Raw genomic sequence first — 50,660 nt, 5'->3', positions numbered from 1 at the left:
GGCTACCGGCCCGCAGACGGTGATGAACCGTAGCCCGGCTAAGCGCAGCGCAAGCCGGGGGGGTTGTCGTAGCTAAAAAGCAATTAATGTTTTATTAACACCTGCGCTTCACCGTATAATCCCTGCGTTAACATCAGGAGCCTATTATGAAGCCAGCGAAAATTGCGGTGATTACCCTGTTCTTATTTATGGCCATCAGCGGCATCGGCGGCGTGATGCTGGCCGGTTATTCATTTATTGTTCGCGGTGGTGTCGGCTGATTCGCCGGTTCAGCCGTTCAAATCCCCGATCGACGATAATCGCCGCCAGCGCCACCAGCAGCGCCCCCTGAATCACATAAGCGGTATTAAATCCGCTGAGGCCGATAACAATCGGCGTGCCGAGCGTATTCGCGCCGACGGTTGAAGCAATGGTCGCCGTACCGATATTGACGATGGTCGAGGTACGAATTCCGGCCAGCATCACCGGCGCCGCTAGCGGCAGCTCAACTTTTATCAGCCTCTGCCAGCCGGTCATCCCCATTCCCTGAGCGATAGCTAACACGCCGGACGGTACCGCCCCAATCCCGGCCAGCGTGCCCTGTAAAACCGGTAAGATGCCGTACAGCACCAGCGCAATAAGCGCGGGCTGCCAGCCAAACCCCATCACCGGAACCGCAATCGCCAGCACCGCGACCGGCGGAAACGTCTGCCCCATTGCGGCAATCGTCTCCACCAGCGGGCGAAACTCATGCCCCGCCGGACGGGTGACCGCAATCCCGGCGACGACGCCTACCACCGTAGCCGCGAGGCTGGAGAGCGCCACCAGCCAAAAGTGCGCAAGGGTAAGAGAAACAAAACTCTCCTGCTGATAAACCGGACGCGGTAGCTCGGGAAACAGCGCGCTGAACAGCGGCGCGCTGTAGGGCAACGCCAGCAGCAGCGCGATAAACATGGCGCTGAGCCACAGCAGCGGATCACGCAGCACCTTCACGCCGGGCCTCCTCGCGCAGCAGGTCGGCAAAATGCAGCGTCCCGCAGGCCTCTCCCTGCTCATCGACCACCGGCAGCACCTCGCAGCGATGAGCAACGAACTGCGACAGCGCCTCGCGCAGGGTCATCGTCACGTTCAACGCGTCCCCCGCCAGGCGCTCATCGCGGCGCAGATAATCACTCACGCCGCGTAGCGACAGCAGGCGCACGCCAAGTTCGCTACGGCCAAAGAACGTCTCCACAAACGCATTTTTTGGCTCAAGCAGCATTTGCAGCGGCTCGCCCTGCTGTACCACTTCGCCGCCGTCCATCAACACCAGATGGTCCGCCAGCCGCAGCGCCTCATCGATATCGTGAGTCACCAGCACAATAGTGCGTCCCAGCAGGCGATGAATGCGGATCATCTCCTGCTGCAAGGCTTCGCGCGTCACCGGATCGAGCGCGCCGAAGGGTTCATCCATCAGCAGCACTTCCGGGTTGGCGGCCAGCGCGCGCGCCACGCCGACGCGCTGCTGCTGGCCGCCGGAAAGCTGATGCGGGTAGCGTTCGCGCAGGCCCGGCTCCAGCCCCAGCAAGGCCATCAGCTCATCGACCCGCGCCTGGGTCTTCTGCCGCGACCACTTTTGCAGCTGCGGGACGGTGGCAATGTTCTGCGCCACCGTCCAGTGGGGGAACAGGCCGATGGACTGGATGGCGTAGCCCATTCTGCGGCGCAGTTCGAGCACCGGCTGCTGGCGAATATCCTGCCCGGCGAAACGGATCGTCCCGCTGTCGTGCTCCACCAGGCGATTAATCATCTTTAGCGTTGTCGACTTCCCCGAGCCGGAGGTGCCAATCAGCACCGAAAATGCCCCCTCGCGCAGATGCAGATTGAGGTTTTTCACCGCAGGCTCTCCGGCAAAGGCTTTATTGACGCCGTCGAACTCAATCACGGGCCTCTCCTTTCAGTAATGCGCCCCACAGCGCGAATAACGCATCCACCACCACCGCCAGCGCGATGGTCGGGATAACCCCCAGCAGCACCAGATCCAGCGCGCTGCTGAGCAGCCCCTGGAAAACCAGCGCGCCGAAGCCGCCCGCGCCAATCAGGGCCGCCACCACCGCCATACCCACGGTTTGTACGCTGACCACCCGCAGGCTGCGCAACAACACCGGCAACGCCAGCGGTAGCTGTACCTGACGAAAGCGCTGCACGCCGCTCATCCCCATCGCCGTCGCGCTCTCCAGCGCTTCGCGCGGCACCTGCTGAAGGCCGATCGTCACCCCGCGCACCAGCGGCAATAGCGCATACAGCACCAGCGCAATCAGCGCCGGCGTGATGCCGGTGCCGGAAACGCCGAGCTGCGCCAGCGACGGAAACTGGCGCGCCAGCCCGGCCAGCGGCGCGATAAGCAGGCCAAAAAGCGCGACGGAGGGAACGGTCTGAATCACGTTGAGAACGGCAAAAACCGGCGATTGCCAGCGGGGGTAGCGCCAGAGCCAGACGCCAACGGGCAAGCCAATCAGCAGCCCCGGCAGCAGGGTCCCCAACAGCAGCGTCACATGCTGGGACAGCGCATCGTCAAACACCTCGCGGCGATTGAAATACTCTTTCAGCAAAGAGAGGCCATCGAGCGCGCCGAGCCCCAGCAGCAGCGCGGGCAGCAGCCAGACCTGCGCGTTCAGCAGCCAGCGCCACAGGGCTCGGGTCGTCAGGCGACGAACGGCATCGCTGGCGATAAGCAGGCACAGGGCCAGCGCCAGCCACAGGCCGCTTCCCGGCGAGGTGCGGGCCAACGGAGAACCGCTCTGAGCCAGCTGTACCGCCGCACTGCCGGCTCCCCACAGCAATAAAGGCAGCAGCAGATCCGCCAGCAGAAAGATAACCAGCAGCGGGAGACGCCCGGGACGCCAGCTCAGCAGCGCTATCAGCAGCCCTGCCGCCCCCTGTACGCCCGCCAGCCACGGCCAGACCTGCCATAGCCAGCGCCCCTCGCCCGATAACAGCCGGTTAGGCGCATAGTTAATAAACGGCAGTGCCATCGCCAGCAGCAGGAGGAATGCCAGCAGCAGCGCAACCCGGTTACAGCAACGAGTGGTCACGCGCGCCCTACTTCAGCAGCCCTTTCTGTTGCAGATAGTCGGCGGCGACTTTCTTCGCATCCAGGCCCTCAACCGCAATACTGGCGTTCAGCTTTTGCAGCGTCTTTTCATCCAGGCTGGCGAAGACCGGCTGTAGCCAGTCGGCTATCTGCGGATACGCTTTTAACACCGCTTCACGTACGACCGGCGTGGGCGCATAAATCGGCTGCACGCCCTTCGGGTCGCTCAGGGTTTGCAGACCCAGCGCGGCGACCGGGCCATCGGTACCGTAGGCCATCGCCGCATTCACGCCGGAGGTTTGCTGCGCCGCCGCTTTGATGGTGACCGCCGTATCGCCGCCCGCCAGCGACAGCAGCTGATTTTGCTTGAGCGTGAAGTCGTAGGCTTTTTCAAACGCCGGCAGCGCGTCCGGCCGTTCAATAAATTCCGCCGAGGCGGCCAGCTTAAAGTCACCGCCCTTTTTCAGATAGCCGGCAAGGTCGCTTAATGAGGCGAGGTGGTTTTTCTCCGCCAGATCCTGACGGACGGCGATAGTCCAGGTGTTGTTGGCCGGAGCCGGGGTAAGCCAGACGAGCTTATTGTTTTCCGCATCCAGCTTTTTAACTTTTTCATATCCCTGCTGCGCGTTTTTCCACGCCGGGTCGTTCTCCTCTTTGAAGAAGAACGCGCCGTTGCCGGTATATTCCGGGTAAATGTCCAGCTCTCCGGCGGTTATCGCCCCGCGCACCACCGGGGTGGTGCCAAGCTGGATTTTATTGACGGTTTTCACCCCATGGCTTTCCAGAACCTGCAAAATAATATTGCCGAGCAGCGCCCCTTCGGTGTCAATTTTTGAGCCGACCTTAACCGGCTCCGCCGCCTGCAGCGGCAGACTTATCAGGGCCGCCAGCGCCAGCGTGCCGGACCACATACTTGCCTTAATCATCCTCGCGTCCCTCTTTAATTTGCGCTCCATTAACAGGAGCTTAAGCAAAAAGCGTAGTTCATTTGGGGCGGAGCGGAAAAAGAAAAGGCCGATAAATCGGCCTTTGGGGTAAGGAATGCGTGTTCCCGGATGGCGGCCGCAGCCTCACCCGGGCGACAAATCACCATTACAGCAGTTCAAACTCGCTCTGCTTCACGCGGGCGGAGTCGACGCCGATAAAGACGTTGAATTTACCTGGCTCGGCGTCGTACTTCATCTGCTGGTTCCAGAACTTCAGCGCTTCAACGTCAATCGGGAAGCTGACGGTTTGCGTCTCGCCCGGCTTGAGGGTCACCTTTTTAAAGCCGCGCAGCATTTTCACCGGACGGCTCATGGAGGCGGTAACGTCCTGCAGATAAAGCTGAATCACCGTCGCCCCTTCGCGCTTGCCGGTATTGGTTACCTGCACGCTGGCGGTCACGCTGCCGTCGCGCTGCAGGGTCGGCGCCGACATTTTCACGTCGGAAACGCTAAAGGTGGTGTAGCTCAGGCCGTAGCCAAACGGATAGAGCGGGCCGTTGGCTTCATCAAAGTAGCGCGAGGTGTACTTGTTTGGCTTATCCGCATTGTACGGGCGACCGGTGTTGAGATGGCTGTAGTAGGTCGGGATCTGCCCGACCGAGCGCGGGAAGGACATGGGCAGCTTGCCAGACGGGTTGTAGTCGCCGAACAGCACATCGGCAATGGCGTTGCCGCCTTCGGTACCGGCAAACCAGGTTTCGAGGATCGCATCAGCCTGCTGATCCTCTTTCACCAGCGCCAGCGGACGACCGTTCATCAGCACCAGCACCAGCGGTTTACCGGTCGCTTTCAGCGCGCTAATCAGGGCGCGCTGGCTCGGCGGCAGGGTGATGTCGGTGCGGCTGGAGGCTTCGTGGGCCATGCCCTGCGCCTCGCCCACCACGGCAACCACCACGTCGGACTGCTTCGCCGCCGCCACGGCTTCGTCAATCATCTCCTGCGGCGAGCGCGAGTCAACCTGCACCGCTTTCTCGTACAGATTGAGGAAGTCGACGATGCCTTTATCGTCAGTGACGTTGGCGCCTTTGGCATAGATAATCTTGCCTTTGTCGCCCAGCGCGTTCTGCAAACCGGTCAGCACGGTGACCGACTGATCGGCCACGCCCGCCGCCGACCAGCTGCCCATCATGTCGCGCTTGCTGTCGGCCAGCGCGCCGATTACCGCGATAGTGCCCGATTTTTTCAACGGCAGCGTATCGAGGCGGTTTTTCAGCAGCACCAGGCTTTCGCGCGCCACTTCGCGCGCTTCTTTGCGATGCAGGCGGCTTTCGGCGTTGGTATCCTGCGGATCGGAATCTTTCGGCCCCAGGTGGCTATACGGGTCGTTAAACAGGCCCATATCATATTTCACGTTCAGCACGTGGCGGGTCGCGTCATCCAGCTCCGCCATCGTCACCTTACCGGACTTCACCAGTCCCGGCAGATACTTGCTGTAGTACTCGTCGCTCATGCTCATATTGATGCCGGACTTCAGCGCCACGCGCACCGCGTCTTCCGGGTCCGACGCCACGCCGTGTTTGATCAGCTCTTTGATAGCGCCATGGTCGGAGACGGTGATGCCTTTAAAGCCCCACTGGTCGCGCAGCACGTCCTTAAGCAGCCAGGCGTCGGAGGTCGCCGGGGTACCGTTGAGCGAGTTGAGCGCCACCATAACCGCGCCGCTGCCCGCATCCAGCCCCGCTTTGTAGGGCGGCATATAGTCGTTGAACAGGCGCTGCGGGCTCATATCAACGGTGTTGTACTCTTTGCCGCCTTCGACCGCGCCGTAGGCGGCAAAGTGCTTGACGCTGGTCATCACCGAGTAGCGATCTGCCGGGCTTTTCCCCTGCATCGACTCCACCATCGCCCTGCCCATCTCGGTGGTCAGGTAGGTATCTTCCCCGAACCCTTCCGAAGCGCGGCCCCAGCGCGGATCGCGGGAGACGTCGACCATCGGCGCCCAGGTCATGTTCAGGCCATCATCGGCCGCTTCGTAAGCCGACACCCGCCCGACGGTGTTCACCGCGTCGAGGTTAAAAGAGGAGGCCAGGCCAAGGCTAATCGGAAAGACGGTACGCTGGCCGTGGAGCACGTCATAGGCGAAAAAGAGCGGGATTTTCAGGCGGCTGAGTTCCATCACCTGATCCTGCATAATGCGGATATCATGGCGGGTCACGGTGTTAAAAATCGCCCCCACCTGGCCTTCTTTGATCATCTCGCGGATGGCCTCTTTCGGGTTATCCGGGCCGACGCTAATTAAGCGCAGCTGACCGATTTTTTCATCCACCGTCATTTTCGTCAGCAGTTCCGTCACAAACGCATCCCGCGCCTGCGGCGTTAGGGGATGATTGCCGAACAATTCATCCGCCAGCGCCGGTTGCAGCGCCAGGCTCACAGCGACGCCTACAGTACAAAGCCATTTCATTTTTATCCCTCATTGTTCCAGTCGACCAGATCGGCGAAAAGATAGCAAAAATCGAAGTCTGCCATAAACATAAACGAGACGCCTGAATAAAGCGCGCGTTGTTCTCTGATTTTTAGAAACATTGATGCATCAAATTGTCATACAAAGCGCTATTCTTATTTTTGATAATTTTGTACCACCACAAGGAGTGGAACATGTCATCTGCAACAACCTATAACAACGCTTTTCTGGCTGAACTCGCCCGTCTGGTCGGCTCGTCCCATCTGCTCACCGACCCGGCTAAAACCCAGCGCTACCGTAAAGGCTTTCGCTCCGGCCAGGGCGACGCGCTGGCGGTGGTCTTTCCCGGTACCCTGCTGGAGCTGTGGCGCGTGCTGAACGCCTGCGTCAACGCCGATAAAATCATTCTGATGCAGGCGGCCAACACCGGCCTGACCGAAGGCTCAACGCCGAACGGTAACGATTATGACCGCGATATCGTCATTATCAGCACCCTGCGCCTGGATAAACTGCATCTGCTGGATAAAGGCGAGCAGGTGCTGGCTTATCCCGGCACGACACTCTATTCGCTGGAAAAAGCGCTGAAGCCGCTGGGTCGCGAACCGCACTCGGTCATTGGTTCATCCTGCATCGGGGCATCGGTGGTCGGCGGGATCTGCAACAACTCCGGCGGCTCGCTGGTACAGCGCGGCCCGGCGTATACCGAAATGTCGCTGTACGCGCAAATTGATGAAAACGGCAAGCTGACGCTGGTGAACCACCTCGGCATTGACCTCGGCACCACGCCAGAGCAAATCCTCAGCCGCCTCGACGACGAACGGGTTAAAGATGAAGATGTGCGCCACGATGGCCGCCACGCCCACGATCATGATTACGTCACCCGCGTGCGCGACGTGAATGCCGATACCCCGGCGCGCTACAACGCCGACCCGGACCGCCTGTTTGAATCCTCGGGCTGCGCCGGCAAGCTGGCGGTGTTCGCCGTGCGCCTCGATACCTTCCCGGCGGAAAAACGCCAGCAGGTGTTCTACATCGGCACCAACCGCCCGGACGTGCTGACCGAAATTCGCCGCCATATTCTCGCCGAGTTCAACCATCTGCCGGTGGCGGGCGAGTACATGCACCGCGATATTTACGACATCGCCGAGCAGTACGGGAAAGACACCTTCCTGATGATCGACAAGCTCGGCACCGATAAAATGCCGTTCTTCTTTACCATGAAGGGCCGCACCGACGCGATGCTGGAGAAAGTGTCGCTGTTTAAGCCGCACTTCACCGACCGCTTTATGCAAAAGCTGGGTCACGTCTTCCCGTCGCATCTGCCGGAGCGAATGAAAACCTGGCGCGATAAATACGAACACCATCTGCTGCTGAAAATGGCGGGCGACGGCATCGAAGAGGCTCAGGCCTGGCTCGGGGAATATTTCCAGAATGCCGAAGGGGATTTCTTCGTCTGCACCGCAGAAGAAGGCAGCAAAGCCTTCCTGCACCGCTTTGCCGCCGCGGGTGCGGCGATCCGCTACCAGGCGGTTCACGCCGATGAGGTGGAAGATATTCTGGCGCTGGACATCGCCCTGCGCCGTAACGACACCGAATGGTTTGAGCATCTTCCCGCCGATATCGATAGCCAGCTGGTGCATAAGCTCTATTACGGCCACTTTATGTGCCACGTTTTCCATCAGGATTACATCGTGAAAAAAGGCGTCGATGCCCACGAACTGAAAGAGAAAATGCTGGCGCTGCTGAAGGAGCGGGGCGCCCAATATCCGGCCGAGCATAACGTCGGCCATCTGTATGAAGCGCCGGAAAGCTTAAAACGCTTCTATCGCGAAAACGATCCCACCAACAGCATGAACCCGGGGATTGGCAAAACCAGTAAGCAAAAATACTGGGGCGAAGTGCAGGATAAACCGACGAGCGCGACCGAACCGCAATAATCCGCACGGGGGACTGTTCAGCCGCGGGGCTTCTGTATTACGCTGCACGCCGGAGAAATTTCCTCTCCGGCAAACCCGTTTAAGGAATTAACCCATCATGTCCGCAGTGGATAAGCTACACGACGCTGACTTAGAGATCCGCGAAGCGCTGCCCGATGACGCCCACGCTATCGCCGCGCTGTACGTCTGGCACGTGCTCAATGGACGCGCCTCTTTTGAAGAGATCCCGCCAACCGTGGATGAGATGCGCAAGCGAATCAAAACCGTGCGCGATAGCGGGCTGCCGTGGCTGGTTGCCCTGTGGCGCGGCACCATCGTCGGCTACTGCTACGCCACCTTTTACCGCCCGCGTCCGGCCTACCGCTACACCCTGGAAGAGTCGATTTACGTTGAGGCGGGAATGGGGGGACGCGGTATCGGCAGCGCCCTGCTCTCCCGGTTAATTGAGAAATGCGAACAGGGACCGTGGCGACAAATGCTGGCGATTATCGGCGACGGCCACAGTAACGCCGGGTCGATTGCGATTCATAAAAAGTTCGGTTTTAGCGTGGCGGGTCAGCTGCGCAGCGTCGGCTATAAGATGGGCGACTGGCGGGATACCTTGATTATGCAGCGCCCGCTCGGCGATGGCGACTGGACGCTGCCGGAGTAACCCCCCGGCTCGCGCTGCGCTTAGCCGGGCTACGGTACAGCGCGGTTCGGTAGCCCGGATAAGGCGTTTACGCCGTAATCCGGGGAAATGGGGGTTAATCGTTCTGCGCGGTCTGCGCGCCGCCTTTCAGCATCGCATCGGCCATCTGCGCTTCACGCTGCTTTTTATAGCTGAGCGCGGAAGCCGGAACCGGCATCACTTTTCCCGTTTCAATCCACGTTCTCAGGCGGCTGGCGTCGGCGAAGTGAGTATATTTGCCAAACGCATCCATCACCACCAGCGCCACCGGGCGCTGATTAATCACCGTACGCATAATCAGGCAGTGGCCCGCCGCGTTAGTAAAGCCGGTTTTGGTCAGCTGAATATTCCAGTTATCGCGGTAGACCAGATGGTTGGTATTGCGGAACGGCAGCGTATACGCCGGATGGGCGAATGTCGCCATATCTTCTTTAGTGGTGCTCAGCTGGCCAATCAGCGGATACTGCTCGCTGGCGATCAGCAGCTTAGTCAGATCGCGGGCGGTAGAGACGTTATGAATCGACAGACCGGTGGGCTCAACGTAGCGGGTGCGGGTCATCCCCAGCGCCTGCGCCTTGGCGTTCATCGCGCGGATAAAGGCGTCGTAGCCGCCCGGATAATGGTGCGCCAGGCTGGCGGCGGCGCGGTTTTCCGACGACATCAGCGCCAGCAGCAGCATATTGCGGCGGCTGATTTGGCTGTTCAGGCGCACCCGTGAATAGATCCCTTTCATTTCAGGCGTCTGGCTGATATCAACGGTCAGCATCTCATCCAGCGGCAGATGGGCATCAAGCACCACCATCGCGGTCATCACCTTAGTGATCGACGCCATCGGGCGAACCAGGTCCGGCTGGCTGGCATAGATGATTTTTTTGCTGGCAAGGTCGACGATCATCGCACTGCCGGAAGCGATATCCGGCTGGGAGGCGGTCACCGCCGTGGAGGTTTTAGCCAACGCCTGGGGCGCAAAAGGCACAGCCAGCAGCAACGTCAGGCTGAGCAAAGAAACTCGAAATTTGGTCATCGTGAACATTCTGAAAAGTATTTTTGCACGTTATGAACGTACGCCGCGGCGCTGGGGTGATGACGCCGCTGGCAAAAATCATCATACCTTGTCAGAACGCGAGCTGGCTAATAAGAATCGTGAACAAATGCTGCATTGCCGACATAAAAATCTATTTATGCCGGCAATGAGTTAAATCAGAAGAGCCGATATCCGTATCCCCAGAGAATAACGGTGATCGCCAGCAGCACTTCCAGCACCAGCACCCCTATCGCCAGAGTCGAGCTGGCGAAGCTCAACCCCTCTTCTTTGTTAATCCCCAGGAACGTGGGAATACCGAGATACAGCAGATAGCCGGTGTAAAGCAGCGCGACGGTCCCGACCAGCGCGCACAGCCACACCAGCGGATAGAGCGCCACGAGCCCGCTGAGGAAAAGCGGCGTGGCGACATAGCCGGCGAAAACCATACAGCGCTTAAGGGAAGGCCGCTGCGGATAGCTTCGCGCCATCCACCAGATAACCCGCCCCATCACCGCAACCCCGGCAAGCATCACGGCGTAAAACAGCACCGCCAGGGCCAGCCCGGTCATCAGCGACAGTTTTACCACCGTGCCGTCGCCGAAGTTCCAGCCCAGCTGCGTGGTGCCAATAAAGGCGCAGATAACCGGAACTGCCGCCATGACCAGCACATGGTGCGTATAGTGATGCGAAACGGTTTCGTTTTCGCTTTTAATAACGCTCATCTCTTGATTAGGATGAGAGAAGAGCCCCCAGACATGGTTCATAGCGTCCCCCTTGTCACGGCGTGGTACAGCACTGATCCAAGTATAATTCACCTTGTAGATTATTTTGTGTACAGCGAGAAAAATGCGCTTCCCCCGCATTTTTATCATCAGGGTGTATGATTAAGGGACTGACGTTTTATGGAGTTAATCTTTATATGGATATCAATAACCTGATTTCCCAGTACGGCTACGCGGCGCTGGTCATTGGCAGCGTGGCGGAAGGCGAAACCATCACGCTGCTCGGCGGCGTGGCGGCACATCAGGGATTATTGAAGTTCTGGCTGGTGGTTATCTCGGTCGCCCTCGGGGGGATGATTGGCGATCAGCTGCTTTATTTACTCGGCAGGCGCTTTGGCGGACGGATTCTGCGGCGATTCGCACGCCAGAAAAAGCGGATCCAAAAGGCCCAGCGCATGATCCAGCGTCGCCCCTACCTGTTTGTCATCGGCACCCGCTTTATGTACGGCTTTCGGGTTATCGGCCCGCTGCTGATTGGCGCCAGCCGCCTGCCGCCGAAGGTGTTTCTGCCGCTGAATATTGTCGGCGCGATTATCTGGGCGTTAATTTTTACCACGCTCGGCTATCTCGGCGGGGAAGCGATTGGCCCGTGGCTGCATCATTTGGATGCGCATCTGAAGCACTGGATCTGGCTGATTCTGGCGGTGGTGCTGGTGGTTGCGGCGCACTGGTGGCTAAAGCGCCGCGAGGCAAAGAAGAAAGAGTGACGAGAGTTCCCGGATGGCGGCGTAAACGCCTTATCCGGGCTACAGACTCCACGGACCGCATGGGCCTGTAGCCCGGCTAAGCGCAGCGCGAGCCGGGGAAACAGAACTACTTCGTCGCCTGATGATACCCGCCGCCCAGCGCGGAGGTCAGTTGGATGCTGGCATCAAGCCACTGGCCGTGCAGGCGCAGCGCGGTGACGCGCTCCTGCAGCGCCGGCAGCTTCGCCAGGCTGACGCGCGAGCCGGAAATAATCCCGGCGTTCATCCGCGCCTGCGCCAGCGCGACCATCCGCTGAGCATCTTTTTCAACCTGCTGCTGCTGCTGATTTTTCGCCATCAGCGTTTCCATCTGGCTGGCGGTTTTCGCCACCTGATTAACCGCATCAACCACCGCTTTGTTGTACTTCGCTATCGACAGGCCATTTTGCGCGCTGGCGATATCCAGGTTCGCGTTCAGGCGGCCGCTATCAAAGATCGGCAGGGTCAGCCCGGCGGTGACGCCCATCTGCTGGGCAGAGTGGCGGAACAGATCGCTAAGATGCAGGGCATCCTGCTGCAGGAAGGCCATCAGGTTGATATCCGGATAAAACGCGGCTTTCGCGGCATCAACTTCGCTTAATGAAGCCTCGATATACCAGTGGGCAACCTGCAGGTCCGGGCGTCGCGCCAGCAGCTCATAGCCCAGCTGGTTGGGCATTTGCGCGCTGACGGCGGGTAAATCCGCCGGATGAAGATTCAGCGCCTGGCTCTGGCTGTTGGTCAGCGCCATCAGCCGCGCTTCAATCTCCTTCATATTGCCCGCCACGTCGGCGAGCTGCTGATCGGTTTTACTGACGTTAATATCGTTCTCCGCCCCTTCGGCCGAGTTGGTGATCCCGCGTTGATACAGCGCAGTATCCACGGTAACGACATTATTCTGTTCGCGCTTCACCTGCGTCAGCACGTTTTTAATGGCCGCTTCGGTCTGCCACTGCCAGTAAAGGCGGGCGACGCTGCCGGCCAGCAGTTCGCGGGTCTGGGCTTCTTCGGCAACCTGAGCTTTGACTTCACCGATGCGCGCTTTAAGCAGCGCGCGGTTTTTACCCCACAGGTCCAGATCCCATCCGGCGGTTAGTCCGAAGGTGCCGTTGGTGTACCACGGTCCGGTATTGCCGTCGGTATCGGTGGCAAATGGCCCCATCAGCCCCTCGGAGGACATTTTCTGCCGTTCAATATCGGCGGAAAAATCCAGGTTCGGCCCCAGGCTGGATTGCGACATCCGCGCCTGCGCTTCCGCCAGCCTGATGCGCTGTTCGGCAATCTGCATGTCCGGCGCATTGGCTAAGGCACGCTGAATCAGGCTATTGAGCTGAGGGTCATGGTAATCCTGCCACCAGTTGCTCTGCGGCCAGCCGTTTTTCACGGCGGCGGGCAGTTCCGTTGCGACGTGGGATGCCGGGGTTTGCTGCTGGAGCGGCTTGCCAGTATCGTGCGATGGCGCGCAGCCCGCCAGCGCGATAACCAGTGGCAGGCCAGCCAACGCGCATTTGCTCAAAGTCAGGTTCATGAAATCGGTCAGATGATTAAATAAGGTCGGGTATATTAAGCTACTTGCATCCTTGCCGTTTAGTAAAGCGTGTGCCGTAACTATTAGCAGACTAAAAATAAACTTCTCATGGAGTGACAATGAGTCAGAACATCTATGACGATCCCGCTTTTTTTGCCGGATACGCCACCCTCGACCGTTCAGTCAAAGGGCTGGAAGGCGCGCCCGAGTGGCCAACCCTTCAGCAAATGCTTCCGCCGTTATCCGGTCTACGCGTCGTCGATCTTGGCTGCGGCTACGGCTGGTTTTGCCGCTGGGCCCGCGATCGGGGCGCCGCGCAGGTGGACGGGCTGGATCTCTCCAGCCGAATGCTGGAGCGCGCCCGCGAAATGACGGAGGGCGAAGGTATCCGCTATCGCTGCGAAGATCTTCAGACGCTTACCCTGCCCGCCGATAGCTGCGAGCTGGTCTATAGCTCGCTGGCGCTGCACTATCTGCCCGACGTGGCGCCGCTGTTCGCCACCGTTTACCGGGCGCTGACGCCCGGCGGTACGCTGCTGTTCTCCGCCGAGCATCCCATCTATACCGCCCCGCCGCGTCAGGGCTGGCAGGTGGATGAGAACGGGCAGAAAAGTTGGCCGGTGAGCCACTACCAGCAGGAGGGCGAGCGCATCAGCAACTGGTTTGCCGACGGGGTGAAAAAGCAGCATCGCAAGCTGTCCAGCTGGATAAACCAGCTGATCGCCGCCGGTTTTATCATCGAGCATCTGGATGAGTGGGGACCGACGGCGGAGCAGATTGCCGCTCAGCCGGCGCTGGATGAAGAAAAAGAGCGGCCGATGATTTTTCTCCTGCGCGCGCGCAAGCCGGCGTAATACGCAAAAAGGCCCGGAAGTTATCCGGGCCATAAGGCTGATGTTAGCTTCGTGCTCAGGGCATTACTCTTTTAAGCTGCCGCCGTTGGTGGCGATTACCTCTTTATACCACCAGAAGCTTTTCTTGCGGCTGCGCGCCAGGGTGCCGTTGCCTTCATCGTCGCGATCGACGTAGATAAAGCCATAGCGTTTGGACATCTCCGCCTTCGACGCGCTCACCAGGTCGATAGGTCCCCAGCTGGTGTAGCCCATCAGCTCAACGCCGTCCTCTATTGCCTCACGAGCCTGCACCAGATGGTCGTTAAGGTAGCTGATCCGGTAATCGTCGTTGATGCTGCCGTCGGCTTCCACCTTATCCTTAGCGCCCAGGCCGTTTTCCACGATAAACAGCGGCTTCTGATAGCGATCCCACAGCACGTTCAGCAGCGTGCGCAGGCCGAGGGGGTCAATCTGCCAGCCCCACTCCGAGCTTGCCAGGTGCGGGTTCGGCACCATGCTGAGAATATTGCCGCGCGATTTTTTGTTCAGCTCTTCGTCGGCGGTCACGCAGCCGGTCATATAGTAGCTGAAGGAGATAAAATCAACGGTCTCTTTCAGGGCTTCGCGATCGGCATCGGCGATCTCAAGGCTAATGCCGTTGTCGCGGAAATAGCGCAGCATATAGCCCGGGTAAGCGCCGCGGCACTGGACATCGCCAAAGAACTGCCAGCTGCGGTTCTGCTGCAGGGTTTCAAAAATATCGTCCGGTTTGCAGCTCAGCGGATACATCAGGCCGCCGAGCAGCATGTTGCCGATTTTGCCCTCAGGCACGATGTCATGGCAGGCCTTAGCCGCCAGCGCGCTCGCCACCAGCTGATGGTGAATAGCCTGGTAGACTTCAGCTTTGCTGCTGTCGGCCGGCAGACCGACGCCGGTCATCGGCGCGTGCAGGGACATATTGATTTCATTAAAGGTCAGCCACAGTTTGACCTTCGCCTGGTAGCGCGCAAACACCGTACGGGCGTAGCGTTCGAAGAAGCCAATGACTTTGCGATTGCCCCAGCCGCCGTAGTTTTTCACCAGCGCCCACGGCATCTCATAGTGGGACAGGGTCACCAGCGGAGTAATATTGTGCTTCGCCATTTCATCAAACAGCTTATCGTAAAAGGCCAGCCCGGCTTCGTTTGGCTGCGCCTCATCGCCCTCAGGGAAAATACGCGCCCAGGCAATGGATACGCGCAGGCAGTTAAAGCCCATCTCGGCAAAGAGGCTGATATCCTCCGGATAACGATGGTAAAAATCGATGGCAACATCTTTTATGCCGCTATCGCCAGGCACGCGTTCTACGACGTCGCCAAATACGCCGCGCGGCTGGACGTCAGAAGTGGTTAATCCCTTCCCGTCTTCCAGATAAGCGCCTTCAACCTGGTTTGCCGCGGTCGCGCCGCCCCATAAAAACGCCTGTGGGAATGTCTTCATTCATCTCTCTCCTGTGATTAACGGCTTACGGACAACAGCGGCTGACCGGCATCCACCGCGCTGGCGGATACGATGTCGAGAGCACGAAAATCGTCGCTGTTGCTGATAATAATGGGCGTCGCCAGATCGTAACCGGCGTTCAGAATCGCCTGACGGTCAAACTCCAGCAGCAGATCGCCCGCTTTGATTTTGTCGCCCTCTTTAACGTGGGCGGTGAACGGTGCGCCATCGAGCTTGACGGTGTCGATGCCCACGTGGATGAGCAGCTCGATTCCGCTATCGCTCAGCAGACCGATGGCATGTTTCGTCTGAAAAATCGAGGCGACCTCGCCCGAGAACGGCGCAATAACTTTGCCCACTGAGGGGATAATCGCTACGCCCTGGCCAAGTAAACCGCTGGCGAAGGTACTATCGGGAACCTGATCCAGCGCCAGTACGCTGCCGGTCATCGGCGCCAGGATGTCGTTTTCCGAGGCCGGAGCCACCACAACGGCCGCCTGTTCAGCGGTGCTGCGCGGCAGCCCGGCGACTAACGTGAGCGCGCAGGCGATAATTAAAGCGGCAACCGTCCCCAGCGCGCCGCCCCACACCGTGGCGTCAATGCCCTGCGGCGGGATCATCTGCGCCAGGGTGAAAATATTACCGAAACCGAAAGAATAGACGTGGCTGTCGCTAAAGCCGACAATCGCGCCGCCGATGGCGCCAGCGACGCAGCCGAAGATAAACGGACGGCGGAGCGGCAGATTCAGCCCATAAATCGCCGGCTCGGTCACGCCGAAGATCCCCGCGGATACCGCCGAGCCCGCCAGCACTTTTTGCCGCGCATCGCGGGTGCGCAGGAAAATCCCCAGCGCGGCGCCAACCTGCCCCATCACCGCCGGCAGCAGCATTGGCATCATTGAATCATGGCCAAGCACGGCAAGGTTGTTAATCATTAACGGTATCAGGCCCCAGTGCAGCCCAAAGATGACGCACACCTGCCACAGCGCCCCCATCGCCGCGCCGGCAAGCCAGGGCGCAACCTGATAGATAAGCTGATAGCCGTTGGCCAGCTGCTGGCTCAGCCAGGTCGCAACCGGGCCGATAATCAGAAACGTGAGCGGGACGACCACGGCCAGGCAAATCGCCGGGGTAAAGAAGTTCTTCATCGACGAGGGCAGTATCGCGTTGCTGCGCCGCTCAATCCAGCAGCTCACCCACGAGGCGAGGATAATCGGGATGACCGATGAACTGTAATTGATAAAGGTCACCGGAATCCCAAGGAAATACTCCGTCGCGGCGTCAGGCGCCATACTGGCTTCAAAAGATTGAATCATCAGCGGATGGGTTAACGCGCCGCCGATCACCATGGTAATAAAGGCGTTGCCGCCAAATTTCTTACCGGCGGTATAGCCGAGAAACAGCGGGAAAAAGAAGAACAGCGCATCGCTGGCGGCAAACCAGATTTTGTAGGTTGCCTGCTGCGTCGTTAACCAGCCGCAAACGACCGCCAGCGCCAGCAGCCCTTTGAGGATCCCCGAGGCCGCCAGGACGCCGATAAACGGGGTGAAAATACCGGAAACCACGTCGATAAGCTGGCCGATAATCGACACTTTTTCGCCTTTCACCGCCACCGGCTCGCTGTCATCCGTCAGCCCGGCTTCGCTGCGCACCGCCAGCCAGACATCGTGCACGTGGTTACCGATGACCACCTGAAACTGGCCGCCGCTTTCCACCACCATGATGACGCCAGGATTCGCCTTCAGTCCTTCGGCATCCGCCTTCTTGCTATCTTTGAGCTTAAAACGCAGCCGCGTTGCGCAGTGAACCAGACTCACAATATTCTCTTTGCCACCAACCCGGCTGAGAATATCCTGCGCGAGTGCTTTATATTCCATGCTGTTTTTCCTTACTTCCGCTGCCCGCAGGCATCGTTAACTGAGTATTAAAAATAAAAAAAACCCGAGAACAACGCCGTGTAGGCGTTGCGCTCAGGTTTTGCCTGCGTAATGCAGTAACAATCCAGTTGTAGCGCGGGAGCTATGCGCCAGGCCCGATCGGCGCTTAGCGTCCCTCTTTTCTCACCCGCTCAATATGAATGGCGAGAAACATAATTTCTTCCGTCGTCAGCGGCCGCTGGTAGCTCTTTTGCAGGTGCCGGGCGACGGTTTCCGCACACTTCCACGCTTTAGGGTAGTTATCCTTTACCGCGCTGTGCAGCGTCACATCATCATCTTCGACCACCGTTCGCGTCAGCATACGCTGGGCGAAAAACTTGAGATGGGTGACAAAGCGCTGGTAGCTCAGCGACTCTTCGTCGTAGTTCAGCGTCAGCTGATACTTCACCAGCTGCAGGATCTCCTGCATGACCCGGGTGACGTGCATCACTTCCGGCATTTCGCTGTTGAGCTGCGCCGTGACCAGATGCAGGGCGATAAAACCCGCTTCATCTTCGGCCAGTTCAACCCCGAGCCGTTTGGCGATAATCGCCCGCGCTTCCTGCCCTAACTCAAATTCCTTCGGATACAGCCGCTTTATTTCCCACAGCAGCACATTACGAATAGCGATGCCCTTCTTCTGCCGCTCAATCGCAAAGTGGCAGTGGTCGGTCAGGGTAATGTACAAACTATCCTGTAACTTCCCGAGACGACCGCGCGCCAGATCGATAATCCGATCGCAGGTCGTCATCACTTCTAATGGTATCTGACTGAGTAATTCACCTAAACGGCCAACCAGTTCATCGCTCTGCAGCGCGAAGACCTTTTCAATTTTACTTTCATCAAGAGAGTCACCAACGCGTTTCTGAAAGGCAAGTCCTCGGCCCATGACCACCTGTTCGCGCTGCTGCTCATCAACAACCACCACTACATTATTATTAAGTACTTTGGCGATTTGCATATGAACCCCAAAAACAAAAAAACCTGACCCCGACGGATGCCAGGAAATCAGGTTTTGCCTGCCGGAGCAGTAACAATCGGTAGTGAGTATTTCACTGTCCGCCGGGTAATCTCAATGGGACAAGCTAAAAAATGTGATGCCGGTCAGATAGTTTAGCTACGCCAGTCGTTAATCGTGCGCGCTATGCTGGTTGAATCCTGTAGGGTGCGTACCGCGCTGAACAGGTCAGCCGCTTCGAGGTACTCTTTACGCAAATAGCTCAGCCACTGTTTTATCCGCGCGACGTGATAAAGGCCGGTGTCGCCCTGCTTTTCCAGACGAGTGTATTTTTGCAGCAGTTCGACCACCTGCGGCCAGGGCATACGCGGTTCGTTATATTTTATCACCCGGCTCAGGTTTGGAACGTTCAGCGCGCCGCGGCCAATCATCACCGCATCGCAGCCGGTCGCGGCCAGGCAATCCTGGGCGCTTTGCCAGTCCCAGATTTCACCGTTGGCCACCACCGGGATAGTCAGGCGCTGACGGATTTCGCCGATAGCCTGCCAGTCAATGCGCTCCGCTTTATAGCCATCCTCTTTGGTGCGGCCGTGAACCACCAGCTCGCTGGCGCCCGCCTGCTGGACCGCATCGGCAATTTCAAACCGCCGCTCGCCGCTGTCCCAGCCAAGCCGAACTTTTACCGTGACCGGCAGATGGCCTGGAACCGCCTCGCGCATCGCTTTGGCGCCGCGATAGATAAGCTCGGGATCTTTGAGCAGCGTCGCCCCGCCGCCGCTGCCGTTCACCAGTTTTGACGGGCAGCCGCAGTTAAGGTCAACGCCCCAGGAACCGAGTTCGACCGCGCGAGCGGCATTTTCCGCCAGCCACTGCGGATACTGCCCGAGCAGCTGTACGCGCACGCGGGTGCCGGACGGCGTCAGGCTGTTGTTATGCAGTTCCGGACACAGTCTGTAGAACGATTTTACCGGCAGGAGCTGATCCACCACGCGCAAGAATTCGGTGATGCAGAGATCGTAATCATTCACTTCGGTCAGCAGCTCGCGCACCAGCGAATCGAGCACGCCTTCCATCGGCGCCAGTAATACACGCATATTGTTTTTTCATTGCCCGGAAAAAAGAGGCGCTATGTTAGCGCCTCTGGATGCGGGTTGAAAGGGGCCGAGATCGGTTTTCCCGGCTTGCGCTGCGCTTAGCCGGGCTACAAGGTCACCTCTGTCTGCGCCCTGGGAAATGCACAGCCGCTTAACGTGGTTCCAGGCAGTTATCCTCTTTCCAGCCGTACAGCCACTCGATGCCGCGATAAAACTCGCTCTGGGTCTTGCCTTTCCACAGCAGGTTGCGTACCTGGCGCTCAACGCCGGCGGCGTGATAGACCCGCCCCATTTCACGCGTCGACCAGACGATCCGCGCAGTACGCGGAATACGTACCGACTCATACAGCGCGAAAGCGCGGGCGGCATCGCCGTCGCACTGCGCCAGGGCTTTACCCAGCGTCACCGCGTCTTCCAGCGCCATACAGGCCCCCTGGGCCATATACTGCGCCACCGGGTGAGCGGCATCGCCAACCAGCGTGATGCGGTCATTGCCCCATTTCTCTACCGGCTCGCGGTCGGCGGTGGACCAGCGCCGCCAGGAGGTCGGCTTATCCAGCATCTGCCGGGGACGCGGGTGAATGCCTTTAAAGTAGGAGAGCACCTCTTCTTTACTGCCGTCGCGCACGCCCCACTCTTCTTTCTCCCGGCTGTGGAAGGTCACCACCAGATTGTACTGCTTGCCGCCGCGCAGCGGATAATGCACCAGGTGGCAGTGCGGACCGGCCCACAGCACCGGCGCGTTAATGCGCAAATCGTCCGGCATATCGGCGGCGTCGACCACCGCGCGATAGACTACATGGCCGGTCACCCGCGGCGAATCGCCCAGCAGGCTCTGGCGTACAACCGACTTACCGCCGTCGCAGCCGATCAGGATATCCGCCGTCCAGCTGTTGCCTTTGTCATCGAAAACCGTCACGTCATCGGTGGTCTGGCGGATATCCACCACCTGGGTCGAGGTGCGATACTCCACGGCCGGATGGGTCAGCGCCGCTTCCCAAACGGTGGCGTGGATGTCTACCCGGTGGATCACCGCATACGGCCCGCCAAAATGGTCGCGGAACGCCTGTCCGGTCTCAATATGCACCACCTCTTCGCCGCTTACCGCATCCATCATGGTGATATGGTCGGTAAATACCGCCCGCTGGCGGGCGACTTCGCCGACGCCGAGGCTGTCCAGCGCCGAGAACGCATTTGGGCCAAGCTGGATCCCCGCGCCGATTTCGCCGATTTCATGCGCCTTTTCCAGCAGCATCACTTTGATGCCCTGGCGCGCCAGAGAGAGCGCCGTGGCCGCTCCGCCAATACCACCGCCGACAATAATTGCTCGCATCACTTTTGCCATGTTGCCTCCTAAGCCGGGATCTTATCTTGTTGGTTTTCCGGCGCGGCGGCGATAAACGCCGGTAGCCGGGTGCAGGCGTCATAGACCGCCTGGCAGCGCGGATAGTGGCTGAGATCGCAGCCCATTCTCAGCGCGTTGGCCCACTGCGGTACCAGACAGCAGTCTGCCAGGGTGGGCGCATCGCCCACGCAAAAAGCGCCGGATTTCGCGTGGCGCAATAGCTGCTCGACGGCGCTGAATCCCTGCTGGATCCAGTGCGCATACCAGCGCTTTTTCTCCTCTTCGCTTACCTTCAGTTCGTCGCTGAGGTAGCGTAAAACGCGCATGTTGTTTATTGGATGAATATCGCAGGCGATGGCGTAAACAATCTCCAGGACCCGCATCCGCGCGCTGTCCTCCTGGGGCAGCAGCAGCGGTTGCGGATAGTGCCGATCCAGCCAGTCGGCAATCGCCAGCGACTGGCCGAGAGATTCACCATCATCAGTAATCAACGTTGGCACCAGGCCAACCGGATTCAGCCGCCGGTACTCCAGCGCGTTCTGCTGACCGATGCGGATATTGACGCCCACGCTCTTGTAGTCGATGCCTTTCAGCGCCAGCGCGATGCGCACGCGGTAGGAGGCTGAGCTATTGAAAAAACTGTACAGCTTCATCATTCACCTCACACCACGCGCACGGCGATTGGCGTCAGTCCATCTACGTTGCCGGTGATGACATCGCCTTTCACCACCGCGCCGACGCCTTCCGGCGTGCCGGTGAAAATCAGATCGCCGGACTGCAGCTCAAAGAAGCCGGAAAGATAGCTGATGGTTTCATTAACCGACCAGATCAGGTGGCGAATATCGCTGCGCTGATGATCTTCCCCGTTTACCTGCAGCCAAATTCCGGCCTGGTTCACGTCCGCCGTATCCGCTTTATGCAGCGGCGCAATCGGCGCGGACAGGTCAAAAGCTTTGCCAATCTCCCACGGACGGCCCATCTGGCGCATCTCCATCTGGCGATCGCGGCGGGTCATATCCAGCCCCGTGGCATAGCCCCAGATATACTCATGGGCCTGCTCCAGCGGGATATCGCTTCCCCGCTTGCCAATCGCCACCACCAGTTCAATTTCGTAGTGATAGTTGTCGGTTTGCGTCGGATACGGTAACTCCAGCGTCTCTCCCGCAGCGACGGGCACCACCGCATCGGCTGGCTTACAGAAGAAAAACGGCGGTTCGCGATCCGGGTCAAAGCCCATTTCACGCGCGTGAGCGGCGTAGTTGCGGCCCACGCAGTAAACGCGGCGCACCGGGAACTGCTCATCGCTGCCGACAACCGGAACGCTAATCGGGGCCTGGGGTGCAAAAACGTATTGAGTCATGATGGATTCCTTATTCTTCATTTTTAATAACGCGCTTCGCGGAACAGGCCGAGCGCTTCCTGCACGGGACGGTCCGAAAAGCTGAATAACACGGTATCTTCGGCAGAGTTAAAAGAGACGGCGTGCCAGGTCGGCACCACGAAGATATCTTTTGCCAGGAAGGCGAAGGTCTGTTCGCCAATGGTGACCTGGCCGCTACCTTCCACCACGTGATAGATAGTGCTGTCGGTGGTTTTCGCCGCGCGTGAGGTAAACCCTTTCGGTAACAGCTGCAGGAAGGCGCCCATCGACGGCATCGGGTAGCCGCCGGTAACCGGGTTAACGTAGCGCATTTTATAGCCGTCCCACTCATCGGCATCGCCCATACGCGTCAGGTCGTGCAGCGCTTCGCGGCTGCGGTCGTAGCGATAGTTAAAGATGGGCGAAGAGTTACCGACCTGATGGCGCAGCGGCAGCATATTGGCGGCGTAGCGCGGCAGGTAGTCTCCCTCTTTGCGGGTCACCGGCTGCTGATCTTCCGGGTAATCCTCAGCGAAGCCGCAGCCCAGATAGTTCACCAGCGGCAGGTCGAGGCCGTCGAGCCAGACCACCGGCTCATTGCCGGGATTGCCGTGATCGTGCCAGCGCCACTGCGGCGTCAGAATAAAGTCGCCGGCGCGCATGGCGGTGCGTTCGCCATCGACGGCGGTAAATGCCCCTTCACCTTCAACCACAAAGCGCAGCGCCGACTGGTTATGACGGTGGCTCGGCGCCACTTCGCCGGGCATAATCAGCTGTAATCCGGCGTACAGCGAGGAGGTAATCGATGACTGTCCGCGCAGCGCCGGGTTCTCCAGCACCAGCACGCGGCGTATCGCCTCTTTCGCGCCAATCAGCTCGCCGCTTTTCATCAGCAGCGGGCGAATCTCCTGATAATTCCAGTAGGCCGGGGCGCAGGTGGCATTCGGCGTTTTCGGCACCAGGTGGTGCAGGGATTCCCAAAGCGGCGTCAGGTTTTGTCCGGAAATATGCTGATAGTACTGCTGACGGTCTTTATTGATTTCCATTGAAGATTGAGTCATGAGCGTTCTCCTTATTTATTCACGATGCCAGCAGAAGGCAACGCGGCAGGTACAGATGTTGGGTTGCGGACGGCAAGCGTCAGCAGGACAAGCATCACGGCGCTAACGACGGCCGGTACTGCGATAACAAAAAACAGGGTGTCAAAAGAGAAATTCATCGCCATCATCACGCCGCCGGAGAGCGAGCCGACGATGGCGCCGCAGCGGCCGACCGCGTTTGACCAGCTCACCCCGGTCGCGCGGCTTTGGGTGGGATACAGCGTAGCGGTTAGCGCATTCAGCCCTACCTGCGAGCCGCTGATGCCAATCCCGGTGCCGAAAATCGCCAGCGCCATCAGCCACAGGCCGTTCTCGCTCAGGCCAATCATGACGATACAGACCGCCCCCAGGCCGTAGCTCAGCGCCAGCACCCGATACGGGTTGTAGCGATCCATCAGCACGCCGAGCAGCAAGGCGCCGAAGGTACCGCCAATCTGGAAGGCGGCGGTGACCCACGAAGCGTGCTGTAAATCAATCCCCCGATGGTTAAGCAGCGTGGGCATCCAGCTGGAGAGCAGATAGATAATCAGCAGGCTCATAAAGAACACCACCCATAGCATTAAGGTGATGGCCAGCTGGCGCCCGGCGAACAGCTGGCTGATGCTGCCCTTCGCCCCTGCGGCAGGCTCATCAAGCCAGAAATGGGTATCGGTATAGCGTTCGCCGGTTATGGCACTAACGTTTTTGGCAATCACCGCCTGCGGGAGCTGGCGACGGATCTGCCAGCGCGGAGATTCGGGAAGCAGCGGTATCAGCGCCACCGCCAGCAGCAGCGGCAAAACGCCGCCCAGCACCAGAATACCGTGCCAGCCAATCAGCGGGACCAGCTGCGCGCTGACCACGCCGCCGAAGGCCGAGCCGAGGGTGAATCCACAAAACATCAGGGTCACCAGCGCCCCGCGCCGCCGGGCGGGCAGATATTCCGAGGTCATGGTAATGGTATTAGGCATCGCGCCACCGAGGCCGAGACCGGTCAGAAAACGCAGGAACACCAGCATCTGTAGATCGGGGGCAAACGCGGAAAGCAGGCTGAACAGGCCGAACAGCGCGACGCAGAACTCAATCACCCGTTTGCGGCCAAAGCGGTCGGAGAGCGGACCGCAGAGCAGCGCCCCGGCGGTCAGGCCCAGCAAGCCTGCGCCAAATAGCGGCGCGAGGTCACCGGCGGTTAATTGCCAGTGGCTGCGGATATCCGGCGCAATAAAACCAATCGCGGCGGTATCGAAGCCATCAAGCATCACCACCAGGAAACAGCAGATAATCACGCGCCACTGTCGGGCGCCGACCGGCGCAGCGTTGAGTAGTTTTTGTAGTTCAAGTCGTTGAGTCATGATTATGCCTCAGAGCAGGTAGGGGTAGATGTTGTATTTATTTCTTTTATGTTGCGAGTTTGTAACTGTGGCAATGAAATGTACAATGGTATTTCGGGCATAGACATAACCTGGAGGTTATCGCTGATGGCAGACTGGACGCAGAAACTGAAGCTGCACCATTTACAGATGCTGGTGGCGCTGGGGGAGCAAGGCAATCTCACGCAGGTGGCGAAAATGATGAACATTACTCAGCCCGCGCTCTCCAAATGGCTCAGCCAGTTTGAAGACGAAGTCGGCATGGTTTTGTTCGAACGCCACAGCAAAGGTCTGCGCCCGACCGAAGGCGGAAAGCTGCTGCTTCAGCACGCCCAGCGGCTGATTAACGATATGTCGCGTTCGCAGTATGAAATCGAGCGTTTTAAACAGGGCGGGCAGGTGGGCAGCCTGATGATCGGCTGTTCACCGGTGGCGACCGACTGCGTCTCACAAGCGATCCTCGAACTGCTGAAAGAGATGCCGACTCTGCACCTGAATATCGAAGAGAAAGTGATGACGCCGCTGCTTAACGACCTGCTCGCCGGCGTGGTGGATGTCGTCGTCGGGCGCGTCGGCGGGCGGGCGCTGGAGCTGCCGCTGAGCTACCGGGTGCTCTACACCGAACCGGTCTGTTTTGTCGCCCGCCCCGATCACCCGCTGGCCCAGAAATCGCGATTAAGCTGGGCCGACCTCTCTCCGTGGCGCTGGATCGTCTGGCCCACCGGCACGCCAATTCGCCTGAGCATCGACAACGCGCTGGTGGATAACGGCGTGATGCTGCCGGAAAACACCATTGAGTCCGCCTCGATGAACGTCACCAGCAATCTGCTGCAGAGCAGCGATATGGTCTCGATTCTCTCATTGCGCCTGGCGCAGCGCTACGCGGCCCAGCGCCAGCTGGCGATTCTTAATTTGCCGCGCATTGAACAAAAAGGTAGCGTTGGGGTGTTCTGGCGAAAAAGTGAAGCGCCGTCGCTGGCGCTGAGCCGATTTCTCCATTGCCTGTCCCTGCAATCTTCACTCTGACCGTCGCCCGGTCCGGTGTTCACGGTCTCTATCGCAGGTATGCGCAGAATTCATGATGTGATCGGTAGCACATTTTTGGCTTTAATTGTATGATGAATGCGGTTCATCAAGGGTTATTACCATGAGTAAATCACTGATTATTATCTGGCAGTATCTGCGCGCTTTCGTGCTCATCTACGCCTGCCTGTATGCGGGCATTTTTCTCTCTTCGCTCCTGCCAATCGCGATTCCCGGCAGCATTATTGGCATGTTGATTCTGTTTTTTCTGCTGGCGCTGCAAATCTTGCCTGCACAGTGGGTCAACCCCGGCTGCAACATCCTGATTCGCTATATGGCGCTGCTGTTTGTACCTATTGGCGTCGGCGTCATGCAGTACTGGGATTTACTGCGCGCGCAGTTTGGCCCGGTGGTGGTCTCCTGCGCGATAAGCACGCTGGTGGTCTTTTTAGTGGTCAGCTGGAGTTCACACCTGGTTCACGGTGAGCGCAAAGTGGTTGGGCAAAAAGGAAGTGAAAAATGATCCATGAAATCTGGTGGTCACTGCCGTTAACCCTGGCCGTCTTTTTCCTTGCCCGCAGGCTGGCGGCGCGGTTTAAATTTCCGCTTCTCAACCCGCTGCTGGTCGCGATGGTGGTGCTGATACCTTTTCTGCTGATTACCGGCATCTCCTACGAGCGCTATTTCCAGGGCAGCAAAATTCTTAACGACCTGCTGCAGCCGGCGGTGGTGGCGTTGGCCTTTCCTTTGTATGAGCAGCTGCACCAAATCCGCGCCCGCTGGAAGTCAATCATCACCATCTGCTTTATCGGCAGCGTGGTGGCGATGGTCACCGGCACTACCGTTGCCCTGATGATGGGCGCAACCCCGCAGATTGCCGCCTCTATTTTGCCGAAATCGGTGACGACGCCGATTGCCATGGCGGTGAGCAGCAGCATTGGCGGGATCCCGGCGATCAGCGCGGTCTGCGTTATTTTCGTCGGCATTCTCGGCGCGGTCTTTGGCCACACCCTGCTGAATGTGATGCGCATCCGCACCAAGGCCTCGCGCGGGCTGTCGATGGGTACCGCATCCCACGCCCTGGGGACCGCCCGCTGCGCTGAGCTCGACTATCAGGAAGGGGCGTTCAGCTCGCTGGCGCTGGTGCTTTGCGGGATTATTACCTCGCTGGTCGCGCCGTTTTTGTTTCCGCTCATTTTAGCAGTGGTTGGTTAAATGTGATTTGAATCACATTTTTAAATGCAACACAGATTAGTTGCAATGACAATGAGATGTTTATCACATATACAGGTTGTAACCACCCGTACACTAGATTTCCATTACATTGTTATGAGGCAACGCCATGCACCCACGTTTTCAAGCTGTTCTTCCCCAACTGGCGGCGGACCTGCAAGCGGCCATCGCCCCGATGCTGGCCGACCCGCATTTCCCGGCCCTGCTGAATGCAGACCAGGTGGCAGCGCTGCAAAGCGCGACGGGGCTGGATGAAGACGCGCTGGCCTTTGCTTTATTGCCGCTGGCGGCGGCCTGCGCGCGGGCCGATCTGTCGCATTTTAACGTCGGCGCGATTGCCCGCGGCATCAGCGGTACCTGGTACTTCGGCGGCAATATGGAATTTCTCGGCGCCACCATGCAGCAAACCGTGCACGCCGAACAAAGCGCCATCAGCCACGCCTGGCTGCGCGGCGAAAAATCCCTGCGGGCGATTACCGTGAACTACACCCCCTGCGGCCACTGTCGTCAGTTTATGAACGAACTGAACAGCGGCCTGTCGCTGCGCATCCACCTTCCCGGGCGCGAAGCGCATTCGCTGCAGTACTATTTGCCGGACGCTTTCGGCCCGAAAGATCTGGACATAAAAACCCTGCTGATGGATGAGCAGGACCACGGCTTCCCGCTCAGCGGCGACGCGCTGGCTCAGGCGGCGATTCAGGCGGCCAACCGTTGCCATATGCCTTACAGCAACTCACCATCCGGCGTTGCGCTGGAGCTGAAAGACGGTACTCTTTTCACCGGTAGCTATGCCGAAAACGCCGCCTTTAACCCGACGCTGCCCCCGCTGCAGGGTGCGCTGAATCTGCTGAGCCTCAACGGATACGATTACCCGGATATCCAGCGCGCGATCCTGGCCGAGAAGGCCGATGCGGCGCTTATCCAGTGGGACGCCACCGCGGCGACGCTGAAGGCGCTGGGCTGCCATAATATCGATCGCGTACTGTTAGGTTAGTCACATTCTGCGGGCCAAACGGCCCGCGCTGTTGAAAATCCCCGCAATTAAACGACGGTTTCTTGCGCTTGCCCGACGGGTAAAGTAGCCTGAAGCTTCCTTCGTCCACTATTGAGCCAGGTCCATGTTAAAGCGTGTGTTATACAGCCTGTTAGTCCTGTTCGGCTTGCTGCTGTTAACCGTGTTGGGACTCGACCGCTGGATGAGCTGGAAAACCTCTCCCTATATTTACGATGAGCTACAGGACCTGCCCTACCGCCAGGTCGGCGTCGTGCTCGGTACCGCCAAGTACTACCGTACCGGGGTTATCAACCAATATTATCGTTACCGGATTCAGGGTGCGCTGAACGCCTACAACAGCGGCAAGGTGAACTATCTGCTGCTCAGCGGCGATAACGCGCTGCAAAGCTATAACGAGCCGATGACCATGCGCCGCGATTTGATTAAAGCCGGCGTCGATCCGGCGGATATTGTGCTGGACTATGCGGGTTTCCGTACGCTCGATTCGATTGTCCGCACCCGTAAAGTCTTCGATACTAACGACTTTATTATTATTACCCAACGCTTCCACTGCGAGCGCGCGCTGTTTATTGCCCTGCATATGGGGATTCAGGCGCAGTGCTACGCGGTGCCGTCGCCGAAGGATATGTGGAGCGTTCGCCTGCGCGAGTTCGGCGCCCGCTTCGGCGCGCTGGCGGATCTCTATATTTTTAAACGCGAACCGCGCTTTTTAGGCCCGCTGATCCCGATTCCCGCGCTGCAGGAAGTTCCCGACGGCGCACAGTCCTATCCGGCGGTCACGCCGCAGCAGCTGCTGGAGCTGCAGAAAAAAGAGAAGTAAAGCCTCCATAAAGTGAGCGTGATAACTGGCGTCTTATCGAGCGGGAATACTTTTCTGATTACGCGAGTGAGTATCGGGATACTGAGGATAGATACCCTGAATAATTCGAGTGGCAGGAAGGCGGCAAATTATCATCCAGAAAATGCAAAAGGCAGACGCCTGAACTGACGCCTGCCTTCATTCACTAATCGTTACTTCTTCCGCGCATACTTAAGCGAATCCAGCGCCACGGCGAAGATGATAATCGCCCCTTTGATGATGTACTGCCAGTACGGGTTCACGCCGATATAGGTCAGACCGTAGTTGATGACGGTGAAGATTATCACCCCGGTCACCACGCCAAATACGGTACCGACGCCGCCGCTGAACGATACGCCGCCGACCACGCAGGCGGCAATCGCATCCAGTTCATACATAAAGCCAAGGTTGTTGGTCGCCGAACCGATACGTCCGGCTTCCAGCAGCCCGCCGAACGCGTAGAACACGCCGGAGAGCGCATAAATCATCAGCAGGTTCAGGGCGACGTTGACGCCGGAGACCTTCGCCGCTTCCGGGTTACCGCCGATAGCAAAAATGTTTTTACCAAAGCGGGTCTTGTTCCACAGGATCCATACGAAGAACACGGCAATCAGCGCATAGAAGGTGATATACGACAGGCGGAATGAGCCCAGCGCGATAAACCCCTGGGCAAACTGCGAGAAGTGGCTATCGAAGCCGGAAATCGGCGACGCGCCAACAAAGTCGTAATACAGGGAGTTGATACCGTAAACGATGATCATCGTGCCGAGGGTGGTGATAAACGGCGTCACGTTCAGGTAAGCGATGATAATACCGTTGATAAGACCAATGACCGCGCCGATCGCACACACCAGCAGGATAACCAGCGGGATCGGCATCGTGGCCATCTCCGGGAACACCTTATTGGCATTGTCCACCGCCTGCAGCATCGTGGCGGCGATAACCGCCGCCAGGCCGACCTGGCGTCCGGCTGAAAGGTCGGTTCCCTGGGTGACAATAAGTCCGGCCACGCCGAGAGCGATAATAATACGCACCGAAGACTGGGTCAGAATATTACTTAAGTTCAGCAAACTTAAGAAAGTCGGATCCTGGAAAATAATAATGGCCAGCAATACTAAAAGAACCACGTAAATCCCACCTTCTTTCAAATAGGTGAGAAAACTCTTTTTATTTAACGCACTCATGAGGAGCCCCTGATCTTAAAGGTGCAACGACGCAAGACGGAGAATTTCGTTTTGCGTGGTGGTTTTAGTCTCAACAATTCCGGCAACAAGACCATTGCTCATTACCAGAATACGGTCAGTAATACCCAGCAGCTCCGGCATCTCGGAGGAAATAATAATGATTCCTTTGTCTTTTTTTGCCAGCTCGGCGATCAGCTGGTAAATTTCGAACTTCGCCCCAACGTCAATGCCGCGCGTGGGTTCATCGAGCATCAGAATTTCCGGCTGGGTCAATAGCCAGCGACCGATAATCACTTTTTGTTGGTTACCACCGGACAACGAACCAATTTGCGTGTGCTGCCCCGGAGTTTTCACGCGCATCGAATCAATCACCCATTGGGTATCGCTTTTCATGCGTGAATTATCCAGCAATCCGACCTTATTCTTGTATTTCTTAATATTGGAGATCAGCGAGTTAAAACCGATATCCAGGTAGGCATAAATTCCCGTCGAACGGCGCTCTTCGGTCACCAGCGCAAAGCCATGGTTGATGGCTTCATTGGCATTATGGTTATTAATCTTCTTACCGTGCAGCTTGATCGTCCCGCTGGCCTTCTCGCGAATACCAAATAACGTCTCGACGATATCGGTACGTTTCGCGCCAACCAGTCCGGCAATCCCCAGGATTTCGCCTTTGTGCAGATCGAAAGAGACATCGCGAATCGATGGCTGGCGCAGTGAGGTTAAATTGCGCACCTCAAGAATTACCTCACCCGGCTTATTCTCCTTGTTCGGGAAGCGCTGATTGAGGGAGCGGCCCACCATCATCGCGATGATCTTATCCATATCCAGCCCTTCCAGCGGCTGGGTGGCAATCCACTGGCCGTCGCGCAGGATGGTAATTTCATCGCACAGCTGGAAGATCTCTTCCATTTTGTGGGAAATATAGACTATGCCGCAGCCGCGCTCTTTCAGCTTGCGGATAATTTTAAACAGATGGTTGACCTCTTTTTCGGTTAACGAAGAAGTCGGCTCATCCATAATCACAATTTTGGCGTTATAGGAAAATGCCTTCGCAATTTCAATCATCTGCATTTGCGATACCGATAGCGTTCCGACGCGAGCGCGCGGGTCGATATCAATATCCAGCTCATCGAAAATCGCTTTGGTATCACGATACATTTTGTCCTGATCGACAAACATGCCTTTGGTGGGATAACGCCCCAGCCACATGTTGTCCATTACCGAACGTTGCAATACCAGGTTTAATTCCTGATGAACCATTGAAATACCGTTTTCCAGGGCTTCTTTTGCCGAATGGAAATCGATCTCTTGTCCCTGAAAAAGAATACTGCCGGAATCTTTTTGATAGATTCCAAATAGGCATTTTAATAATGTAGATTTGCCCGCGCCGTTCTCCCCCATTAACGCGTGAATAGAGTGGGGACGAACCTTGAGGTTCACATTATCGAGAGCCTTGACGCCAGGAAACGATTTGTTGATGTTGCTCATTTCCAACAAATATTCGCCTGACCGTTCGCTATTATTGCTGACCATAGTTATACCTGGCTGCGTGCGTGCATACCCCAGCCGACGCATTAACGACGAGCCGGGACGGGTTCTGTATCAGGAATAATCGGGCGTACAAGCGCGTACGCCCGCAGCTTATTAAGCGATTACTTACCGATAAATTCGCTCAGATTATCTTTATCAACGCCAACGTACGGTACGCGGACAATCTTATTATCAATTTTCCATTGAGTACCGGCAGCCGGTTCTTTACCATCGGCCAGGTTTTTCGCCAGATCGAAGGTGGCTTTCGCCTGATTGTTGGCATCGTTCAGTACGGTACCCGCCATGGCGCCGGATTTCACCAGCGCCAGCGCTTCAGGCAGCGCATCGACGCCGAATACCGGAATGCTGCTCTTATTGTGCGCTTTCAGCGCTTCTACCGCGCCCATGGCCATCGCATCATTGTTAGCGATGACGACTTCAATTTTGTTGGCATTCGGGCCAGACAGCCAGGCATCCATCTTATCTTTCGCCTGAGCGGTATCCCACATGGCGGTATCTAACGCCAGCTGCTGAGTTTTGAAGCCTTTATCGTTCAGCTCTTTAATAACGTAGGTGGTACGCGCTTCCGCATCCGGATGGCCCGGCTCGCCCTTCAGCAGGACAAACTGAATCTGGCCGTCTTTATTCAGATCCCAGTTCGGGTTCGCTTTCCAGTGCTTGGCAATCAGGTCACCCTGAATCACGCCGGACTCTTTTGAGTCGGTACCGACGTAGTACGCTTTATCGTAGCTATCCAGCGCCTTGCGGGAAGGTTCTTTGTTAAAGAACACCACCGGCACGTTCTGGCCACGCGCTTTATCGATGACCGTCCCCGCCGCCGCCGGGTCAACCAGGTTAATCGCCAGCGCCTTTACCCCTTTTGCCAGCAGGACGTCAATCTGATCGTTCTGCTTGGACTGGTCGTTTTGCGAGTCATTCATCAGCAGCTGAACATCCGGCGCTGATTTGCCATCTTTTTCAATTGCCTTACGCACCACCGACATAAAGTTGTCGTCGTATTTATAAATCGTCACGCCGATACGGGTATCTGCTGCGTGAGCCGCGGCGCCAAATAACATGCTAGCCATTACAGCAGACAGGGTTAACACCTTCTTATTCATGGAATCTCCGGTTTTATTATGCAGGGTCTTTGGTGTGAAAATGGCTGGCGAGCGTTACATTTATGTTACTGCACAGCGACATTCACGACTGTAATTCTGTCTTCCGTGTAGGGTAACGCTCCTGAAAAACGGCTTTATTAATCGTTTAACCGCCGATTACTGCTGTAAAAGTGATTAATCACCGTGACATAGTATGTTCAGACTTGTAAACGCAGCAATCATAGTCAGCTTAATGTTAACAAACTGTGAAATCACTCACATATTGAAAGCGGTTACATCAGGCAGATAATTAGTTAGTGATCGGCCCCACAATTTGCCTCTGCGCCACCGAATGTCGGCGCACCAGCGTCGGCATAAAGCAGTGGCTGGCGTCACGATCCAGCTTTCCCGCCGCGCCCTGTAGCGCCAGCTCTGTCGCCAGTTTCGCCATCGACATAATCGGATAACGGACCGTTGTCAGCTGCGGGTCGGTGTAACGGGAAATGGGGATATCATCAAAACCGATCAGCGAAAGATGCTGCGGTACGGCAATGCCGTTATCTTTAAGCGTCGTGAGCGCGCCGGCCGCCATACTGTCGTTGTAGGCGAAAACCGCGCTCAGACCAAGGTTGCGCCCCAGCAGTTCGACCATCGCCGCCTCACCGCCCTGCATATCCGGCGACCCGGATCCCACCCAGCTTTCGGGAGCGACAATGCCGTGTTCATGTAACGCCCTTAACCACCCTTCTCGCCGTAAATCATCATCTTCAATGCCGTGATTGGAAGAGAGGTAGCCGATGCGCTGGTGACCATGATTGAGCAGCATGCGGGTCGCCATCAGCGCGCCGCTGACGTTATCCAGCCCAACGCAGCGGTGGGCGTATCCCGGCACGATGCGGTTAATCAGCACCATTCCCGGCATATGCTCCATAAAATCCCCCAGCTCCGCGTCGCTCAGCGCTTTAGAGTGGACGATCAGCGCTGAACAGCGCTGGCGAATCAGCACCTCAATGGCGTTACGCTCTTTTTCCGCTTCATGATAGCTGTTGCCGATTAGCACATATTTCTGATGCTGCTGGGCGACGGTATCAACCGCTTTGACCAGCGCGCCAAAAAAGGCGTCCGACACGTCCATCACGACCACGCCGATGGTATCGCTGACCTGCGTCGCCAGCGCCTGCGCGTTGGCGTTTGGCCGATAGCCCAACAGCGTTACCGCCTTCATTACCGCTTCTCGCGTATCCGGGCTCACCAGCGCGCTGTTATTCAGCACGCGCGAAACCGTCGCGACGGAAACACCCGCCTGGCGGGCGACATCACGAATGGTGATCATACTCACCGACCTGTAGAGCATTGCAGTACGTCACACTCACCTCCTGTGTTCAGCAAGGAGGCTATTCTGGCAGCGACGTGCCGTACGCTACGTGAGTGAGGTCACAGGGATGGAAACGGTTACATCCATTTTGTTAATGATTGTGATCCAGATCGTTATCTGGATGTATCTTTTAATGATGTCCCCGACGCACGCAGGGTGAATTGACGCCATAGCCACTCAACGGGCCCTTGACGGAAATGACGTAGCCAAAACCACGAGAAGAGAAGATTAACCGCCCATACGGCCGGTACGAAGGCTAACAGCTGTAAGCGGTCATACTTCATAAACAGGCCGAAGCGGTAGAACAGGGTAGTGCAAATCAGGGTCTGCAGCAGATAGTTGGTTAGCGCCATGCGCCCGACGCAGGCAATCGCCCCCACCAGACGACTCTGACACAGCTGCGGCCAGAAGCCCCAGGCCAGCGCCGCGTAGCCGATGGTTTGCAGCGGCGCGCCCAGCTCCCGCGGCGCCTGTAGCAAAAATGCGCACCAGCGGTAGTCCCAGCCAAGATGCCACTGGGCAATAATCGAGGGCAAGTTGACCGCCATTCCGGCCGCAATCAGCAGCCCGCCGGTACGCCGATAGTGGCGAAGGCTGAACTGACCTTTGAGCCAGCCGCTGCGCATCAGCGCGGCGCCCATCAGCATCATACCGGCCAGCTGCCAGCCGTACTGCGCGCCCAGCGCCAGCAGGTTATCCGACAGCATATCCGCACGATTGCTCACCGCTTCAAAGCCGCCTTTTAGCTTCCAGTACTGCTCGTACTGCAAATTTGCCGCGTCCGGCAGCCACGAACGATTGGGCGTATTGCCGGAAATCAATCCCAGCAACAGCAGTACCGCCACGCCGATAACGTACAGCACCACGCCGGTATTAAACAGCGATTTGACATCGTGCGCGTCGCGCACCATTCGCCAGCCCACCAGCCCGACCAGCGCATAGGCCAGCAGAATATCGCCGTCCCAGAAAAACAGTCCGTGAATAAAGCCAAGCAGCGCCAGCAGCGTCAGGCGCGACTGGATCCAGCGCTTGCCGCGCGGCAGCAGAAGCTGAAGTCCGGCGCCAAACAGCAGGGCGAATAGGGTCAGGAATTTGACCTGCGCCAGCAGATCGAGAATCGCCCAGGTCCAGACGTCGCTGGCGGAAATGTTCCCGGACCACGCCGGGTTGAGGTAAGCAGCCTTCGGTAAACCGAAGGCGCTGATATTCAGTAGCAGGATACCGAGGATGGCGACGCCGCGGACAAAGTCCAGCGTGACATTTCTCTCCATGTACCCTGCTCCGTTTTAGTTGTGGTGACGTACGGCGCGCAGGAACTCCTGGCGGGTATTCTGGCTGGATTTAAACAGGCCGCCCAGCGACGTGGTGGTGGTGGCGCTGGTGGCATCGCGAATGCCGCGCGCTTTCACGCAGTAGTGCACCGCATCGATGGAAACCGCGACGTTGCTGGTCCCCAGCAGCGTTTGCAGCGCGGTAAGGATCTGCTGCGTCAGCCGCTCCTGCACCTGCGGACGCTGGGAGAAGAACTGCACGATACGGTTAATTTTCGACAGGCCAATCACCGAATCTTTCGGGATATAGGCCACCGTGGCTTTGCCGTCAATGGTCACAAAATGGTGTTCACAGGTGCTGGTCAGGGTGATATCGCGCACGGTCACCATTTCATCAACCTGCATCTTATTTTCGATGACGGTGATTTTGGGGAACCGGGCGTAGTCCAGTCCGGAGAAGATCTCATCGACGTACATTTTGGCGATGCGATGCGGGGTCTCCATCAGGCTGTCATCACTTAGATCAAGGTTTAACAGCTGCATAATCTCGGTCATGTGTCCGGCGATCAGACGCTTGCGAGTTTCATTATCAATTTCTTGTACTGGCGGACGCAGCGGCGTCTCCAGCCCACGAGCGACCAGCGCTTCATGAACGAGTATGGCTTCTTTACTCAGTGATGACATTTTTGTTCTCCTGCAGGTGTGGCGCTCTTTGCTCTTCTGAGGGCAAAGTTTGTATTCATTGTGCGTGAGGTGACGCACAGAATCCAGTAGCCGCATCGATAATTGTTGAAATTGGCGTCACCTCTCGTTCCACGCCGCCAGACCAGCGCACTACGATGCGTCACGCAACGCCCTGCTCACCTTGCCGCAACCAAGCCAATCGCCGACCCATAGCGCGACGCCTGCCGCTGCGGCAAGGTCAGCATGTTGGTTAAAAGTTGCATTAATGATGCAATACGTTCCGAAAAGGAGGAAGTGAAAGTTACTCACGAGGGCATGAAATATCTGTATTATGGAAAATTACGCCTGAGACACTTAAGGAGCCCTGCATGGAACTGCTCGAAGAGCACCGCTGTTTTGAAGGTCGGCAGCAACGCTGGCGGCACGACTCCGCAACGCTGAACTGCGCAATGACCTTCAGCATCTTTTTACCTCCCGCCGCCGCTGACGCGCCGCCGCCGGTTCTCTACTGGCTCTCCGGCCTGACCTGCAACGATGAAAACTTCACCACCAAAGCGGGCGCTCAGCGCGTCGCCGCCGAACTGGGCATTGCGCTGGTGATGCCGGACACCAGTCCGCGCGGTGATAACGTTGCCGACGATAGCGCTTACGATCTGGGGAAAGGCGCTGGCTTTTATCTCAATGCCACCCAGGCGCCCTGGTCCGCGCATTTCCGCATGTACGATTACCTTCGCGACGAGCTGCCGCAGCTGATTGCCCGCGAGTTTAATCTCAGCGGCCGCTGCGCCATCAGCGGGCATTCCATGGGCGGCCACGGCGCGCTGGTGATGGCGCTGAAGAATCCGGGCCGCTTCGTCAGCGTTTCCGCGTTCGCGCCTATCGTTAACCCGACCCAGGTTCCCTGGGGCAAAAAAGCGTTTACCGCCTATCTGGGAGCGGATGAAGCGGCCTGGCAGGCCTGGGACAGCTGCGCGTTAATGCAGGCCAGCAGCGAGTCAGATGCGATTCCAACCCTGATTGACCAGGGCGATAGCGATACATTCCTCGCCGAACAGCTGCAGCCGGCGGTGCTGGCGGAAACCGCGCGTCAGAAAAGCTGGCCGTTAACCCTGCGTATTCAGCCCGGGTACGATCACAGCTACTACTTTATCGCCTCATTTATTGAGGACCACCTGCGCTTCCATGCCCGGCACCTCTTCTCCTGATCCTTTCAATGCGTCGTGAAGCACCTTCCCGGCGCATTGATACGCAAAATGCCTCATCATCCAATAGTCATAAAAACTAATATATACAGAGAGATAGTGTATTTTCCGTCGTCGGGGGTATGATTTTTGGCGGCGCTTGAGGCTTTCGCCTCAGAGCAGGATTGAGTTTTACCGTTGTGCTGAGGCAGAAAGAAGAAAGCCCCGAAGGTAATGTAATCACCCACGAGGCTGTCCCGATGCCTAGACAACATCAGGTTAGTCTCTTACCCGCCGTAAGGCAAGGAGAACAAACCATGAAGGTACCGCCCAACGTCCCGATCTGGTGTCTGCTCATCGTGTGTATCACGCTATTAGCGTTCACCCTGATGGTAAGAAAATCGCTTTGCGAAATTCGCTACCGCGATACGAACAGGGAGGTAGCTGCTTTTATGGCTTACGAATCCGGTAAGTAGCCACCTGGAGCGGTGGGTTCGCCCACCGCTTTTCCGTCTGGCTTCACCCTGAGCGCCTTTAGCGAGGGCTGGCAGGGAAATCTGCCAGCCCTCTTTTATCGCCCGGTCAGAAGCGGTAATCGACGGCCATAAAGTAGCGGCGCCCTTCTTCCGTATAGCTATAGTCGTCGCGGCTCAGATCCTTATCGCCCACGTTGAGTACCCCGGAGCGCAGCTTGACGTTTTTGGTGACGTTCCAGGCCGCGCCGATATCAAACATGGTGTAGCCGCCGGGCGTTTTGCCCGTCGCGCTGACCGAACGCTGTTCGCCGGTATAGTTGGCGGTGACGTAGAAGGACCAGTCGTCCAGCGGTTTCCAGTCGAGGGTACCGTTAGCGGTATGGAACGGCAGCGTTTGCAGCGGTTTATCGCCGCCGTTACTCAGGTCGCGACCATCGTTGTAGGTGTAGTTTACCGTCAGCTTCCATTCGTCGCCGAACGGCACCTTCAATTCAGTTTCTACCCCTTTGATACGCGCCTTATTGACGTTGAAGTAGCGGAATACCGGCACGCGCTTACCGTTCACCGTTTTCCAGCCGACAAAATTCGGGTAGCCCGGCGCTTCGCTGGCGCTGGAAGTACGCAGGATATCGATCATATCGTCAACGTTATTCTGGAAGGTGGTGACGCTTCCTTCCACGCCTTCAAGCCAGCCCTCTTCGCCGCGATAGTAAAGACCCAGTTCGAAGCTTTCGCTGGTTTCCGGTTTCAGATCCGGGTTACCGATAATGCTGCACGAGCCGCGGCAGGAGTTGGTGGTCCAGTCCGGGTTCAGCTGCAGCAGGGATGGCGCTTTAAATGCCGTCGCCCAGCCGCCCTTCACGGTCACGGTATCGGTGGCGTTATACACCAGATAAGCACGCGGGCTCCAGTGATCGCCATAGGTCTGGTGATCGTCCATACGGATGCCGGTGGTTAAGGCCAGAGGTTCGATTATCCGCCATTCATCTTCGAGGAACAGCGCGTACTGGCTGGCGGAAGTAGATTTACCGCCGCTGCTCAGGTTGACCGGATCTTTCAGCTTATCGTGACGCCATTCGCCACCGAAGGTCAGCAGCTGGTTGATCATGCCCAGCGGCAGAACGTATTTGCCGTCCACCGAGTTACTCTCAGATGTGATCGTTCCGGCCTGGCCCGGATTTTTATTATCCACTTTCTCGCCGTAGAATTTCAGCTCGCTATTGCCGACATCCCAGCGGCCGTTGTGGCTCAGGGAGTAGTTCTGGCGCTCAAGGCGGTTGCGGTCAAGAGAGTCGGAATCCCGATCCTGGCGATCGAACCCGTAGCCAGCGGTGATGTCCTGATTATCAGTGGGCGTCCAGGCGAATTCGACGTTGCCGTCGCGGCTGGTGAAGCCTTCAATACGCGGCGTTTCGCCAGCTGCGTTGCTGGAAGCCTGCTGATCGTCCTTGGCACGCTTTGCCAGGCTGCCGTAGGCTTTCATCCCCAGCACGCCGTCAATCAGCGGGCCGCTGGTAAAGAACTGACCATTGTACGTATCGCCGCGATCGCGGTGTTCCTGAATGGTGGTATCCGCGCTGAGGGTGCCCGTCCACTGCTGACCGACTTTTTTGGTAATGATATTGACCACGCCGCCGAGGGCGTCGGAACCATAGAGGGAAGACATCGGCCCGCGCACCACTTCGATACGCTCAATGGCATCAACCGGGATCCAGTTGAGGTCAAAATCGTTGTGGCGGAAAACGGCGTTGCGCGAGTTAACGCGTTTGCCGTCAACGAGGATCAGCGTATAGCCGCTGCTGAGGCCGCGAATGCTCACCCCTTTGCGATTATCCCCTTCGTTGGTGAGCTGCACGCCCGGCACTTCCCGCAGTACATCCTTCAGGTTTTGTACCGGTCTACGCTGCAGATCCTGTTGGGTGATAACGCTAATACTGGCGGGCGCATCTTTGACGCTCTGTTCAGTTGCCGCAGCGGTGACGACCAGCGTTTCTTCGTTAACGTCGGCGAGCGCCGGAAACGCCAGGGATACGACGGACGCGCATAATCCGGCCCGGACAAAAGGGTTTAGCCTGAACATTCCATATCTCCATGAGGTGTACAACAAAACAAACAAAAAAGGTCCTGCTCACAGGTACTGTCGGCATAGCGCTCTAACGGCGTATGCGCGCAATTTTTTACAGTAGATGTGGCTGGTCGCCCCTTGTCAGTCTGACCCTCTGCAAGATACGGGGATTGGCTTCATCCTGAATTTGGTGGAAATGATAAAGATAATGATTACAATTATCAATAAAATTATGAATAACTGTATCAACATGTAAGAATCACAGACATAAAAAAACCCTCTCGATGAGAGGGTTTTATCTTACGGCGTCAGCTGACCTTAGCTTTTAAAACGCTCCGGGAACTTCATTTCGCTGTAGCGCACAAAACGCGTTCCTTTCGCCAGCTTGTAACCGAACCAGATCACCAGGAACAGCGGAATGCCGATATAGGTTGCCGCCACGCCGCCCCAGTCGATGGTATCTTTGAGGAACGCTTCGTAATTCTGGCCCAGGGTAATGATCAGGCACAGCACGAAAGCGAAGATCGGCCCCAACGGGAAAAAGCCGGAACGATACGGCAGATCGTTGAGATCGTTCCCCTGCAGCACGTAGCCGCGACGGAAGCGATAGTGGCTAATGGCAATCCCCAGCCAGGCGATAAAGCCGGTCATGCCGGAGGTATTCAGCAGCCACAGGTAAACGGTCTGATTACCGAACATCGAGCTCAGGAAGCACAGCCCTGCAATCACCGTGGTGGCATACAGCGCATTACGCGGCACGCCGCCTTTAGACAGCTTAGAGAAAATACGCGGCGCTTTGCCATCGCAGGCCAGGGTGTAGAGCATGCGGGTGGACGCGTACATCCCGGAGTTACCCGCCGACAGTACCGCCGTCAGAATAACCGCGTTCATAATCGCCGCCGCCGACAGCAGCCCCGCGTGCTGGAAGACCAGCGTGAACGGGCTGACGGAAATATCTTTCACGTCGTTACGCAGCAGGCTCGGGTCGGTATACGGAATAATCAGGCTGATAATCAGGATGGCGAACACATAGAACAGCAGGATACGCCAGAACACCTGCCGCACGGCGCGCGGAATGTTCTTCTCCGGGTTTTCCGACTCGCCGGCCGCGATGCCGATAAGCTCGGTTCCCTGGAACGAGAAGCCGACAATCATCGCCACGCCAATCATCGCCGCAAAGCCGCCGGCAAACGGCGCATCGTCGACAACCCAGTTGCTCCAGCCCGCAGGCTGTGCGCCTTTAAAGATGCCAAAGATCATCATCACGCCGACAATAATAAAGATGATGACGGTGGCCACTTTGATCAGCGAGAACCAGTATTCCGCTTCACCAAAGCCTTTTACCGAGATCCAGTTCAGCAGGAACATGATGCCGAGGAACAGCGCGCTCCAGACCCAGCCGGGTGCATCGGGGAACCAGTAGGTCATCACCAGCTGAGCGGCAACGAGGTCAACGGCGATGGTCACCGCCCAGTTGTACCAGTAGTTCCAGCCCAGTGCGAAGCCAAAGCCTTCCTCAACGTAATTCTGCCCGTAGGTGGCAAAAGAGCCGGACACCGGCATAAACGCCGCCAGCTCGCCGAGGCTGGTCATCAGGAAATAAACCATCAGGCCGATGAGAATATAAGAGAGCAGCGCCCCACCCGGGCCCGCCTGAGAAATCGTTGCGCCAGAGGCAACAAAAAGACCTGTACCTATGGAACCGCCAATCGCGATCATGGTCAAGTGGCGCGCCTTCAGTTCACGACGTAAACCGGGCGCTTCTGTGGTTTTAGTATCCGAAACCATGTGAAAATGCTATCCATCCAAAAAACGAGGCGAGATTGTAGCAGAGTGTCTGTGATCCATCCGATACAATTGCAAAGTTATAAGAGAGCTTCATGATCGAGCATGGATTATTAGTAAAGCATGAAATCCCGAAAACGCCAGCGCGCGTGGCGTCCGCTTTTACACGTCGCAATAATGCAGAAACCGCTGTAATGCCTTGGAAATATGCTTCTGCCGGTGATGAATGCGCCACAAGGTGCGGGTTAAGCGCGGCAGCGGAATCGTCAGCTCCACCAGCGATCCGACTTCAAGCTGCTCCGCCACCACGCGTCGCGACAGGCAGCTAATGCCCAGACCGTGGCGTACCGCGTGCTTGATGGCTTCCGAGTTGCCCAGCTCCATCCCAAGATGAAACGCCGGTAAATGCGAGAGTAATAAATAGTCGACGATTTCCCGGGTCCCGGAGCCGTGCTCGCGTAAAATCCACGGCGCTTCCGCCAGCCGTTGCAGCGTCACCTCCCCTGCCAGCAGCGGCGAATCCGGCGCGGCAAAGACCACCAGCTCATCTTCCAGCCAGGGTTCGGCGATAATATCCGCGGCGTGACAGGGACCTTCAATCAGCCCGATATCCACGCGCAGATCGGCCACCGCATTGATCACGTCCTGGCTATTGCCCACGCTCAGCTCCAGGGGTAAATCCGGCAGATCGCGTCGATAGCGCGCAATGATTTCCGGCAGAATATAGTTGCCGATGGTGCTGCTGGCGTAGACGCGGATCGCGCCGTTGTCGCCGCGAAACAGCTGCTCTATCTCCAGCGCCCGCTCCAGCAGCGCCAGCGCCCGCGGATAAAGCAGCCTGCCGTGCTCGTTGACCACCAGCCTTTTCCCTACGCGGTCAAAGAGCTGCACCCCCAGCTGCCCTTCCAGTTCGGTCAGCGCCGCGCTAACCGCCGACTGGGAAAGCGCCAGCATTTGCGACGCCTGAGTGGTCGATCCGCTTTTTAAAACTTCAGCAAAAACTTCCAGCTGCCGTAGCGTGATATGCATATTTTTTCCTGCCTTTATAGACGACTCGCGATCCGCGGCGTGAGGCTGAGGCCCATCGTTCTCAAACCGCGAAACCGCGTTTTTACCACTTATTTCGATTAATTATAAATATATAATCAATTTTATATTTAAACCAGCGAGTCGTATGCTTTTCCCAGACAAAGGAGAAGGTTATGACAGCACTCACTTTACCGACTAAACATCGCCCATTGCGGCACTTTGCACCTGGACTGGCGCTCACCGCCCTGCTCACCGGCGCAGCGCTGTGGGCCGGTAGCTTTCCGGCTATCGCCGGCGCGGGCTTCAGCGCCCTCACGCTGGCCATTTTATTCGGCATGGTCATCGGTAACACGGTTTACCCGAAAATCTGGCAGCCCTGCGACGGCGGCGTGATTTTTGCCAAGCAGCACCTGCTGCGCCTCGGCATCATCTTATACGGCTTTCGCCTGACGTTCGCCCAGATTGCCGACGTCGGCGTCGGCGGTATCGTGATTGACGTTCTGACGCTTTCCAGCACCTTTTTTATCGCCTGTTTTCTTGGGCAAAAGGTTTTCGGCCTCGATAAACATACCAGCTGGCTGATTGGCGCCGGCAGCAGCATCTGCGGCGCGGCAGCGGTACTGGCGACGGAACCGGTCGTCAAAGCGGAGGCCAGCAAAGTCACGGTCGCCGTCGCCACGGTGGTGATTTTCGGTACCATTGCCATCTTCCTGTACCCGGCGATTTATCCCTTCCTGGCGCACTGGTTCACGCCGGAAGCCTACGGCATTTATATGGGTTCGACGATGCATGAGGTTGCTCAGGTTGTCGCGGCAGGCCACGCGGTGGGCCCGGACGCGGAAAACGCGGCGGTGATTGCAAAAATGCTGCGCGTGATGATGCTGGCTCCGTTCCTGCTGTTCCTCGCCGCGCGCGTGAAGCAATTAGCCCCGGCAAACGGCGGTGAGAAAAGTAAAATCACCATTCCGTGGTTTGCGATCCTGTTTATTCTGGTGGCGGTGTTTAACTCCTTCCACCTGCTGCCGAAAGCGGTTGTCGATATGCTGGTCACGCTGGATACCGTACTGCTGGCGATGGCGATGGCCGCCCTCGGCCTGACCACCCACGTCAGCGCGCTGAAAAAAGCCGGCGCCAAACCGCTGCTGATGGCGCTGATGCTCTTCGTCTGGCTGATTGTCGGCGGCGGCGCGATTAACCTGGCCATTCATAGCCTGATGGACTGAAGCCCCTCGCTACTCAGGTTGTATTAAGGATGATGTAACTCTCCGGCTAAGCCGCTATCATTACCCTCCCCCCAGCGGCTTAACTGGAGTTTTTTTATGAAATATATTGGAGCGCACGTCAGCGCCTCCGGCGGTGTAGCCAACGCCGCCATTCGCGCAGCCGAAATCGGCGCGACCGCATTTGCCCTCTTTACCAAAAACCAGCGCCAGTGGCGCGCCGCCCCTCTGAGCGACGAAACCATTGCTGAATTTAAAGCCGCCTGCGAAAAGTACCAGTTCGGCCCGGGGCAAATTCTGCCGCACGACAGCTATCTGATAAACCTCGGTCATCCGGTTGAGGACGCGCTGGAAAAATCCCGCGATGCCTTTATTGATGAACTCTCCCGCTGCCAGCAGCTCGGCCTGACGCTGCTGAATTTCCATCCGGGTAGCCATCTGCAGCAAATCCCGGAAGACGAATGTCTGGCGCGTATCGCCGAATCGATCAATATCGCGCTGGCAAAAACCGAAGGCGTCACGGCGGTCATTGAAAACACCGCCGGCCAGGGCAGTAACCTGGGCTTTAAGTTTGAGCATCTGGCGGCCATCATCGACGGTGTGGAAGATAAATCACGCGTCGGCGTGTGCATTGATACCTGTCACGCCTTCGCCGCCGGCTACGACCTGCGCAGCGCCGAAGAGTGCGAAAAAACCTTCGCTGATTTCGACCGAATTGTGGGTTTCCAGTATCTGCGCGGTATGCACCTGAACGATGCGAAAAGCGCGTTCGCCAGCCGCGTTGACCGTCACCACAGCCTGGGTGAAGGCAATATTGGCCATGATGCTTTCCGCTGGATTATGCAGGACCGCCGCTTTGACGGTATCCCGCTGATTCTGGAAACGATCAATCCTGATATCTGGGCGGAAGAGATCGCCTGGCTGCGGGCGCAGCAAACGGAAGAGGCCACGGTCTGATATGAACGACAGGGAAAAGCAGATCCTCAAAATTTTGCGGCGCAATCCGCTAATTCAGCAGCATGAGATTGCCGATATTCTGCAGATTAGCCGCTCCCGCGTGGCCGCGCATATTATGGACCTCACGCGTAAGGGGGCCATCAAGGGCAAAGGCTACATCCTTACCGAGCAGGAGTACTGCGTCTCGCTGGGCGCGGTGAATATGGATATCCGCGGAATTGCCGATATTCATTATCCTCAACCGGTCTCCAACCCGGGGAATATCCAGTGCTCCGCCGGCGGCGTGGCGCGGAACATCGCGCATAACCTGGCGCTGCTGGGCCGCGATGTGCATTTGATTTCCGCCGTCGGCAGCGACTTTTACGGCGAAACGCTGCTGGAGCAAACCCGCCAGGCGGGCGTTAACGTGCAAAGCTGTATCCGCCTGCACGGCCATAACACCGCCACCTACCTCTCCATCGCTAACCCGCAGGAAGAGACGGTGCTGGCGATTAACGATACGCATATTTTACAGTCGCTCACGCCCCAGCTGCTGAATCAGTACCGGGATCTGCTGACGCATGCCGGCGTCGTTCTGGTCGATTGTAATTTGACGGAGCAGTCGCTGGAGTGGGTATTTACCCTGGCTAACGGCATTCCGGTATTTGTTGATACCGTGTCCGAGTTTAAAGCGCACCGCATTCGCCCATGGCTGGGGAAGATCCACACCCTCAAACCCACGCTGCGCGAACTCCAGATCCTCTGGGGACAGGCTATCGAAAACGACGCGGATCGCGATCGGGCGCTAGCATGGCTGCACGAAAGGGGAACTCAGCGGGTGGTGATTTGCTCGGAAGACGACGCTGTTTTCTGTAGCGAAGCAGGGGGTGAACGCTTCCGGATGAGTCTGCCGGACCATACGACGTTAGACAGCTTCGGCGCCGACGATGCGCTAATGGCAGGGCTACTTTATAGCTATCTCGACGGTAGCGACTTTAAAGAAAGCGTCGCTTTCGCCATGGCCTGCACCGCCATCACCCGCGCCAGCGACGGTATCAACAACCCCTCGTTGTCCGTTGATAACGCGCTCAATTAACTTCCCGGCGGGGCGTCGCGCGCACCGCAGGCGCGGGGCGCGCAGCCTGTTATGCCAGGCCAATAAAGAACCCGGCAATGGTGGCGCTCATCAGGTTAGAGAGCGTGGCCGCCGCCAGGGCGCGCAGCCCAAGCTGGGCAATCTCCGGCGCGCGCTGCGGTGAAATGGCCGAAAACGCCCCGACAACCACGCCGATCGAGCCAAAGTTGGCGAAACCGCACAGCGCGAACGAGATGATCGCAACGGTTTTCACGTCCAGATTGCCGCCGGCTTGCAGATAGGGAGAAAAGTTGAGGTAGGCGACGAATTCGTTTATCGCCAGCTTTTGGCCAATCAGGCTGCCCGCCAGCGTCGCATCGCTCCAGTCAACGCCCATAATCCATGCCAGCGGCGCGAGCAGGAAGCCGAAAATTCCCTCCAGCGTGGCGTGACCGTAGCCAAACCAGCCGCCAATGCCGCCGATAATACCGTTCAGCAGAGCAATAATCGCCACAAACGCCATCACTACCGTTGCCACCCCGGCGGCAATTTTCAGGCCGGTCATCGCCCCTGACGCCGCCGCCTCGATAACGCTTTTCGGCGGCGTCTCGGTGAAGGAGAGATTGTCGAAAGTGACCTGGGATGCTTCGGTTGCCGGACTCAGCATACGGGCAAACAGAATCCCGCCGGGGATAGCCATAAGCGAAGCGGCCAGCAGATAATCAATCGGCACGCCCATACCGGCATAGCCGATCATCATCGACCCGGCGATCGACGCCATCCCGCTGCAAATCGCGGTAAAAAGCTCATTGCGGTTGAGCTTGTTGATAAACGGTTTGACGATCGCCGGGATCTCATTTTGCCCAAGAAAAATGGTGGTCACGGCGACAAAAGACTCAATTTTGCTGATATTCAGCGCCTTCTGGAAGATGCCGCCGAGAATCCGGATCAGCAGCCCCATCACGCCGAGGTAGTAAAGCAGGCTTATCAGCGCGGTGACAAAAATGATGGCGGGCAGCACGCGGAAGGCGAAGATAAAGCCGGCGCCGTCAAACAGCACGTCCATCTTCGGGCCGACCAGTGAACCAAAAATAAACGCGCTTCCGGCGTCGCTATAGGACATGACTTTATGTACCCCAAGCGCGGCCTGCTCGACCAGCCACTTGCCCGGCGGAAAGTAGAGCATCACCCCGCCAATGACGATTTGCAGCAGCAGCGCCGCCCCTACCGTTCTGACGCTGATGCGTTTTTTATTGACTGACAGCGCAAAGGCAATGGCCAGCAACACCACCATCCCCAGAAGACTTCTCATGATGTCCATAATGATATCCTTACCTGGTGGAAAACCCGGCGTGGGCCAGGCTTTCGGTATCGTTGATATCGGGGCGGGCAACCGCAAACGGCCCGCAACTGTCGTCAGGCTACCTGCTGATACTCTTTGGCAATCTCGCAGGCCAGAATGGCGTTGTTGAAGACCAGCTGAATATTGGATTTCAGGCTGTCTCCGCCGGTCAGCTCCGCTACGCGGGCCAGCAGGAACGGCGTACTCGCTTTCCCCACCACGCCCTGCTCTTCCGCCTCCTTCACCGCCCGGTTGATGGCGGCGTTGATTTTCTCTTCCGGCATCGCGAACGCTTCAGGAATGGGGTTCGCCACCACCATGCCGCCATTCAGACCCGACTGCCATTTCACCGCCATCGCTTTGGCGATCTCTTTGGCGCTATTGAGGCGAATGCTGACGTCAAACGGGCTGGTTCGGCAGAAGAATGCCGGCAGCGCAGAGGTTTGATAACCAATAAGCGGAACGCCAAACGTTTCTAAATATTCGGTCGTTAAACCGAGATCGAGAATAGATTTTGCACCGGCGCAGACGACGGTGACGTTGGTATTTGCCAGCTCCTGCAAATCGGCGGAAATATCAAACGTGTGCTCGGCTCCGCGATGTACACCGCCAATACCGCCGGTAGCGAAGACTTTAATCCCGGCCATTGCGGCAATAATCATGGTGGACGCCACGGTGGTCGCGCCATTTAATCCCGCGGCGACAACAAAGGGTAAATCACGACGACTAACTTTGGCGACGTTATGCCCTTCGCGACCCAGCAGTTCAATTTCTTCACGGCTTAAGCCAACTTTCATGACGCCATGAATAATCGCAATGGTTGCCGGCACCGCCCCCTGGCGACGAATGGTTTCTTCTACTTCCAGCGCCGTTTGCGCATTTTCCGGAAATGGCATGCCGTGAGAAATAATGGTCGATTCCAGCGCCACTACTGGCTGATTATTTTTCAACGCCTGCTGAACTTCCGCAGAAACCTGTAATAATTCAGAGGAAATATTTAATTCAGACATATTCTTTCTCCACTACCTTTTTTACGTTGGCGTAAGATAATTCAGGGTTATTGGTGAATTCCGATGAGAGCGCCAGAGAAGAGCATCCCTGAGCAAACTTCACCGCTTGCGAAAATGAACAGCCGTCGAGCCAGCAGCAGGCAAGGCCGGCCATCATGGCGTCACCGGCGCCGGTGACGTTAACGACCTGAGTTTTCAGCGGCGCTGACCAGCCGCGTTCGCCCTCTTTCTCACTGTAGTAAACCCCGTCGCCGCCCATGCTCAGCACCAGGCGCTTCAGGCCACGCTGATGAAACCAGTCGGCAACGCGCGCGACGTCATCCGTGCCGGACAGCGCGATGCCGCTCAGCGTTTCAGCTTCAATTCGGTTCGGTTTCAGGGTGTGAATACGCCCCAGATGCTGGCTGATTTTCACGCACTTCCAGGCTGAAACCGGATCGACAAAAACGGGCGTTGCGCCGCTATTTTCCATCAGCCAGGCGAGAGCGGCCTCGCTGATATTGCAATCAACGACAATCACCGCGGCATTGCGGATAAAATCATGATGCTGTCTTAAAAACGCTGGCGTAATATGTTCAGTGATGCTCATATCATTAATCGCCACCAGCATTTCACCGGTATTATCAAGCAGCGATAAATAGCTTGAAGTACCTTCCCCCTGGATAACCTGACATTTATCGACGTGAACCCCGGACTGGGCCGTTTGTTTTAATAGAGAGTGGCCATAAAAATCGTCACCGACAACCGATAATAGCCACGCTGTTTTATTTAACAAGGCAATGTTTTGCGCAATGTTTCGCCCTACGCCGCCGGGAGTATATTTTATTTTCCCGGGGTTAGAATCCGCATAGTTCAACGATACATTGGAATAACCAGCAACATCCATATTTGCCGATCCAATAATTACAACGTAATCATTTTCAGGCATAAAAATACCCTCCAGCATAAAAAATGCTATGGCAGTGGAATTATTGAATATCAATAAATAAGCATACTCCCATTCATTACCCCTCAATAAACATATGTTTGAATGTGAACATGTGTTTATGTTAAGCGCGATGTTTTTAAAGTAAAGAGGTCAGCAAGAGGGATTTCATATGAACATGAACAAAATCACAAAAAATGACCCGTATGGTTTTTAAACAGTTTAAAAATGCGAAGGAGAGCACATACGGCAGGATGAGCGGGAGGAGATGAGGCATAAAAAAAGGGCAGAGAAGACTCTGCCCTTGAGAACGATTTAATAGGTCGATCAGGCTGCTTTTTCGACTACCTGAACTTCAGGACGTTTCAGCACCGCGTAGGAGAGCCCTGCGACCAGCGTACCGACGACAATCGCCATCAGATAACCGAGTACCGGCGTAATCGCGCCAGGAATCAGCAGGACGAACAGACCGCCGTGCGGCGCCATCAGCTTAGCACCGACCGCCATGGACATCGCGCCGGTGACCGCGCCGCCAACGATACAGCAGGGCAGGACGCGCATCGGGTCGCGAGCAGCGAACGGAATCGCGCCTTCGGTGATAAAGCACAGGCCGAGAACCAGTGCGGCCTTACCGCCTTCCTGCTGCGCTTTGTCGAACTTGTTACGCGCAACCAGCGTCGCCAGACCCAGCGCCAGCGGTGGAACCATACCCGCCGCCATAATGGCCGCCATCGGCGCATAGGTTTGGGTACTCAGAAGACCAACACCAAAGGCGTAGGCCGCTTTGTTCACCGGACCGCCCATGTCGGTACACATCATACCGCCGAGGATCGCACCGAGCAGAACCGCGTTCGCCGTGCCCATGGTTTGCAGCCAGTGGGTCAACGCTTCGAGGATCCCGGCAACGGGCTTACCAATCAGGTAAATCATCGCCAGACCTACGATCAGGCTGGAAACCAGTGGAATGATCAGGATTGGCTTCAGCGCCTCCATACTTTGCGGCAGTTTCAGCTTCGTACTGATCGCTTTCGCCACGTAACCGGCAAGGAAACCAGCGATGATACCGCCGATAAAGCCGGACCCGGTGCTTACCGCCAGCATACCGCCGATAAGACCCGGCGTCAGGCCCGGACGGTCAGCGATGGAGAAGGCGATAAAGCCCGCCAGTACCGGCACCATCAGCGCGAAGGCTGAGCCCCCACCGATTTGCATCAGCGCGGCGGCCAGGGTGTCTTTCACTTCAAAGGCTTTAATACCAAAAGCGAAGGAGAGCGCGATACACAGACCGCCCGCCACCACCATCGGCAGCATGTACGACACGCCGGTCAGCAGGTGGCGATAGGCGCCAGCGGACTCTTTTTTGCCTTCCGCCGCGGCCTGGGATTTACCCGCAGGCTGATACGGTTTCGCTTCAACAACGGCTTTATCCAGCTCCTGAGCGGTTTTCTTCAGCGCCAGACCAGTGGTGGTGCGATACATCGGCTTACCGGCGAATTTCGCCAGATCCACTTCGATATCGGCAGCCACCACCACCAGATCCGCCTGTTCAACTTCTTCCGGGGTGATTGCATTGCCCGCGCCCACGGAGCCGCGCGTTTCAACTTTCACCCACCAGCCGCGTTTTTTGGCTTCGGTTTCAATCGCTTCCGCCGCCATAAAGGTGTGCGCCACCCCGGTCGGACAGGCGGTGACCGCTACGATGCGTTTCGGACCGTTGGTCGCTGCGGGTACAGCGGCAGCGGCCGGGGCGCTGTAAGGCGTTGCATGGCTTTTGGCCTCACCGAGGAAGAGCTCCGGGTGCGCTACGGCGCGGTTAAT

Annotated in this window: 44 protein-coding genes and 2 pseudogenes (1 of these 46 only partly in view); 16 read left to right on the top strand and 30 right to left on the bottom strand. The window is 57.3% G+C overall.

Annotation, left to right across the window (positions count from 1 at the left end):
• Nucleotides 1–146: 146 nt before the first annotated feature.
• A complete protein-coding gene (locus tag ABLV30_RS07020) occupies nt 147–260 on the top strand; it encodes a protein YohO (RefSeq protein WP_004103838.1) in 114 nt (37 codons plus the stop codon).
• On the opposite strand, the gene ABLV30_RS07015 is transcribed toward ABLV30_RS07020, so the two are convergent.
• The 5 genes from ABLV30_RS07015 to bglX form a co-directional block, all read right to left on the bottom strand.
• On the bottom strand, nt 235–972 hold the full coding sequence (locus ABLV30_RS07015; protein ID WP_014230132.1) for an ABC transporter permease subunit: 738 nt from the start codon (nt 970–972) through the stop codon (nt 235–237). The genes ABLV30_RS07020 and ABLV30_RS07015 overlap by 26 nt on opposite strands.
• Entirely contained in the window at nt 956–1,903 is a 948-nt protein-coding gene (locus ABLV30_RS07010; RefSeq protein WP_154950489.1) for an ABC transporter ATP-binding protein, read from the bottom strand. The genes ABLV30_RS07015 and ABLV30_RS07010 overlap by 17 nt, the downstream gene beginning before the upstream one ends.
• Nucleotides 1,896–3,053 carry an ABC transporter permease gene (locus ABLV30_RS07005; RefSeq protein WP_025106765.1) on the bottom strand — a complete coding sequence of 386 codons (1,158 nt, stop codon included), beginning with the start codon at nt 3,051–3,053 and terminating at the stop codon, nt 1,896–1,898. Before ABLV30_RS07005 ends, ABLV30_RS07010 begins: the two co-directional genes overlap by 8 nt.
• Before the next feature lie 7 nt (nt 3,054–3,060).
• Nucleotides 3,061–3,978: an ABC transporter substrate-binding protein gene (locus tag ABLV30_RS07000; protein WP_154950487.1), complete on the bottom strand. Its 918-nt coding sequence runs from the start codon at nt 3,976–3,978 to the stop codon at nt 3,061–3,063.
• Nucleotides 3,979–4,144: 166 nt separating this feature from the next.
• Nucleotides 4,145–6,442, bottom strand: coding sequence for a beta-glucosidase BglX (bglX, locus tag ABLV30_RS06995; protein ID WP_071846086.1), 2,298 nt, complete (start codon nt 6,440–6,442; stop codon nt 4,145–4,147).
• Nucleotides 6,443–6,636: 194 nt separating this feature from the next.
• Between bglX and dld the strand changes: the two genes are divergently transcribed.
• Complete coding sequence (dld, locus tag ABLV30_RS06990) at nt 6,637–8,379, top strand: D-lactate dehydrogenase (RefSeq protein WP_064379389.1); 1,743 nt, start codon at nt 6,637–6,639, stop codon at nt 8,377–8,379.
• Nucleotides 8,380–8,476: 97 nt separating this feature from the next.
• Complete coding sequence (locus ABLV30_RS06985) at nt 8,477–9,031, top strand: GNAT family N-acetyltransferase (protein ID WP_004138576.1); 555 nt, start codon at nt 8,477–8,479, stop codon at nt 9,029–9,031.
• 94 nt (nt 9,032–9,125) lie between these two features.
• Here ABLV30_RS06985 and pbpG read toward each other — a convergent pair whose 3' ends face one another.
• Both pbpG and ABLV30_RS06975 read right to left on the bottom strand, forming a co-directional pair.
• A complete protein-coding gene (pbpG, locus tag ABLV30_RS06980) occupies nt 9,126–10,073 on the bottom strand; it encodes a D-alanyl-D-alanine endopeptidase (protein WP_014230138.1) in 948 nt (315 codons plus the stop codon).
• A 176-nt stretch (nt 10,074–10,249) separates the two neighbouring features.
• Entirely contained in the window at nt 10,250–10,837 is a 588-nt protein-coding gene (locus tag ABLV30_RS06975) for a Yip1 family protein (RefSeq protein WP_004122818.1), read from the bottom strand.
• 155 nt (nt 10,838–10,992) lie between these two features.
• On the opposite strand from ABLV30_RS06975, the gene ABLV30_RS06970 reads away from it, so the two are divergent.
• Entirely contained in the window at nt 10,993–11,562 is a 570-nt protein-coding gene (locus tag ABLV30_RS06970; protein WP_014230139.1) for a DedA family protein, read from the top strand.
• Nucleotides 11,563–11,668: 106 nt separating this feature from the next.
• On the opposite strand, the gene mdtQ is transcribed toward ABLV30_RS06970, so the two are convergent.
• Complete coding sequence (mdtQ, locus tag ABLV30_RS06965) at nt 11,669–13,108, bottom strand: multidrug resistance outer membrane protein MdtQ (protein ID WP_048260747.1); 1,440 nt, start codon at nt 13,106–13,108, stop codon at nt 11,669–11,671.
• 119 nt (nt 13,109–13,227) lie between these two features.
• On the opposite strand from mdtQ, the gene ABLV30_RS06960 reads away from it, so the two are divergent.
• Nucleotides 13,228–13,962: a class I SAM-dependent methyltransferase gene (locus tag ABLV30_RS06960; RefSeq protein WP_154950485.1), complete on the top strand. Its 735-nt coding sequence runs from the start codon at nt 13,228–13,230 to the stop codon at nt 13,960–13,962.
• Nucleotides 13,963–14,025: 63 nt separating this feature from the next.
• Here ABLV30_RS06960 and ascB read toward each other — a convergent pair whose 3' ends face one another.
• The 9 genes and pseudogenes from ascB to ABLV30_RS06915 all read right to left on the bottom strand — a co-directional run bounded on the left by ascB (nt 14,026) and on the right by ABLV30_RS06915 (nt 24,524).
• The gene (gene ascB / locus ABLV30_RS06955) at nt 14,026–15,420 is read right to left on the bottom strand and encodes a 6-phospho-beta-glucosidase (RefSeq protein ID WP_014230142.1); all 1,395 of its coding nucleotides are present in this window, start codon (nt 15,418–15,420) and stop codon (nt 14,026–14,028) included.
• Nucleotides 15,421–15,437: 17 nt separating this feature from the next.
• Nucleotides 15,438–17,410, bottom strand: a pseudogene (bglF, locus tag ABLV30_RS06950) (PTS beta-glucoside transporter subunit IIABC).
• A gap of 53 nt (nt 17,411–17,463) precedes the next feature.
• On the bottom strand, nt 17,464–18,297 hold the full coding sequence (gene bglG, locus ABLV30_RS06945) for a transcriptional antiterminator BglG (RefSeq protein WP_014230144.1): 834 nt from the start codon (nt 18,295–18,297) through the stop codon (nt 17,464–17,466).
• Between the two features lie 152 nt (nt 18,298–18,449).
• Nucleotides 18,450–19,388 (bottom strand): tRNA dihydrouridine(16) synthase DusC, encoded by a 939-nt coding sequence (gene dusC, locus ABLV30_RS06940; protein ID WP_014230145.1) that lies wholly within the window; start codon nt 19,386–19,388, stop codon nt 18,450–18,452.
• A 151-nt stretch (nt 19,389–19,539) separates the two neighbouring features.
• On the bottom strand, nt 19,540–20,733 hold the full coding sequence (locus ABLV30_RS06935; RefSeq protein ID WP_025106758.1) for a 3-hydroxybenzoate 6-monooxygenase: 1,194 nt from the start codon (nt 20,731–20,733) through the stop codon (nt 19,540–19,542).
• 8 nt (nt 20,734–20,741) lie between these two features.
• Nucleotides 20,742–21,386 (bottom strand): maleylacetoacetate isomerase, encoded by a 645-nt coding sequence (maiA, locus tag ABLV30_RS06930; RefSeq protein WP_348865584.1) that lies wholly within the window; start codon nt 21,384–21,386, stop codon nt 20,742–20,744.
• 8 nt (nt 21,387–21,394) lie between these two features.
• Nucleotides 21,395–22,093, bottom strand: a complete 699-nt coding sequence (locus ABLV30_RS06925; protein ID WP_154950483.1) for a fumarylacetoacetate hydrolase family protein — start codon at nt 22,091–22,093, stop codon at nt 21,395–21,397.
• 23 nt (nt 22,094–22,116) lie between these two features.
• Nucleotides 22,117–23,154 (bottom strand): gentisate 1,2-dioxygenase, encoded by a 1,038-nt coding sequence (gene gtdA, locus ABLV30_RS06920; protein ID WP_154950481.1) that lies wholly within the window; start codon nt 23,152–23,154, stop codon nt 22,117–22,119.
• 11 nt (nt 23,155–23,165) lie between these two features.
• On the bottom strand, nt 23,166–24,524 hold the full coding sequence (locus tag ABLV30_RS06915) for an aromatic acid/H+ symport family MFS transporter (protein WP_047723232.1): 1,359 nt from the start codon (nt 24,522–24,524) through the stop codon (nt 23,166–23,168).
• A gap of 126 nt (nt 24,525–24,650) precedes the next feature.
• Between ABLV30_RS06915 and ABLV30_RS06910 the strand changes: the two genes are divergently transcribed.
• From ABLV30_RS06910 to sanA, 5 genes are all read left to right on the top strand, one after another.
• On the top strand, nt 24,651–25,568 hold the full coding sequence (locus tag ABLV30_RS06910) for a LysR family transcriptional regulator (RefSeq protein ID WP_047723230.1): 918 nt from the start codon (nt 24,651–24,653) through the stop codon (nt 25,566–25,568).
• A 121-nt stretch (nt 25,569–25,689) separates the two neighbouring features.
• Nucleotides 25,690–26,088: a CidA/LrgA family protein gene (locus ABLV30_RS06905; protein ID WP_014230151.1), complete on the top strand. Its 399-nt coding sequence runs from the start codon at nt 25,690–25,692 to the stop codon at nt 26,086–26,088.
• On the top strand, nt 26,085–26,780 hold the full coding sequence (locus tag ABLV30_RS06900; RefSeq protein WP_025106754.1) for a CidB/LrgB family autolysis modulator: 696 nt from the start codon (nt 26,085–26,087) through the stop codon (nt 26,778–26,780). The genes ABLV30_RS06905 and ABLV30_RS06900 overlap by 4 nt, the downstream gene beginning before the upstream one ends.
• 127 nt (nt 26,781–26,907) lie before the next feature.
• Entirely contained in the window at nt 26,908–27,792 is an 885-nt protein-coding gene (gene cdd / locus ABLV30_RS06895) for a cytidine deaminase (RefSeq protein WP_032750617.1), read from the top strand.
• A gap of 124 nt (nt 27,793–27,916) precedes the next feature.
• Nucleotides 27,917–28,633 (top strand): outer membrane permeability protein SanA, encoded by a 717-nt coding sequence (gene sanA / locus ABLV30_RS06890; RefSeq protein WP_004852661.1) that lies wholly within the window; start codon nt 27,917–27,919, stop codon nt 28,631–28,633.
• A 191-nt stretch (nt 28,634–28,824) separates the two neighbouring features.
• On the opposite strand, the gene mglC is transcribed toward sanA, so the two are convergent.
• From mglC to folE, 6 genes are all read right to left on the bottom strand, one after another.
• Complete coding sequence (mglC, locus tag ABLV30_RS06885) at nt 28,825–29,835, bottom strand: galactose/methyl galactoside ABC transporter permease MglC (protein WP_004852662.1); 1,011 nt, start codon at nt 29,833–29,835, stop codon at nt 28,825–28,827.
• A 15-nt stretch (nt 29,836–29,850) separates the two neighbouring features.
• A complete protein-coding gene (gene mglA / locus ABLV30_RS06880) occupies nt 29,851–31,371 on the bottom strand; it encodes a galactose/methyl galactoside ABC transporter ATP-binding protein MglA (protein WP_049071642.1) in 1,521 nt (506 codons plus the stop codon).
• Nucleotides 31,372–31,490: 119 nt separating this feature from the next.
• A complete protein-coding gene (gene mglB, locus ABLV30_RS06875; protein ID WP_014230154.1) occupies nt 31,491–32,489 on the bottom strand; it encodes a galactose/glucose ABC transporter substrate-binding protein MglB in 999 nt (332 codons plus the stop codon).
• Nucleotides 32,490–32,778: 289 nt separating this feature from the next.
• Entirely contained in the window at nt 32,779–33,801 is a 1,023-nt protein-coding gene (galS, locus tag ABLV30_RS06870; RefSeq protein WP_014230155.1) for an HTH-type transcriptional regulator GalS, read from the bottom strand.
• Nucleotides 33,802–33,956: 155 nt separating this feature from the next.
• Nucleotides 33,957–35,114, bottom strand: a complete 1,158-nt coding sequence (gene yeiB, locus ABLV30_RS06865; RefSeq protein ID WP_265801575.1) for a DUF418 domain-containing protein YeiB — start codon at nt 35,112–35,114, stop codon at nt 33,957–33,959.
• A 15-nt stretch (nt 35,115–35,129) separates the two neighbouring features.
• The gene (gene folE, locus ABLV30_RS06860; RefSeq protein ID WP_004103895.1) at nt 35,130–35,798 is read right to left on the bottom strand and encodes a GTP cyclohydrolase I FolE; all 669 of its coding nucleotides are present in this window, start codon (nt 35,796–35,798) and stop codon (nt 35,130–35,132) included.
• Between the two features lie 368 nt (nt 35,799–36,166).
• Between folE and fghA the strand changes: the two genes are divergently transcribed.
• From fghA to ABLV30_RS06845, 3 genes and pseudogenes are all read left to right on the top strand, one after another.
• Nucleotides 36,167–37,003 carry an S-formylglutathione hydrolase gene (gene fghA / locus ABLV30_RS06855; protein WP_014839058.1) on the top strand — a complete coding sequence of 279 codons (837 nt, stop codon included), beginning with the start codon at nt 36,167–36,169 and terminating at the stop codon, nt 37,001–37,003.
• Between the two features lie 236 nt (nt 37,004–37,239).
• Nucleotides 37,240–37,392, top strand: a pseudogene (locus ABLV30_RS06850) (Hok/Gef family protein); the annotation flags it as partial.
• Nucleotides 37,341–37,451, top strand: a complete 111-nt coding sequence (locus ABLV30_RS06845; protein ID WP_305955786.1) for a DUF5431 family protein — start codon at nt 37,341–37,343, stop codon at nt 37,449–37,451. The pseudogene ABLV30_RS06850 and the gene ABLV30_RS06845, both read left to right, overlap by 52 nt.
• Before the next feature lie 110 nt (nt 37,452–37,561).
• On the opposite strand, the gene cirA is transcribed toward ABLV30_RS06845, so the two are convergent.
• The 3 genes from cirA to yieE form a co-directional block, all read right to left on the bottom strand.
• Nucleotides 37,562–39,535 (bottom strand): catecholate siderophore receptor CirA, encoded by a 1,974-nt coding sequence (gene cirA / locus ABLV30_RS06840; RefSeq protein WP_014230158.1) that lies wholly within the window; start codon nt 39,533–39,535, stop codon nt 37,562–37,564.
• 303 nt (nt 39,536–39,838) lie between these two features.
• Nucleotides 39,839–41,308: an amino acid permease gene (locus ABLV30_RS06835; RefSeq protein ID WP_004852681.1), complete on the bottom strand. Its 1,470-nt coding sequence runs from the start codon at nt 41,306–41,308 to the stop codon at nt 39,839–39,841.
• 159 nt (nt 41,309–41,467) lie between these two features.
• Entirely contained in the window at nt 41,468–42,334 is an 867-nt protein-coding gene (yieE, locus tag ABLV30_RS06830; protein ID WP_014839059.1) for a DNA-binding transcriptional regulator YeiE, read from the bottom strand.
• A 173-nt stretch (nt 42,335–42,507) separates the two neighbouring features.
• Here yieE and ABLV30_RS06825 point away from each other — a divergent pair, with 173 nt between their 5' ends.
• From ABLV30_RS06825 to ABLV30_RS06815, 3 genes are all read left to right on the top strand, one after another.
• Nucleotides 42,508–43,557, top strand: coding sequence for a YeiH family protein (locus ABLV30_RS06825; RefSeq protein ID WP_265801573.1), 1,050 nt, complete (start codon nt 42,508–42,510; stop codon nt 43,555–43,557).
• A gap of 96 nt (nt 43,558–43,653) precedes the next feature.
• Nucleotides 43,654–44,511 carry a deoxyribonuclease IV gene (gene nfo, locus ABLV30_RS06820; protein WP_014230162.1) on the top strand — a complete coding sequence of 286 codons (858 nt, stop codon included), beginning with the start codon at nt 43,654–43,656 and terminating at the stop codon, nt 44,509–44,511.
• Nucleotide 44,512: 1 nt separating this feature from the next.
• The gene (locus tag ABLV30_RS06815) at nt 44,513–45,586 is read left to right on the top strand and encodes a sugar kinase (RefSeq protein ID WP_348865582.1); all 1,074 of its coding nucleotides are present in this window, start codon (nt 44,513–44,515) and stop codon (nt 45,584–45,586) included.
• 49 nt (nt 45,587–45,635) lie between these two features.
• Here ABLV30_RS06815 and ABLV30_RS06810 read toward each other — a convergent pair whose 3' ends face one another.
• The 4 genes from ABLV30_RS06810 to fruA all read right to left on the bottom strand — a co-directional run.
• Entirely contained in the window at nt 45,636–46,886 is a 1,251-nt protein-coding gene (locus ABLV30_RS06810) for a NupC/NupG family nucleoside CNT transporter (RefSeq protein ID WP_014230164.1), read from the bottom strand.
• 95 nt (nt 46,887–46,981) lie between these two features.
• Entirely contained in the window at nt 46,982–47,917 is a 936-nt protein-coding gene (locus ABLV30_RS06805) for a pseudouridine-5'-phosphate glycosidase (RefSeq protein WP_004852691.1), read from the bottom strand.
• Complete coding sequence (locus ABLV30_RS06800; RefSeq protein WP_025106748.1) at nt 47,910–48,845, bottom strand: pseudouridine kinase; 936 nt, start codon at nt 48,843–48,845, stop codon at nt 47,910–47,912. The genes ABLV30_RS06805 and ABLV30_RS06800 overlap by 8 nt, the downstream gene beginning before the upstream one ends.
• Nucleotides 48,846–49,169: 324 nt before the next feature.
• Nucleotides 49,170–50,660: the 3' portion of a PTS fructose transporter subunit IIBC gene (fruA, locus tag ABLV30_RS06795; RefSeq protein WP_014230167.1), read on the bottom strand. The gene runs 198 nt beyond the window's last position; only the last 1,491 of its 1,689 coding nucleotides appear in the window; the start codon falls outside the window, past its right edge; its stop codon occupies nt 49,170–49,172.

Origin of the sequence: Klebsiella sp. CN_Kp113 (assembly GCF_040064585.1) — a bacterium.
Taxonomy (GTDB): Bacteria; Pseudomonadota; Gammaproteobacteria; order Enterobacterales; family Enterobacteriaceae; genus Klebsiella; species Klebsiella michiganensis.
The sequence above is the reverse complement of the archived record's forward strand: the minus strand, read 5'-3'. Positions and strand labels throughout refer to the sequence as shown.

Bases quoted from the DNA above. Each gene is read 5' to 3' on its own strand.
- cirA (WP_014230158.1), bottom strand. From the start codon at position 39,535: ATGTTCAGGCTAAACCCTTTTGTCCGGGCCGGATTATGCGCGTCCGTC.
- folE (WP_004103895.1), bottom strand. From the start codon at position 35,798: ATGTCATCACTGAGTAAAGAAGCCATACTCGTTCATGAAGCGCTGGTC.
- bglX (WP_071846086.1), bottom strand. From the start codon at position 6,442: ATGAAATGGCTTTGTACTGTAGGCGTCGCTGTGAGCCTGGCGCTGCAA.
- ABLV30_RS06915 (WP_047723232.1), bottom strand. From the start codon at position 24,524: ATGACTCAACGACTTGAACTACAAAAACTACTCAACGCTGCGCCGGTC.
- ABLV30_RS06900 (WP_025106754.1), top strand. From the start codon at position 26,085: ATGATCCATGAAATCTGGTGGTCACTGCCGTTAACCCTGGCCGTCTTT.
- ABLV30_RS06935 (WP_025106758.1), bottom strand. From the start codon at position 20,733: ATGGCAAAAGTGATGCGAGCAATTATTGTCGGCGGTGGTATTGGCGGA.
- ABLV30_RS06825 (WP_265801573.1), top strand. From the start codon at position 42,508: ATGACAGCACTCACTTTACCGACTAAACATCGCCCATTGCGGCACTTT.
- ABLV30_RS06960 (WP_154950485.1), top strand. From the start codon at position 13,228: ATGAGTCAGAACATCTATGACGATCCCGCTTTTTTTGCCGGATACGCC.
- ABLV30_RS06970 (WP_014230139.1), top strand. From the start codon at position 10,993: ATGGATATCAATAACCTGATTTCCCAGTACGGCTACGCGGCGCTGGTC.
- ABLV30_RS06815 (WP_348865582.1), top strand. From the start codon at position 44,513: ATGAACGACAGGGAAAAGCAGATCCTCAAAATTTTGCGGCGCAATCCG.
- dusC (WP_014230145.1), bottom strand. From the start codon at position 19,388: ATGCGTGTATTACTGGCGCCGATGGAAGGCGTGCTCGATTCGCTGGTG.
- bglG (WP_014230144.1), bottom strand. From the start codon at position 18,297: ATGCAAATCGCCAAAGTACTTAATAATAATGTAGTGGTGGTTGTTGAT.
- fghA (WP_014839058.1), top strand. From the start codon at position 36,167: ATGGAACTGCTCGAAGAGCACCGCTGTTTTGAAGGTCGGCAGCAACGC.
- galS (WP_014230155.1), bottom strand. From the start codon at position 33,801: ATGATCACCATTCGTGATGTCGCCCGCCAGGCGGGTGTTTCCGTCGCG.
- ABLV30_RS06975 (WP_004122818.1), bottom strand. From the start codon at position 10,837: ATGAACCATGTCTGGGGGCTCTTCTCTCATCCTAATCAAGAGATGAGC.
- yieE (WP_014839059.1), bottom strand. From the start codon at position 42,334: ATGCATATCACGCTACGGCAGCTGGAAGTTTTTGCTGAAGTTTTAAAA.
- nfo (WP_014230162.1), top strand. From the start codon at position 43,654: ATGAAATATATTGGAGCGCACGTCAGCGCCTCCGGCGGTGTAGCCAAC.
- maiA (WP_348865584.1), bottom strand. From the start codon at position 21,386: ATGAAGCTGTACAGTTTTTTCAATAGCTCAGCCTCCTACCGCGTGCGC.
- cdd (WP_032750617.1), top strand. From the start codon at position 26,908: ATGCACCCACGTTTTCAAGCTGTTCTTCCCCAACTGGCGGCGGACCTG.
- ABLV30_RS06805 (WP_004852691.1), bottom strand. From the start codon at position 47,917: ATGTCTGAATTAAATATTTCCTCTGAATTATTACAGGTTTCTGCGGAA.
- ABLV30_RS07020 (WP_004103838.1), top strand. From the start codon at position 147: ATGAAGCCAGCGAAAATTGCGGTGATTACCCTGTTCTTATTTATGGCC.
- ABLV30_RS06810 (WP_014230164.1), bottom strand. From the start codon at position 46,886: ATGGACATCATGAGAAGTCTTCTGGGGATGGTGGTGTTGCTGGCCATT.
- sanA (WP_004852661.1), top strand. From the start codon at position 27,917: ATGTTAAAGCGTGTGTTATACAGCCTGTTAGTCCTGTTCGGCTTGCTG.
- mglB (WP_014230154.1), bottom strand. From the start codon at position 32,489: ATGAATAAGAAGGTGTTAACCCTGTCTGCTGTAATGGCTAGCATGTTA.
- yeiB (WP_265801575.1), bottom strand. From the start codon at position 35,114: ATGGAGAGAAATGTCACGCTGGACTTTGTCCGCGGCGTCGCCATCCTC.
- gtdA (WP_154950481.1), bottom strand. From the start codon at position 23,154: ATGACTCAATCTTCAATGGAAATCAATAAAGACCGTCAGCAGTACTAT.
- ABLV30_RS06910 (WP_047723230.1), top strand. From the start codon at position 24,651: ATGGCAGACTGGACGCAGAAACTGAAGCTGCACCATTTACAGATGCTG.
- ABLV30_RS06985 (WP_004138576.1), top strand. From the start codon at position 8,477: ATGTCCGCAGTGGATAAGCTACACGACGCTGACTTAGAGATCCGCGAA.
- ABLV30_RS06905 (WP_014230151.1), top strand. From the start codon at position 25,690: ATGAGTAAATCACTGATTATTATCTGGCAGTATCTGCGCGCTTTCGTG.
- mglA (WP_049071642.1), bottom strand. From the start codon at position 31,371: ATGGTCAGCAATAATAGCGAACGGTCAGGCGAATATTTGTTGGAAATG.
- ABLV30_RS06835 (WP_004852681.1), bottom strand. From the start codon at position 41,308: ATGGTTTCGGATACTAAAACCACAGAAGCGCCCGGTTTACGTCGTGAA.
- pbpG (WP_014230138.1), bottom strand. From the start codon at position 10,073: ATGACCAAATTTCGAGTTTCTTTGCTCAGCCTGACGTTGCTGCTGGCT.
- ABLV30_RS06800 (WP_025106748.1), bottom strand. From the start codon at position 48,845: ATGCCTGAAAATGATTACGTTGTAATTATTGGATCGGCAAATATGGAT.
- ascB (WP_014230142.1), bottom strand. From the start codon at position 15,420: ATGAAGACATTCCCACAGGCGTTTTTATGGGGCGGCGCGACCGCGGCA.
- ABLV30_RS06925 (WP_154950483.1), bottom strand. From the start codon at position 22,093: ATGACTCAATACGTTTTTGCACCCCAGGCCCCGATTAGCGTTCCGGTT.
- mglC (WP_004852662.1), bottom strand. From the start codon at position 29,835: ATGAGTGCGTTAAATAAAAAGAGTTTTCTCACCTATTTGAAAGAAGGT.
- mdtQ (WP_048260747.1), bottom strand. From the start codon at position 13,108: ATGAACCTGACTTTGAGCAAATGCGCGTTGGCTGGCCTGCCACTGGTT.
- dld (WP_064379389.1), top strand. From the start codon at position 6,637: ATGTCATCTGCAACAACCTATAACAACGCTTTTCTGGCTGAACTCGCC.
- ABLV30_RS07000 (WP_154950487.1), bottom strand. From the start codon at position 3,978: ATGATTAAGGCAAGTATGTGGTCCGGCACGCTGGCGCTGGCGGCCCTG.